Source organism: Veillonella parvula, from assembly GCF_036456085.1.
GTDB classification, from domain to species: domain Bacteria; phylum Bacillota; class Negativicutes; order Veillonellales; family Veillonellaceae; genus Veillonella; species Veillonella parvula_E.
Genome location: NZ_CP138632.1, coordinates 1,208,015 through 1,265,685, shown reverse-complemented (window position 1 = coordinate 1,265,685; position 57,671 = coordinate 1,208,015). Strand labels below are relative to the sequence as shown.

The window sequence follows — 57,671 nt, the reverse complement described above, 5'->3', positions numbered from 1 at the left end:
AAAAGGCGTTGGGTATTCGTAATATGCTTGAACACTTTGGAATGAAGCCAAATCAAGCTGTTGTATTTGGTGATGGGTATAATGATTTATCTATGTTTAGACCTGAGTGGTTAAATATTGCTATGGGTAATGCGCGCCCTGAATTAAAGGCAAAGGCTGATTATATTACTACAGACTGTGATAAAGATGGCATCTATAATGCGTGTAAGCATTTTAAATGGATCGATTAATTATTGATAATTCCTCTAAATTAGGTGAAGTTTATATGAAGATTTGATTTTGTAGCTGTGGCTACAGAATTGGTGTAGTATAGTTAGTATAATGCGCTTAGTTTAATATTCATGTGTTAAAAGGAGAAGAGAAGATATGAACAATAAACGCAGATTATTTTCAACTTTACTTTGTGTAGCGGCATTGACAGCAGGTTTATTTGTTTCTGGTTGCGGCAGTGATAAAGCGGGTGGCATTGGCTCCGTAGTATCCTCCGTTGTTGATGGCGGTAGCGATGAGAAAGCAGCTGCTAAGCTTAATACACTTATTGATGCAACAAACAACTTCAATGGTGACAATGCAACTTGGGGTCAAAACTATGCGGATAGTTTGGCTAAATTAAAAGGTGGTTTCCAAGAAGGTGCTATTGGTCGTCAACCTCATTATGATACTTTAAAAGATGCTTTGGAAAAATCTAAAAAAGAAGGCTCTACGTTCAAAGAAGTTGATACAGAACGCGATAATGTATTAAATGTTCTTAATGAATTAGTACCAACATTCAAAGATTTGAAAGCTTATGATGATTCTAAAGCTTACATGAACGATGGTGGTGCTAAAGGTAAAGAACTAGCAGCTAAATACGTAGCACAAGTAGAAAAATTTGATGCAGCTTATGCGAAGTTCAATGATGCTCTTAACAAAGCTAACACCGAACAAACTAAGAAACAAATCGAAAAATTGAAAAAAGACGGTAAAAAAGGCTATGCTGCAGCAATGGAATCTACGCTTCGCTTGACTACTCTTGTAGAAAATGTAGAAAAATCTCCTAAAAATGCAGATAAACAAGCTGTAGAAAAAGAACTTAATGAAATTCAAACATTGCTTAAGAGCATAAATAATGATCGTGGAGAAGTGCTTGTTAACTCTTATAACTCTGTAGTTGGTTCTGTTCGTCAAGTACTTAACGATGCAAATGAAAACAACCTTAACGACATGATTGAGAATTTCAATAATTATATTGAGTCTTATAACAATACAACTCCAGATCAATTTGACTCTAAATAATCGAATTAACTACGTGATTATTTGAGGATTACAAAAACAGAGCTCCTTTGAAGCTCTGTTTTTTGTTGTTATATTATTTTTTTATATTTTTAATTTCAATAGTGCCATAATATGATATACTAAAAAAGAGCCGCTCATGGGTTGAGCGGTTTTTCTATGTAAATTTTAAATCTACATTTTAGTTAAATATAATATTAGTATTTTGGGGGACATATGAACTGGAAACGCTTGGCTTTATGCGCAATGTTGGGGATTACAGTGCTTGGTACAACTGCATGCGGTACAAACAGTGGTGAACAACCACAAGGTAATACCGTGAAAGCAGAAACTGTAGCTATGCCCAATTTTACAAACGCACCAATTGCTGATGAATATGCTATCTTTGATACAAACTATGGTCAATTTAAGGTTCGTTTGTTAGGGTCTAAAGCACCGATTACGGTCAAAAATTTTGATTATCTCGTGAAAAAAGGCTTCTATAATGGTGTGACATTTCACCGTGTTATCGAAGGCTTTATGATTCAAGGTGGAGATCCTGATGGCACAGGTGCTGGTGGCCCAGGCTATACAATTCCTGATGAATTCTCCAATGATTTACACTTCAATAAAATGGGCGTTCTAGCCATGGCTAACCGTGGCCCTAATACAGGAGGTTCTCAATTTTTCATTACCTTGGGACCTACGGATTGGTTAGATAATAAACACACCATCTTTGGTACTGTAGTACAAGGTATGGATGTAGTTGAAAAAATCGGCAAAGTTAAAACCGGCCGCAATGATAAGCCAGTAGAACCAGTAATTATTAATACCATTACATTGGAACCAATCACTGATGATGCGAAAAATGGGAAATAAGAAAAGTACTTCTCAAAAGTCTCTTTCTGGTGAATGTGCATCTACACAAGATGTACACGGTATAATTGTAGATTGTGATACAATCTTGAATGACGCTAGTGTTCAAGGTGATGAATCAAAAGAAATGCACTATATTTATTTAGTGCGTTGTTCTGATGACTCTTTGTATTGTGGATGGACTACAGATCTTAAACGTCGAATAGATGCTCATAATGGACATATCTCAGGCGGTGCAAAGTATACGCGAGGACGTCGTCCTGTGACCTTGGTATATGCTGAAAGCTTTCACCAAAAACAAGAAGCACAACGTAGGGAATATGCTATTAAACGGATGACGAAGACTAAGAAATTGAGACTCATTAAGGGTGCAAAATAGTCCTTGATTATGGTATAATATGATGATTAATTACTACCATGGAGGTTGAAAATGAAGCGGGTTCTAGTGTCCGTAAAGAGTGTACAACGAGATATGGATGGCAAGGATACCGTAGTGGAACTGATTTCCCCAGGTACGTCACATGAAAAGGGTAATGCTCAATATGTGCGTTACGAAGAATCTAGTGTGACTGGATTGGATGGGGTTAAGACGACCATTAAAATCCATGATGATTCTATCGTGTTGCTCCGAACAGGGGCTGTCAATATGCGTCATCAATACGTTCGTGGTGAAGAACGCGAAGCCGTGTATGAAACACCATATGGTGATTTACATATGGCCGTAAATACTCATGAATTAACAGTAGACTTTCACGATGGCGTAGGTCATGTTCATTTAGGATATGATATTTCCGTCGAAGGTGAATGGCAATTTTATAATCAGTTAGATATAGACGTGCGGGAGGATATAGAGCATGGACATGAAGGAAATCCTGAAATCGGGGATTGAACAGGCATTACAAGATACGATTAACAGCGGTGATTTGCCGGCTGGGGAATATCCAGAAATCGTTCTCGAAGTGCCACCTCAAAAGGAATTCGGTGATTTTTCTACAAACATCGCTATGCAATCCGCTCGTGTAGCTCGTCAAAATCCTCGAGCTATTGCTGAAGCTTTGATTAGTCATATGAATTTTGATTGGCTTGAACGTGCTGAGGTTGCCGGCGCAGGTTTTATTAATTTCTTTTTGAAATCTGATATGGTGTATGATACGTTAAAAGCCATTTTGAATGCTGGTACTGAGTACGGTGTTCAACCATTGCGTGCGCGCGATACGATTCAAGTAGAGTACGTAAGTGCAAACCCTACAGGACCATTGCATGTTGGTCATGGTCGCGGTGCTGCATACGGTAGTGCTCTTGTAAACTTGTTACGTGCAGCGGGTTACAATGTACAATCTGAATACTATATCAATGATGCAGGCAATCAAATCGACAACATGGCTATTTCCATTGAGTACCGTTTCCAAGAGTTACAAGGTGCTAAATTAGTATTCCCGCCTAAACGTAATGAAGACGGTTCCATGCCTGAGTTCGATATTCCAGAAGGAGCATTAGTGTTCCCTGAAAATGGCTATCGTGGTCCAGATATTATTGAAACAGCGAAAGCAATTGCAGAACGCGAAGGCTTTGATAAATTAAATGCTATGAACGAAGCAGATCGTATAGCCTTGTTTAAGGAAGAGGGCTTAAAAGAAAAATTAGCTCGCTTAGAGGAAACCTTAAGAAATTTTCGCGTTACTTTTGATAATTGGTTCTCTGAACGTACAGTTCATGAAACGGATGAGATTCATCATTCCGTAGAGGCGTTAAAGGCCCTTGGCAAAGTTTATGAAAAAGACGGTGCTTTATGGTTAAAATCTACTGATTATGGTGATGATAAAGACCGCGTAGTTATCCGTGATAATGGAGTTCCTACGTATTTGGCGGCAGATATTGCATATCATCGCAATAAATATGATCGTGGCTTCAAAGAGATGATTGATATTTGGGGCGCTGACCATCATGGCTATGTATGTCGTGTAAAAGCGGCTATGGCGGCGTTTGGTTATGACCCTGATAAATTAACAGTATTGTTATTACAAATGGTAGCATTGTTCCGTGACGGACGACTTGTTAAATTGTCTAAACGTAGTGGTGATAGCGTTACATTAGATGAATTGATTGAAGAGGTTGGCGTAGATGCGTCTCGCTATTTCTTCTTGATGCGCTCCTTAGACAGCCAACTTGATTTCGATATTAACTTGGCAAAATCTCGCAGTAATGACAACCCAGTGTATTATATCCAATATGCTCATGCTCGTATTCACAGCATTTATAACCAAGTGCATGAAGCTGGCATTGCATTTGGCGATTATAATGAAACTGATTTCACAACACTTACAAGTGAAATGGAATTAGAATTAATTAAGAAATTAGCTGAATATCCGGAAGAGGTCGTTCAAGCTGCCGAACATCGTGCACCTCATCGTATTGCTCGTTATCTATATGATTTGGCAAGCATGTTCCATTCATTCTACCGTCAAGGTCGTATCATTGGCGTAGATCCAGCATTACAACAAGCTCGTCTTGGATTAATTACAGCGATTGCCCTCGTTCTTCGTCAAGGCTTGGGTATTTTAGGTATTTCCGCTCCGGAAAAAATGTAATAGGTGGGAGGCATCATGGCAACTAAGTATATTTTCGTAACTGGCGGCGTTGTTTCTTCTCTTGGGAAGGGAATTACAGCAGCATCTTTGGGTCGCTTACTAAAAAACCGTGGTTTCAATGTAACGATTCAAAAATTTGACCCATACATTAATATCGATCCGGGTACGATGAGCCCTTACCAACATGGTGAAGTATTTGTAACAGATGACGGCGCCGAAACTGACCTTGATTTGGGCCATTATGAACGCTTTATCGATATTAACCTTAGTAAACGTTCCAATATTACAGCTGGTAAAGTATATTGGTCTGTAATCAATAAAGAACGCAAAGGTGATTACCTAGGTAGCACTGTACAAGTAATTCCACATATTACAAATGAAATTAAACAAAATGTTTACCGTGTAGGTAAAGAGGATAATGCTGATGTAGTTATTACAGAAATTGGTGGTACCGTAGGTGATATTGAAAGCTTGCCATTCATGGAAGCCATTCGTCAGGTGAAAAAAGAGGTAGGTCGTAACGATGTACTTTACATTCACGTTACATTAGTGCCTTACATCAATGCCGCAGGCGAGTTGAAAACAAAACCTACACAACATAGTGTAAAAGAATTGCGTAGCATTGGTATTCAACCAGATATTTTGGTATGTCGTAGCGAAAAACATATCTCTGATGATATGAAAGAAAAACTTGCTTTGTTCTGCGACGTAGAACCTGAAGCAGTTATTGAAAATCAAACTTGTAGCTCTATCTATGAAGTGCCATTGATGATGCAAGATCAAGGTCTTGACGATATTGTTATCAAAAAGTTAGGTCTTGAAGATCGTCCATGTGATATGACTGCATGGAAAGAAATGGTTCATAAGATCTTGAATCCTAATAAAGATATTACAGTTGCTATTGTTGGTAAATATGTAGCGTTGCATGATGCGTATTTATCCGTAGTTGAAGCTCTAGATCATGCTGGTATTGCTACGGGTACTAAAGTGAATATTCGTTGGATTGACTCTGAAGAACTTGATGATACATCTGTAGATCCTAAAGAGGTATTTGAAGGTGTTGAAGGTATCATCGTACCTGGTGGATTTGGTTCCCGTGGTGTAGAAGGTAAAATCCGCACAATCCAATACGCTCGTGAAAACAATATTCCATATCTTGGCCTATGCCTTGGCATGCAATCTGCAGTAATGGAATTTGCTCGTAACGTATGTGGCATGGAAGGAGCAACCTCTAGCGAATTCGATGAAAATGCTAAGTACAAAGTAATTGACTTGATGAGTGATCAAGTTGATGTAGATAAAAAAGGCGGTACAATGCGCCTAGGTATCTATCCATGCAAAGTGGAAGCCGGTACGAAAACTCACGAAGCTTATGGGGAAGATTTGATTTATGAACGTCATCGTCATCGCTATGAGTTCAACAATGAATACCGTCAACAATTGACCGATGCAGGTCTTGTGATTTCAGGTACATCTCCAGATGGCCGTCTTGTTGAAAGTATTGAAGTAAAAAATCATCCATTCTTTATTGGTACACAAGCACATCCAGAACTTAAATCTCGCCCAAATAATGCACATCCATTATTCCGTGGTTTCGTAGATGCAATCTTAGAACTAAAAAAATAGTACGTAAAAAGAAGAAAGATGCTCAGAAATGAGCATCTTTCTTCTCTTTTTTGCTTACATCGAAAAAAGTTGGGAAAAATATATCGATAAATTTAAAAATAACGCTTGCAATATTGAATGATATTTGTTATTATATAGACAAAGATAGATATAGATATGGTGTTAAGTACACCAATATAAATATATTCGTTACATATGGAACTCAAATAAGGAGGACATAACATGTCTATTATTGGTAAACAACTTCCTGAATTTACACTTGATGCTTTCAAAAAACCTGAATTGGTAAAAGTTAGCACTGCAGACGTGTTGGGTAAATGGTCTGTATTTGTATTCTATCCAGCAGACTTCACATTTGTATGCCCTACTGAGTTGGAAGACGTACAAAACTCCTATGCAGAGTTGAAAGAATTGGGTTGCGAAGTTTACTCCGTATCTTGTGACTCCGAATTCGTTCACAAAGCATGGTCTGATGCTTCTCCAAGCATCAATAAAATCGAGTACTACATGTTGGCTGACAAAAAACATGAATTAGCTGATTTCTTCGATGTATTCCAAGAAGAATCTGCTATGGCTTACCGTGGTACATTCGTAGTAGATCCAGAAGGCTTCGTGCGTACAGCAGAAATTCATGATATGGGTATCGGCCGTTCCGCTGAAGAATTGGTTCGTAAAGTACAAGCTGCTCAATTCGTAGCTAAACATGGCGATCAAGTGTGCCCTGCACGTTGGAAACCAGGTAAAGATACTTTGAAACCAGGTCTTGATCTTGTAGGTAAAATCTAATTAAGAAACTTATACTTAAATGCTAGAGTAATCTAGACAACTCCTCAAATGACATAAACACGGGCGCGCATCGTTTTCCTGACGATACGGTAAGTCCCAATACCAGATGAACCCTCTCCAATTCATCATGGTAAACCTCATATAACAAACTACAAACTATACGCAAAAGGACTGGCCTTCGGGCTGGTCCTTTTGTGTTATAAGATTATTCTTACTCCGTTGTATTGAGAGCTAACAAAAGTATGATAACTTGAGCCTTCTACGAGGTGAGCTATTAAGTTAAAATATAGGATAAACTCAATAAATATAAGGGTGGGCAGATATCCCTTTATAAAAGTAGGAAATAAGTTCTTGCATTTTTATAGTGAGTGGTCTATAATGAAATTAATTCCTATTAATATGAAAGGTTTTATAAATAGTTTTATAAATATAATAAAAGCACTTTATAGTATAGGGTGTGTTAATACTAATATTTACAAAGAAAGGCAAAATATATGAGGATTTCCACAAAAGGTCGGTATGCATTGATGGTCCTCATCGATTTGGCAGAGCAAGGTCAAGATAAACCTGTCTCCTTGCGATCTGTAGCAGAACGACAAGGCATATCTGAAAAATACCTAGAAGGTATCGTAGCTCGTTTAGGCGCTGCAAAACTAGTGGATAGTATCCGCGGTAAGTATGGCGGCTATCGCTTATCTAAAAGCCCTAAAGAATATACAATTATTGAAATTTTGCTTGCTACAGAGGAATCTATGGCTATCATCTCTACCCTTGATGAAGGGGTGAGTACTGATACAGTGATCAACGAACGTACCGTTGGTTTCTGGGCAGGATTACAAAACTATATCCATGATTATTTAGAAAACGTAACCCTTCAAGATGTAATCGATGGGACTTACGCAAAACTTGATACAAAATATGATAACTGGGATGGTTCTATTTAATAAGGAGTGACCACTATGTCTAAAATTGCAAAATCTTTTGTTGAATTAATTGGTAAAACACCATTATTAGCTGCTACACGTTTTGGTAAAAAATATGGTGCAAACGCTAATATTTTCGCAAAATTGGAATACTTTAACCCAGGCGGTTCCGTAAAAGACCGTATCGCAGCAGCAATCATTCAAGCTGCAGTTGAATCTGGTGAATTACAACCAGGCGGCACAATCGTAGAAGCTACATCTGGTAATACTGGTATTGGCTTGTCTGCTGTAGGTGCTGCGCTTGGCTATAAAGTTGTAATCGTAATGCCTGAAACGATGTCCATTGAACGCCGTAAATTAATGCTTGGTTATGGTGCTCAGCTCGTATTGACTGACGGTTCTCTTGGTATGAAAGGCGCTATTGCAAAAGCTAAGGAAATCGTAACGGCTACAGCTGGTGCTATTGAAGCCGGTCAGTTCGTAAATCAAGCTAATCCTGCAATTCACTACAGAACAACTGGTCCTGAAATCTGGCAAGATACTGATGGTACCGTAGATATCTACGTATCTGGTGTTGGTACAGGCGGTACGTTGACAGGTGCAGGTCGCTACTTGAAAGAACAAAACCCTGATGTACATGTGGTTGCCGTAGAACCAGCAGATTCTCCTGTATTGTCTAATGGTAAACCAGGCCCTCATAAAATCCAAGGCTTAGGTGCTGGCTTTATTCCAGATACATTGGATACTAACATTTACGATGAAGTAATCCAAGTTTCTAACGAGGATGCTTTTGCTACATCTCAAGCTTTCGGTCACACAGAAGGTGTATTGGTAGGTATTTCCTCTGGTGCTGCGCTTTGGGCGGCTCAAGAATTGGCAAAACGCCCTGAAAATAAAGGCAAAAATATTGTAGTAATTCTCCCTGATACAGGCGAACGCTACTTATCTACAGCTTTATTCCCTGAAGTTTAATTTTCTATCATGGTGAAAGCATAACAGTTGTTTTCTACTGGCTCAAACACATGGATGTTTCCCTGTATTTTACAGGGAGCATCCTTTTTTGTTTGAACTCTTTTGTTATTATAATAGGGTGATGTACTGAGTAGATAATGGTGCAGATTATTGATAGTCGGAGAGGGACTTTCACAATAACATTTATAATTGAAAACACAAAAAAATTTATAATTGTATATGAAAAAGGAGCTACTAGGTAGCTCCTTTAGTATTTTGGTATTTAATTGTAATTATCTACCGTTTTTAACGATATTATCCATCCAGTTGAATAATTCTTCTAAATCGTAGTCACCAGAGTGATCTACATCAAATGGTGTTGCCATATCTACTCTGTACCCAAGGTTTTGAGCACGTGTACCTACGATTAAAGGAATTGCAACAGATGTATTGCTGTCGGCTGTGCCATAACGAATACGATAGAATCGTGCATTTGTCGCAGCAGGAGAACCAAGATAGTTCATTGGATTCATCATAGTAACGATCTTAGCATTTTCTACGTATACATCTTGGTTAGCTGTTGAATCGTGTAATGCAGCAGTAATGGTAAAGTGATTATTATCTGTAGTACTTGTACCAAATAGATTGTTTTCACCTGTATCATTAGCACGAGAGTCAAAGGCACCAGGCGCTTTTGAGCGACTTACAAAGTGGTTATATGCTTCCCAGTTAATGTCTTTGATGGCCCCTGTTTTATTATCTCGTACAAGGTATGTATGCTTGGATAAATCAGTACCTTGAGCTGCTGCTTTATTAGCGGCAGCAACGATAAACTCTTTTACATAGTTTTTGAAAGTCCCGTTACCATTCTTGTCGAGTTTTAGTATACGACCTAGAGAGTCACGTAATTGTAAGTTATTTACGTAATCAGGGAAGTGTTCGCTGAGTATTTTAGAGTATGATAAATCGTCTGTATTCAAGTTTACACGTTGCATCGTACGTTGTGGTGGAGCAGAGTTGCCACCTACATTAGCTTGTGGTAATTCGCCTTGGCCCATAGTTACTTTGTTAAAGGCTGTGATACCGTTATAGCTCCATTCGTAAGCCATATCTGCCGCATCAAGGTTAGTGATAGGGGCATATGCAGATACTGCGTATACATTAGTTGCCGCTGTAGCTGCACCTAATGCTTGTAAATATGGTTGGAAGTCGGAGCTGTTACCAGTTGCACCTTGTAATAAGGATACACCACCGCCTGCACTAGTACCATTTGTGATAATGCGATTTGCATTACCTGGCATAGCGGAATCGTTAGCGTGTAAGTAGGCTGTAGCCGCTTGTAAGTCAACGATTACTGCAGGGGCCTTACCGATAAAGTTGCCATCGGAAGCTTTATTGGTACGACCACGAGTAGATGGGGAAGCTACTACATAACCACGGGATAATGCGTAAAGAACACTGTTAGGTTTTCCATTTTCTACCTTAGGCGTCATAGCTTGGCTCGGCATGTAACCACCTACTGCATTTGGCATGAAGATAGGGGCTGTTTGGGTGTTGTAACCATTGATGGTGCCGTTGTTGAAATATTCCTCTGGTACATAAATGTTCATGTATTGCTGATCTATGTCGATTGGATTAGCCACGTAAGGGATATACTCGAAGGCGCGATATTTAATTTCCTTATTATCTACTGTGGTAGACATGGATTCATAATTTTTCGCGTCGAAAGCAAGACTAATCTTTGCAGACGCATCAGCTTGCAATGGAGGTTCAATTGGTTGGGAGAGAATATTTTTCTCTTCTGTTACAGGAGAGCCTTTTGTGGAAGCTTCATTACGAGCATTTACATAAGATTGCGGTAATTTAGTTTCTTGAACCTGTTTAGTCTCTGCCTCAGATTTAGCTTTTGCTTCGGCTTCAGATTGAGCTTTAGCCTTAGCCTCGGCTTCAGCCTGAGCTTTAGCAGCAGCATCTACTTCTGCTTTAGCTTTTGCCTCGGCTTCAGCTTGCGCTTTAGCAGCAGCATCTGCTTCTGCTTTAGCTTTTGCCTCGGCTTCAGCTTGCGCTTTAGCAGCAGCATCTGCTTCTGCTTTAGCTTTAGCTTTTGCCTCGGCTTCAGCCTGAGCTTTTGCTGCAGCTGCCGCTTCTTCTTTTGCTAGTTGTTCAGCAGCTAAACGTTCTTGTTCTTCTTGGATCACAGCTTGTCTTGCAAGTTCCGCTTGTTTAGCAGCAATACGTTCTTGCTCCGCTTTTATAGCGGCTTCGCGTTCAGCTTTAGCTTTCTCGGCCGCGATACGCTCTTGTTCAGCTTTTAAAGCTGCTTGCCGTTGAGATTCAGCCTGTTGTGCGGCGATACGTTCTTGTTCTGCTTTAATAGCTGCTTGGCGTTGAGCTTCAGCCTGTTGAGCTGCCATACGTTCTTGTTCTGCTCTAATAACTGCTTGTCGTTCGGCTTCAGCTTTAGCGGCGGCTTCAGCACGTTGGCGAGCTACTTCTTCAGCAGCTAAGCGTTCTTCTTCAGCCTGTTGAGCGAGGATACGCTCACGTTCAGCTTTTAGAGCCGCTTGGCGTTGAGCTTCGGCTTGTTGAGCAGCGATACGTTCTTGTTCTGCTTTAATAGCAGCTTGGCGTTGAGCCTCAGCTTGTTGAGCAGCGATACGTTCTTGTTCAGCTTTAATAGCTGCTTGACGTTGAGCTTCGGCTTGTTGAGCGGCAATACGTTCTTGCTCCGCTCTAATAGCCGCTTGGCGTTGAGCTTCCGCTTGTTGAGCGGCGATACGTTCTTGTTCCGCTCTAATAGCTGCTTGGCGTTGAGCCTCAGCTTGTTGAGCGGCGATACGTTCTTGTTCTGCTTTAATAGCTGCTTGGCGTTGAGCTTCAGCTTGCTGAGCGGCAATACGTTCTTGTTCCGCTCTAATAGCCGCTTGACGTTGAGCCTCAGCTTGTTGAGCGGCGATACGTTCTTGTTCCGCTCTAATAGCCGCTTGGCGTTGAGCTTCGGCTTGCTGAGCGGCGATACGCTCTTGTTCCGCCTGTTGCTCAGCAATACGGCGTTGTTCCTCTTGGATACGAATGCGCTCTTGCTCTGCCGCTTGACGGCGTTCTTCTGCAATACGTGCTTGCTCAGCTTGTTGGGCCGCAATACGTTCCTGCTCAGCACGTAAAGCCGCTTGGCGTTGAGCCTCAGCTTGTTGAGCTACCACACGTTCTTGTTCCGCCTGCAAAGCTGCTTGCCGTTGGGCTTCTGCTTGTTGTTGTGCTTGTAGTGCTGCTTGACGTTGAGCTTCAGCTTGTTTTTGAGCGAGTTGTTGTTGATCAGCTTGTGATAAATTTTCTTGTTGGGATGCTTCTTCAGCGGCTAGTTGAGCTAGACGCTCACGCTCAGCTCGTTGAATATCTCGAATCGTAAGCCTCTGTTTTGCTACTACGGCTTTTGTTACTGTAGTATTTGATACAGTTAATGGAGCTATGGATTCTTGTTGAATAACAACAGGCGTACGCTGTACTTGTGTAGTTTGTACTTGTTGCTTACCATCCACTGGTTTCTCTACAGTAACAGGTTCAGTTTTTCGTTGTACATTTATCAAACTGTGCATTGCTAATGTAGGCTCCATGACAGTTTTTGTATCTTTATTGACAACATACTGAGGTTGAGTTTGAACCTGTTGTTGAGATTGCATTGGTACTACTTGTTGCAGTACTGATTGCAATGGTGTAACTTGTTGAGTTTGTACAGGGCTAACCGTTGCTGGTTGCATCACGTAGGATGGTTGAGGTTGTGCCATCGGTGGTGTTTGTTGTTGTACAACGGTGGCCGGTTGTGGTGTAGCTGGTAAGACTGGCTGAGTTGCCATTGGTTTCACGACTGGAGTTGCTACACTTGTAGGACTCTGTGTCGTTGATTCAGCACTGGTACTCGTACCTACTAAATCATTCATGTTAAGTGTAGGCTCTGCATGGGCAACACCACCCAATGCAGCTGCAGCAAGAAATGCAGCAGTGACCTTACAATTTTTGGATGATTTCATGAATTAGCTCTCCGAACTAGATTTCTAATAATAGTTTATAATTTTAAAGTTTATTAATATTTATATAGTTTAACATAAATCGATGTGATTGTACAATTTTGAGGACTTGCTTCCACTTTTGAAAGTAGTCTAGATTATAAAATATAAAATAATATTAATTATTTTTGAATATCAGAAAAGGACTAGATCACGTATACTTCTGAATTGTTGTTCCAAAATTATGTCCAATTTTAGGTCAGTTCAGAATACGTATATTCTAGTCCTTTTACTATATCTACTGGTGTGACACCAGCTTTCACCATCGATAAGAGTCATTAATCAATTAGTCGCTAAATGTTAACTATTAGTTACTAACTGCTAATCGTCGAAACTCATCATAAACAATCAACAATTATCAGCCATCAATCAATCATATATAAGCTATAATTGATGGTTAATTTTAATGATTTATTTTGTGATACTATTTTTTTAAGCTTGGCTTTACAAGTGCTAAGATAAAGCAAGCCACAACGGAACCGATTGCGATGGACGCAAGGTATAGTAGTGGATTACCAATTGTTGGTACTACAAAAATGCCGCCGTGTGGAGCGCGTAGTGTGCATTCGAAGAACATGGATAACGCACCGGCTGTACCAGCACCGATAATACAAGCTGGTAATACGCGAACTGGATCGGCTGCTGCAAATGGGATGGCACCTTCTGTGATGAAGGAAAGGCCCATGATGTAGTTTGTGATACCAGATTTACGTTCAGCCTCTGTGAAGCGGCTAGGGAAGAATGTAGTACAAAGAGCGATTGCCAATGGAGGAACCATACCGCCTGCCATGACAGCCGCCATAATACCGTATTCGCCAGTTGCAAGAGCACCAGTACCGATAACATAAGCCGCTTTGTTTACAGGGCCGCCCATGTCAACGGACATCATAGCACCAAAGATAAGACCTAACAATACGCGGCTCGTTGTGCCCATGGATTGCAAGGAGTCCATCAACCAGTGGTTAAGTGCGGATACAGGAGGATTGATGATAAAGGTAATGGCGATACCAATGAATAATACGCCAAGCACAGGGTAGAAGAGAACCGGTTTTGTACCTTCTAAGGCTTGAGGTAAACCAGATACTAATTTCTTAACTAATAATACCAAATAACCTGCTGCGAAACCGGCAATCAATGCACCTAGGAAACCAGAGCCACCTTGGTTAGCTAATAAGCCTCCAACAAAACCAGCTACAAGACCTGGACGGTCCGCAATACTCATAGCGATGTAACCCGCTAATACGGGTAACATGAAGCCAAAGGAAGCGCCACCGATTTGCATTAAGAAAGCTGCAAGAGGTGTACCGGAACCAAAGTTTTTAGGATTTGCTGGGTCGAATACATCGAATAAAAAGGCAAGGGCAATTAAGATACCGCCACCGATAACGAATGGCAACATGTGGGAGACACCATTCATCAAATGTTTGTAGATTTGACGACCAAAGTTATCTGCCGCATCGAATGCAGCCACTGCACCATTTTTGTCAGATGGGGAAGCATGGTATACAGGTGCTGTACCAGCCATAGCTTCACGCAATAACTCTTCCGCTTTATTGATGCCGTTCGCAACCTTAGTTTGAATCATAGGTTTGCCATCAAAGCGTGCCATCTCTACTTGACGGTCAGAAGCTACGATAATGCATTTAGCGTGCTCGATTTCTTCTGCTGTAAGAGCGTCTTTAACACCAGATGCACCATTCTTTTCTACTTTTAAAGAAACACCCATTTCTTTAGCTTTGCGTTCTAAAGATTCAGCCGCCATATAGGTATGTGCAATGCCTGTAGGGCAGCCAGTAACAGCAAGTACATCATAATGCGGGTTATCTACAGAAATCTTAGGTGCTACCTTTTCAATTGCTTCTGTAGCCTTTGCTTCGATAGCATCGGTAATGCTGGTTGCTTTTTGATCCTCTGCTGGTTTGATATATCCTTCTACGGATGGGTCAAAGTTTCCTTCTTCTTTAGCTGTAATGAGCTCTAAGAATCGATCAACAGTAGCCGCTTGAATTAGGGCTTCTTTGAAGTCTGGGTCAATCACCATAGTTGCTAGTTTGCTCAATACCTCAACATGAGTGTCAGCGGCGCCTTCTGGAGCCGCAATCATGAAGAATAGGCGAGAAGGTTGACCATCTAATGCTTCAAAGTCTACCCCATTAGGTACAACCATAGCGGCGAGGCCTGGTTCTTTTACTCCTGCAGATTTAGCATGTGGTGTGGCAATACCGTCGCCAAGGCCTGTAGAACCAGACTCTTCACGAGCGAAGACAGCTTTTAAATATTCTGCCTTGTCTGTCAAATAGCCTCCTTTGTCCATCAATTCACCTAAGGTGTAAATGGCGTCAGCTTTTGTGACAGGATCTGCATTCAGTAGGATAGATTGAGGTTTTAATAGATCAGTGATTTTCATATGTGTACTCCTTGATGCACATAAAATATAAAACTATTTAACTCGTACTTGTGAAAGCAGTGTTTCTACTTCTTCAAGGGTTGCGAGGTTTTCAGAGTAAGCGGAGGCAGAGCCACTGGAGATACCCCAATAGAGCGCCTCTTGTAAGTCACCCGTCTTTTCATAGCCCGTAATAAAGCCGGCTACCATGGAGTCGCCAGCACCCACGGAATTCACGAGAGTTCCTTTAGGGGCAGGACTGGTATATACAGTGCCGTCAGCGGACACCAAAATAGCACCATCACCAGCCATGGAGATGAGCACGTGTTGTGCGCCTTTCTCTTGCAATGTTTTTGCTGCTTCTACAAGCTGATCTTTTGTAGATAAAGTGCGCCCAAAGATTTCACTAAGCTCGTGATTATTTGGCTTAATTAAAAATGGTTTATAAGGCAAGACTTTTGTGAGTAGATCCTTTGTAGCATCGACTACGATGCGAATATTTTTATGTTGTAAGCGCTCCATAATGAGTTCGTACATATCGCTTGGTAGGCTAGAAGGAATGCTGCCAGCAAGGATTAAGGTGTCCTTTTCGGTCAACGCATCAAGCTGTTTGTATAGAGCTTCTAATTCGTCGGTAGCAATGATTGGGCCGCGGCCATTAATCTCTGTTTCCTCATCAGAGGCTTTTACCTTAACATTGATGCGGGTTAATCCTTCGCGAAGCCGGATGAAATCTTCTTTCACGCCGAATTTCTTGAGTTGTGTTACGATTTCTTCGCCTGTAAACCCTGCGATGAAGCCGAGTGCTGTCGTATCCATGCCAAGATTGTTGAGCACGATAGATACGTTGATACCTTTGCCACCACCGAGAACGTATTCTTGGATGGTGCGATTAATAGTACCCGTCTTGAGGTGATCAAGGCGCACGATATAATCGAGAGCTGGATTAAAGGTAATGGTATAAATCATACAATTTCCCCTTTTGAGATAATACTAATTAGCGTATGATTGGTTGATCTTGCTTCCGTAATCGTAACCAATAGATGAGTGGTACTAGATATAGGAAGAAGGCAAATGGTACATAACCTGTTGAACTTGTACCCATCATGACAATGGGCACGTAGGCAGCGATATTCCATGGTTGTAATGGAGCGATGAGAATGCCACTATTTTCAAAGTCTAGCATTACATCTTCGTCTTGAATACCTCGCTGTGCGTAGGTAATACGCATAATAGAGTGCGTCATAACTACCGCAATAGCTTGGCTGCATCCAACCGCACCTGTTAAGAAAGCAAGACCTACATTGGCAGCAAATACATCGCTCCGTGTTTTAGCTCGCTCTAACAGTTGTCGTATATCGTTCCAGAAGCCAACCCCTTCGAGCATGCCTGAAATGGCAGTAGCCATAAAAATTGAAAGGGTAGGGATAAACATCGTTTGTAGACCGCCGCCATGAATGATATTAGCTAGTGGATTATAGTGCGGTAGTTCAAAGCCTGTTAAGGTATACCATCCCAACTCTGAGAGGCTCGCATCCTGATTGGTATAGGCTAGAATGGCCGCCGCTAATGCACTGAGTCCGATAGGCCAACGGATAGATACTTTCAAAGGCAATAGACCAATGACGATGATGACTGGAATCCATAATGTCCAATCGATATTGAAAATAAAGTGAATTGTATCGGATAGTAAACTATTTTCGTAATTGAGTGGGTACCACTGAGATAGTAATAGATACAACACTGTAGAGATGATGAGTGCTGGAATACCATCTTTAAACATAATGGGAATATTCGTCGATACCTTTGTATGGGTTAAGGTTGCTACGAGAGACGCACTAGATGATAGTGGTCCGTTTCGATCACCAAAGTAAGCACCTGCAATAATAGCACCGGCCACAATATTTTCTGGAATATTACCAGCTCTTGCCATGGTGATGAGTACGATGCCTATCGTTCCTACAGTGCCTAGTGCAGTACCTAACAACATACTCACTATAGCTGTTATTAAAAAGGCACAGACGATAAAGATGGATGGATCAATTAAATCGATACCTGTGGCGATAATCATAGGAATAACGCCTGCTGCTTGCCACATGGCGATGAGCCAACCGATGAGAAGGAAGATTTGCATCACTACGATGGATGTTTTCGCACCTGTCCAAGATAGGTTTAATAATTCTTTTGGTGCATATCCTTTGCGGTAGAACACGTAGGCCATGATGCTCCATACGACAATCAAGGCATAACCAATAGCGATGCTATTGGCTACGGCTATGAGGATGACGAGAATGGATGCAAGTAGTCCCAAAAGGGGCTCTATATTCCGTGGCATGAGTGTGCGGCCCTGTTGGTACCTTAGGAACGCATTTAATATAAGTTGTAACCACTTCATTTTAATCGATAGGAAGTTCTGTTTCGAAGACTTCCTCAGCCGGGCCTGTCATGAGCACCGTGCCATCCTCCAAGTATGAAATATGCAATGTTCCTAAATAAAGTTCTACATCTACTTCACGGCCTGTTAAACCTTTTTCAAAGGACATAACGGCAGAGGCACAAGATCCTGTTCCACATGCTAAGGTAGCGCCAGCTCCACGCTCCCAAGTGCGCACCTTGATGTGTTTGTCATTTACTACTTCAATGTAGTTTACATTTGTGTTAGCAGGGAAGGCATCGTGCTTTTCAAGGATAGGGCCTTGTGTTGTAACAGGGGCTTTTGTAATGTCGGCGATGAATACCTCCGTATGAGGCACGCCAAGCAATACGGAGCTTACCGTTATGGTCTCACCGTTTACATCGAGGTCTACGTCGATAACCTTATCCATGTTTACATTCATAGGAATGTCTTGGGACTTAAAGAATGGTTTGCCCATGTTTACAGTAACTTGTGTGACTATTCCGTTTTCGATAGTCAATGTAGGCTTCATTACGCCAGCTAAGGTTTCGATGGTGAAAGTCTCCTTCGTTGTTTCACCGTGTTCATAAGCGTATTTGGCAAAGCAACGGATGGCATTACCGCACATTTCTGCTTCACTACCATCGGAGTTGATGATGCGCATGCGCACATCACAGGTTTCGGAAGGAACTAGGACGGCAAGACCATCGGCACCAATACCCGTGCGACGATCGCAAAGGCGGATGGCGAGGTCTGTGTAGTCTTTAGACGTCCCTTGTGGGTCGGCAAAGAGGATGAAGTCATTGCCGAGACCATGCATTTTCGTTAATTTCATAAAGTCTCCTATCAATAAGTAAGACTTTCACCATGAAGCCCGTGAAAGTCTCATATGTTTATTATTATATATTCTATATTATAATATTATATCATATCATAAATAGGCCTTAAGCATTGTATGGAATCGTATAAATTTATAGCAAAATAAAGGGAAAATAAGGAAAGCTTACAGCGTTTATTAAGAGTTATAGTGAAACAAAAAATGCCCCATATGGGACGATTATTTAAGGGAATATAGGTATTTGGATTACTTTATTGTTTAACAGAGAAATGATAAAATAAAGAGTAATGTAGTTAATCGTAATAGAAAGAGGAACACATATGCGAATTCAAGGGATTTCTGGATCTCGTGGCATTGCAGTAGGCAATGTATATAGATATATTCAAGAGGAAATTGTCATTCCTGATTACAATGTAACGGAAGACAAGGTAGAAGAAGAAATAGGCAAGTTTGCAACTGCTATGGCATCTACCTTAAAACAATTGGATACTATTCGTAAAAAAGCGTTGGATGAAATGGGGCCAGAAGAGGCGGCTATTTTTGAAGCGCATATGCAAATTGCTCAAGACCCATCCTTATCTGACGGAATTAAATCCCTTGTTGAGTCTAGCCATATGAATGTGGTAGCGGCTACGGCTCAAACAATTGAAACCTTTGCAAATATCTTCCTTGGTATGGAAGACGCTTACATGCGTGAACGAGGCGCAGATATTAAGGATATCGGTGATCGTTTGATGCGTAATATGTTAGGCATGAACCCTCGCGGTTTATCACATATTTCTGGCGAGGTTATCTTGGTGGCTCATGATTTGGCACCATCTGATACGGCATCCCTTGATAAAGCGGTAGTAAAAGGTATCGTTACGGCAGCAGGTGGCCCTACATCTCATGCGGCTATTATGGCTCGCACCTTAGAGATTCCTGCAGTTATGGGCGTTGGTGATATTGAAAGCTTTGCAGATGGCGATAAGGCAGTCGTTCTTGGTACGGATGGTATCGTGGAAATCAATCCATCTGATGCGGATTGGACGGAGTATACAAATCAAGCGTTGGCGTTCCAAGAGGAGTTAAAACGGTTACGCGAATCCGCTAATCTTGAAGCTACTACCATTGATGGTCATCATGTAGAACTATTCGGCAACATTGGTAAGGCGAAGGATGCTAAACATGCGCTCACTATGGGCGCACAAGGTATTGGTTTGTATCGTACAGAATTCCTTTACATGGAAAATGACGAATTGCCTGCAGAAGAAATACAATTCGAAGAGTATAAAAAGGTAGCCCAAGATATGAAGGGGCAGCCTGTTATTATCCGTACCATGGACATCGGTGGAGACAAGGAATTGAAATGCCTTGATTTACCAAGTGAAATGAATCCATTCCTAGGATATCGCGCTATTCGTATATCCTTAAATCGTCCAGACATCTTTAAGGTACAATTGCGTGCCTTATTACGAGCTAGTGCGTTTGGTGATATTCACATCATGTATCCTATGATTGCTTCCGTTGAGGAAGTGAAGCAAGCGAATGCTATGCTTAGTGAATGTAAGGAGGAACTGGAGGCTGAGGGTAAGGATTTCAACAAGGATATCAAGGTTGGCATCATGATCGAAGTACCAGCGGCAGCTGTTATATCTCCAATTCTTGCTAAATATGTAGACTTCTTTAGTATCGGTACGAATGATCTTTGCCAATACACATTGGCAGTAGACCGTATGAACGAAGCAATTGGTAGCTTGTATCAACCATTGCATCCAGGTGTGTTACGTCTTATTAAGCACGTCATTGATGCTAGTCATGAACAAGGTAAATTTACAGGCATGTGTGGTGAGCTTGCTAGCGACCCTGTGGCGACCATGATTCTGTTGGGCCTTGGCCTCGACGAATTCTCCATGACGGCTTCTTCGATTCCTCTTATTAAAAATATTTTGCGTTCTGTTTCCAAAACAGAATGTGAAGAGGTAGCAAATAAAGCACTTACTATGGACACAGCAGAAGAAATTACAGAATACGCTAAATCTGTATTAGCTGAAAAAGGTTTATTATAATTTTACTTTTGTTAAATAGGATTATTACATAGTAAATAGGATGTAATATACTTGAATTGAAATGCTTGATATTGATACAATATATCTATTAGAACGTATGGATAGGCACCGCCTATCGAGATAGAAAGAGGTTATCATGAAAGAATTAACAGTAGAAATTACTAACGAATCCGGTTTACATGCTCGTCCTGCTACAGCTTTCACACAATTGGCTGCTAAGTTCGCTTCCAAAGTGACTATCGCTGCTAATGGCAAAACAGCAGATGCTAAATCCATTTTAACTGTATTGACCTTGGGTGCTACAAAAGGCACATCCGTTACCTTGACGGCTGACGGTGCTGACGAAGACGAGGCACTCGCTGCATTGAGCGAATTCTTAACAACTAACCACGATTAATATGAGGGTAATAAAAAGGACCCTACATTTTGAACTGCACCTCCAAAAATTATGTCCAATTTTTTGGGTGCAATTCATTTGTAGAGTCCTTTTTTATTTACCCATATTTGCAAAGCGCTCTACAGCTTTTGTAAAGTCGCTAATGGTTTTTTCCACGTCACCATGTTCGATACCATCTCGTACGCAGTGGTTGATATGTCCTTCAAGAATTACTTGTCCTACTTTATGTAGTGCAGACTTAGCTGCATTAATTTGGCTCAACACATCTTCGCAGGGAATGTCTTCTTCAATCATTCGATCAATAGCTTGCACTTGACCTAAGATTTTACGCAATCGACGATGCAGATTTTCTGAATCCATACACTGTTTCATATTACTCCTCCATAGGCATGTTTTTATCATCTCATATATTATACTCTATTTAAAGTTTTTAATACAACTTAATAAGTATAACTAATATGCATTAATCGGTATTTATAGATATATAGTGTCGTGCCGTTATAAGATATATTAAATATATTTGTAGTATGAGTGGACGTAAAAACTAGTGTTTTACATATCTTCTTCTTGATTGATGTGATACAATACATTTAATATACTTTATATTTGTATATGTATATAAGGTATTGTATAGATGGCTAGATTATAAACTTATGTTTACATGTGTTTATATTACAGACCTTTAAGAAATAGGTGAAAGAAATGAAAGTATTTCGCTACCTTCGAAATCTAGTTGTATTCGTGGTGGTCATGATTTTGGCTATGTTTATATATGACGGATACCATAGCTTTCAAGGGACAAATCGTGAGAGTAAAGCTCATACACTTGTTGAAAAACAAATAGAACAAAGTGAAGACACGCTCAGTCGTACGGATCGAATTATACGACTGTTTACATTTAGAGATAAAGTACAGATAGCTCTTAATCAACGTGTTTCAAAAGAGCATTGGGTGAAAGGGGATGTTATTCCTGAGTATACAAAAAATGCATTAATCGCTATTGAAGATAAGCGGTATTATAAACATGGAGCTATTGATGTACTCGGTATTATTCGCGCCTTGTACACAAATACCATAGCAGGTGAAACCTTGGAAGGCGGTAGTACTATTACACAACAACTTGTAAAAAATCTGTTCCTTTCCTCAAAGCGCATCATGAGTCGTAAGGTAGAAGAGGCCATCCTCGCTAGCGAGATGGAACATTACTATTCTAAGGAAGAAATTTTAACTATGTATTTGAATACCGTATATTATGGTCATAATTATTATGGTATCTACGAAGCAGCTCACGGATACTTTGGGACGAGTCCCAGTCGATTAACATTGGGGCAAAGCGCTTTGCTCGCTGCATTACCCAATGCACCGTCCTATTTAGATCCTTACACGAACTATGAAGGGGCTAAAGCTCGACAAAAGCTGGTGCTCGAACAAATGGTAGACCAAGGCATGATTACACAAGCCGAAGCAGACTATGCGTACGAACAGGACTTGGAGCTTGTGGAAGAATAACTTAATATATTTAATAAGCTATATCTGGTGTTCGATTACTAGATATAGCTTATTTATTAGTTCGTAAACGAAATATATTATTAAAATGAATAAAAATAATGCTTGCATTTATAATTATACAGGTGTATACTATTTTTTGTCAGAAGGAGAGAATACCTGTCGGTAATAGAAGATACCACGGTGCTTTCACAATTATCTGATATTGTATTGATTATATTAGTCTAAATAGATAGTGGTTTATGAGGTGTTATCATGGGTAAAGCAAATAAAGTAGTACTCGCATATTCTGGTGGCTTAGATACTTCTGTTATCATTCCTTGGTTGAAAGAAAATTATGGTGCTGAAGTTATTGCAGTGTGTGTAGACTTGGGCCAACCTGAGGATTATGATGCAGTTGAGAAAAAAGCGATCAAATCTGGCGCATCTAAAGCGTACATCGTTGACGCTAAGGAAGAGTTTGTAAAAGATTATGTATGGCCTACTGTAAAAGCTGGTGCAATTTATGAAGGTAAATATTTATTAGGTACATCCTTCGCGAGACCTTTAATTGGTAAAATTCTTGTAGATATTGCCAAAAAAGAAGGCGCTGATGCAATCGCTCATGGTGCGACTGGTAAAGGTAATGACCAAGTTCGTTTTGAGTTGACTATCAAAGCATTAGCTCCTAACATGAAAATCATTGCTCCTTGGAGAGAATGGGATTTGAAATCTAGAACAGATTGCATGGAATATGCTGCTAAACATGATATTCCAGTTGTAGCTACAAAATCTCATCCATATTCTATGGACCAAAACGTATGGCATTTATCCCATGAAGGCGGCGATCTTGAAAATCCAGCAAATGCTCCTAAAGATGATGTGTATTTGGTAACACATACACCTGAACAAGCTCCAGATGAAGCTGGTTATGTAACTGTATCCTTTAAAGAAGGTGTACCTGTAGCCGTAGACGGTCAAGAAGGCACCCCATTACAATTATTAGAAAAACTCAACGAGATTGGTGCACACTATGGTGTAGGCGTTGTAGATATCGTTGAAAATAGATTGGTAGGTATGAAATCCCGTGGCGTTTATGAAAACCCAGGTGGTTCCATCATCATGTATGCTCACAGAGAACTTGAATACCTCTGCTTAGATAGAGCTACATACCACTACAAAGAACTCATTGCTAACAAATACGCTGAACTTGTATACGATGGCATGTGGTTCGCACCATTGATGAACGCATTACAAGCGTTTGTTGACGAAACTCAAAAAACTGTAACCGGTGAAGTAAAACTTAAATTGTACAAAGGCAATATCATTTCTGCGGGTAGTACTTCTCCATATTCCTTGTACAGCGAAGATTTTGTAACATTTGAAGAAGATGATGTATACGATCAAGCTGATGCAGAAGGTTTCATCAACTTGTTCGGTTTACCTCTCAAAATTAATGCATTGATGAAAGAAAAGGCAGGTAAATAATGGCTAAATTGTGGGGCGGGCGTTTCACAAAAGGCACTGATAAAGCGGTAGAGGATTTTACATCCTCTATCGCTTTTGATGCGCGGATGTACGCCGAAGATATTGCAGGCAGCAAGGCACATGCGACTATGCTGGCAAAACAACATATTATCTCCGATGCAGATCGAGATGCCATCATAGCAGGTTTAACGAAGATTAAATGTCAGATTGATAAAGGAGAGTTTCCGTTCTCCGTAGCTCTTGAAGATATTCATATGAATATTGAAAAACGCCTCACCGATGATATCGGTGAAGCCGGTGGTCGTTTGCATACAGGCCGCAGCCGTAATGACCAATGTGCAGTAGACTTGCATATGTACGTGCGTAAAGCCGTTGTGGAAATGGGGGAGCTTATCGTAGACATGCAAAAGGCCCTCATCGAAACAGCTGAAAAATATAGTGACGTTATCATGCCTGGCTATACGCATTTACAACGGGCTCAACCTGTATTGTTTGGGCATCATATGATGGCCTATTTCTCCATGTTAGAACGAGATTTTGATCGATTGTTGATGGTATTCAAACATGCGGACATCATGCCACTTGGGGCCGGCGCATTAGCTGGTTCTACATACGGCATTGATCAAACATATACGCAAAAGCTTTTGGGCTTCTCTCGTATTTACGAAAATAGTATGGATGCCGTATCTGACCGTGACTACGTAGTTGAATTCTTATCCTTTGCATCTCTCGTGATGATGCATTTGAGCCGTCTTAGCGAAGAGTTGATCTTGTGGTCTACCAATGAGTTCAATTTTATTGAACTTGATGATGCTCACTGCACGGGCTCTAGTATTATGCCGCAAAAGAAAAATCCTGACGTTTGCGAGCTGGTTCGTGGTAAAACAGGCCGTACCTATGGTCATTTGTTAGGCCTTTTAACAACTTTGAAAGGCTTGCCTCTTACATACAACAAGGATATGCAAGAGGATAAAGAAGGTATCTTCGATGCTATTGATACAGTACACTTCGCATTGTCCATTAATGCGGCTATGATTCGTGGTATGAAGGTCAATGGGGCTCATATGAAAGCAGTCTTGGATGACGACTTCTCCAATGCTACAGATATGGCGGATTATCTTGCGAAGAAAGGTGTTCCATTCCGTGAAGCCCATGAAATCGTAGGTAATGCGGTGCATCATTGCATCGAAAAAGGTTGTGTACTCCTTGATCTATCCGTAGAGGACTTCAAAGCTATTTCCAACCATTTTGATGCAGATATTCTTGACGCTATCTCCATCGAAGCTTGTGTTGCAGGTCGTAATAACTATTCTGGTACGGCTCCAGAATGTGTGGAACGACAACGTAATAATGGTAAAATCATTATCGCTGCTGAGGAAAAGCAAATTGCTGAATGGAAAGAAATCGTTGAATCTGTAGAAGAGTAGAGCTTAGTGCGGAATAAGTAGTAGATAAAAATAAAGAATAGTTATCAATAAAATCTGGAAAAATAAGATCGATATACATATAAGGATTTCATTAAGGGTCTAATATTGCCCATTATACTTATATGTATATCGATTTTTTATTTAAAAGCTAGACGATACCTATAAAGCCCAAAATTCTAATTGATAATCCACTATTAAAATGATGTATTTACATGTACATATATAGTGGACTGTGAGGAAATAATAGTCTTGTACTAGGACACTATAACCGTGATAGATAGGAAAAATTACATCTATACACAGAATAAAATGGGGTAAAAATATACTTTGCTACGATTAAAATGAGTTCTGTTCGATTTTGATGATAAATTACCTATGATTTATTCAATTCGTGTAATATGCCTTGTCCGCCAATAAAGTACTTTTATTTTGGTTTCATAGGTGTTATTATTTAACTCGTAATAAGAATAAAAACGGTAAATTCACATTCAAGCCCATCACAGCACGAACTGAATTTACTTAGCGGTATATATATTTTAAGTGAATTATGGACGAGAAAAAATTCACCTTAGTGAAAGGGGATTGATACATGAAAACCACCGCTAAAAAAATGTCTGTATTCCAGCTAACCACAATGGTAGCAGCCAATATGCTAGGAGCTGGGATCATTATGTTACCAACTAATTTGGCTCAAGTTGGTACTATTTCAGTTTTATCTTGGCTCGTGACAGCTGTGGGTGCGCTTTTACTAGCGTATATTTTTGCTCAAGCGGGTATGTTCTCCCAAAAACAAGGGGGCATGGGCGGTTATGCAGAACATCGCTTCGGTAAAACTGGACATTTTATGGCGAGCTATGCTTACAGCATATCTCTCATCATTGCTAATATCGCCATCGCGGTATCTGCCGTAGGTTATGGCGCAGCTTTCTTTGGTGTTGACCTCAATGCGACACAAACAAGTCAAGTAACAATTGTGCTCTTGTGGTTTGCAGCGATTCTAAACTTCAGAGGGAATCGTTTCACAGGTCGACTCAGCAATATGACTATTTGGGGCTCTATTGTTCCGGTTTTATTAATCGGTACAATCGGCTGGTATTGGTTTGATCCATCTATCTATTGGGCGGCATGGAACCCAAATGATCTTCCGCTTTATGATGCGGTAAAACAATCTATTTCCCTAACTTTATGGGGCTTCCTAGGATTTGAGTCCGCAGCGGCTAATGCTGATGCTGTTGAGAATCCAAAGAAAAACGTACCTATCGCAACTGTGGCGGGTACATTAGCAGTGGCAGTGGTTTATATCTTGTCCACAAACGTTATGGCAGGTATTGTGCCTAACGTTGATTTATTAAATTCTAACGCACCATTCGGTTTGACATTCGTATACATGTTCAATGATACAATTGCAAACATCGTTATGGCTGCTATGGTTATTTCTTGCTTTGGCGCTTTGCTTTGCTGGCAATTCACATTGTCTCGCGTCTTCAAAAGTGCAGCAGAACATGGTTACTTCCCTAAAATATTCGCTCGTGTAAATAGCAAAGATGCTCCTGTTCGTGGTGTATTGATTTTACTCGCTGTTGAAACATTACTTACTTTATTCACTGCAAGCGAATCCTTGCGTGAGCAGTTTGAAATCCTAGTAAACTTAGCGGTTGTAACTAACGTAGTACCGTATGTATTGTGCATCTTGGCAGTACCTACAATGATGCGTATGGCTGGCGTAGCTGAAAGTCGTATTAAACGCTCTAATTACTTGTTCGGTATAGGCGTTCTTTACTGCCTATATGCAATCTACGCATGTGGCTTTGATGCTATGGTAGGTAGCGCAGTGGCAGTAAGCATAGGCTTGGTGATCTATGTTTTGCGTAAAGCGTGGGATACACGCAGAGCACACCGCTTACAACAAAGTATTGATTAACTGAATACATCTCGTCTTATTAGAGGCTATTACTTGGTAATAGCCTCTTTTTTATCATAATCATGCATTAGACTTATAATTAATGCGAGCTAGATATGAAAAAATATAAAGAGTATTATTATTAATCAAATTTTTGCTGTGTATAAAAAGATTTTATAATAAAGTTTTTACATTGCTTTATTATTATTAAAATTAATATATATACCGTCATATACAGTAAATATAATAAAAAATTATTTATATAAGTTAATTTATATAATTTTATGCAGGATTGTGAATTTAATCATTAATCAATATTTTTTATCAGTATAAAAATTATATTGAAAATATGCGAAATACATATACCCATAAGGGGTATATGTATTGTAAATAGAGTGTTAATATAGTATATTTATAATCGATAAAAATGAATGAACTAGTGAGTGTCGGTATTTACCGAGCGTAAAAGAGGAAAATGGGTGAAAAACCCATACTATGCAAATAGCTGTAATGAGGAGCAAGGTTTCATTATAGGGTCACTGGGAAACTGGGAAGGCCGAAATGTTGCGATGAATCAGAGTCAGAAAGCCTGCTCTAAAGGCATGGTATGCATATGCTGTGCTTAATTTGGGTTAGTCGGGCGACTAACCTTTTTTCGTTCCCTAGCCTTTAAGCTTCATCGCTATATAAAAAGCTAGTACCATTAGTTTGTCATTTGAATTGTTGTTAGTGTTTAGAGAGTTTAGGAGGCGCCTATGGGCAAACGCTTTGTCAAACAATTGGGGCAATTTATTGTTACCTTGTTTGGCATCACATTTTTGACATTTTGTCTCACCTATTTAGCACCAGGTGACCCAGTAACGATGTTACTTGAAACGGCAGATACTATCGTATCTCAGGAGCTTATCGATGAAACTCGAGCTCAGCTTGGGTTAGATAAACCATTTGTAGTACAGTATGCAAACTGGGTCGTCAATGCCGCACAAGGTGATTTAGGGATGAGTTATTCTGCTAAAAAACCAGTAGTAGATCGTATGTTGGAGGCTTTACCAGGTACATTAATGTTAGCGGGTACGGCTTTAGTATTTACGCTGCTCTATGCATTGCCTGCAGGTATTATAAGCGCCTTAAATCGTAACAAATGGGTTGATTATGTGTTGAGATTTCTATCCTTCGTAGGCGTATCTATGCCTACGTTCTGGTTAGGTCTTGTACTGATTTACATCTTCGGTCTTAAATTGGGCCTTGTACCGATTGCATCCTCTCGAGTGACTGCGTCTGGTGTTATTTTGCCCGCTATTACTTTGGCAGTTGTTGTTGGGTCTAAATACATGCGTCAAGTGCGGCTAGTTATCCTTGAGGAAATGCAAAAGGATTATGTTATTGGCGCTCGTGCTCGCGGTGTTAGTGAGATAAAAATTTTATTCGGTCATATTTTACCTAATGCGGTGTTACCACTCATCACTATTCTTGGTGTTGTTATTGGTTGGTTACTAGGTGGTGTGGCAGTCGTAGAAATGGTATTCTCTTGGCCGGGACTTGGGAATATGGCAATTTATGCTATTACTATGCGCGATTATCCATTGATTGAAGGTTTTGTGTTGTGGGTTGCTTTAGCATATATGTGTATTAACGCATTGGTTGATGCATCATATATCTTATTAGACCCTAGATTGAAAAGGGAGAGAGCATAATGGCAGAATTTATTCAAAAACATAAATTGTTCTCTTTCTATAGTGGGTTGATGATTATCATTGTTCTCATCGCTATCTTTGCACCCTGGCTTGCACCGGGCGATGCTTTCACCTCAAATATAAGTCAGGCATTGCAAGCACCAAGCAGCCAACATTGGTTTGGTACAGATAAATTAGGACGTGATGTATTATCTCGTATCATTTATGGTACTCAATTATCCTTGTTCATGGGCGTATCCATCGTCGTTATCATGGTGAGCATTGGTACTATCATCGGTGCTATAGCAGGCTATTTTGGCGGTAAAGTTGAAATGGTTCTTATGCGTTTAGCAGACATCATGTTATCATTCCCTGGTATCGTATTGGCTATTGCTATTGCTGGTATTCTAGGTGGTAGCATTGTAAATACGATTTTAGCCTTATCTGTTGTAGGTTGGGCAAAATATGCTCGTATTGTACGTTCTATGACGCTCAAGGTGCGCGGTGAGGAATATGTAACGGCTGCTGTTATGATGGGCGCATCTACGACGGCCATCATCAGACGTCATATCATTCCTAATATTATGCCTCTCGTTATTACAACAGGTGCATTAGATATCGGGGCTATCATGATTGAGGTAGCAGGTTTATCCTTCCTTGGCTTTGGTGCTCAGCCACCGACTCCAGAATGGGGTCTTATGCTTAACGAGGGTCGCCAGTACTTGCAAACGAGTCCATGGCTCATGGCATTCCCTGGTATGTCCATCCTTATCGTGGTTGCTATTTTTAATCTTTGGTCTGACTCCTTACGAGATGTAGTGGATCCAAAAAATCAAGGATAAAATTGTTTTTACCTTCATAAATTTGAATCTTTATCTAGTGAAAGTTTCATTATGACTGGTAAGAAATTATGGTTTTTCCATCACAACTATTTTAGATAGTGATGATGTTAAATGTTTTTATGTTTTACATGTAGTTGTAAAAGGAGATTTTAAATGAAAAAATCTTGGAAAAAGGCCCTATTAGCAGGTCTTAGTATTGTAATGATGGGTTCCTTCATAGCTGGTTGTGGGTCTGATAATAATGGTGCTGCTAACAAAGATGTATTAAAAGTAGGCGTTACTAACTTCGCATCCACATTAGAACCTACAGAAAACTTCTTCGCATGGGTTGTAATGCGCTATGGTGTAGGTGAAACATTGGCTAAGTTTGACGAACAAATGAAACCTCAACCATGGATTGCATCTAAATGGGAAGTATCCCCAGACCATAAAACGTGGACTTTCACAATCAATGATAAGGTGAAATTCTCCAATGGTAAAAAAGTTGATGCAGCAGCTGTAAAGGCGTCTATTGAACGTGCTTTTGCAAAGTCTAATCGTGCGAAAACATTCTTTGAATATGACTCTATGGAAGCTAATGGTCAACAATTAGTTATTCATACAACAAAAGAATATCCTAATATGCCTGGCCTTTTAGCGGATCCGTTGTTCCTAATCGTTGACGTTCAAGCTGAAAAAGATGGCCGTAACTTTGCGAAGGAAGGTCCTATCGGTACAGGCCCATATGTAGTTAAATCCTTCACTAAAGAACGTGCTGAAATGGCTGCGAACGAAAACTACTGGGATGGTACAGTACCATTTAAAACTGTAGAAATTCCTTCCATCGATGACCCTAATACGCGTGCTTTGAGCTTACAATCTGGCGACGTAGATATGGCTGTTAACATCGGTCCTGGTGAAATTGGTTTATTCCAAGGCAATGATAAATTCAAAGTAGATGAAATCGCATCTCTTCGTGTCGTATTGGCCCGTATTAATCAAAAAGGTATTCTTGGAGATGACAAAGTTCGTGCTGCAGTTATCTCTGCAACAGACCGTAAAAACTATGCTGATGTATTGTTAAAAGGTACATTTATTCCTGGTTCTGCTCCAATTCCACCATCCATGGACTATGGCTTCAACGATTTGAAAGATCCTAATGCGTATAATCCTGAACGTTCTAAACAATTGTTGGCTGAAGATGGTTGGAAAGATACTGATGGCGATGGGATCCTTGATAAAGATGGCAAACCATTAACATTCAACTTCGTAGTATATAACTCTCGTGCAGAATTACCACTTTATGCAGAGGCTGTTCAAGCAGACCTTAAAAAGGTTGGCATCGATATGAAAATCAAAACAGTTGACTATAACTTGATCGATAAAATGGGTCAAGAAGGCGACTATGATATGCTTATCTCCAATATCGTAACAGCTAATACAGGCGATCCAATCTGGTTCTTGGCTAACTACTGGCACACTAATAACAATGGTTCCAACCCTCAAAATGGTTCTGGTTACTCCAATCCACAAGTTGACCAATTGTTAGATGCAGCTGAAACTGAATTCGACCCAGCAAAACGTCGTGATTATGCAATCCAAATTCAACAATTGTTGATGAATGATGGCGCTGCATTATTCTTAGGTTACCCTAAAACTAATATCGTTACAGGTTCTTACTTGAAAGGTGCTGTAATGTACCCAAGTGATTACTACTGGATTACTAACAAAATTACAAAATAGTGAGGAGCTATAATGGCAGAAAACATACTAACTGTAGAAAACCTTAACATTGCGTACCAAGGTGTGCCTGCTGTTATGGATGTGAACTTTACCTTGGAACGCGGTAAGGTATTAACCATTGTAGGTGAGTCCGGATCCGGTAAAACTACTGTAATCCGGGCCCTCATGGGTTTATTACCTGTAGGTGGTGAGGTTACAGACGGTACAATGATCTTTAACGGTCACAACCTTCGTACCCTATCTAAGTCAGAATGGAGAGCCATACGTGGTAAAGATATGGCTATGATTTTCCAAGATAGTGGTAGTGCATTAGATCCAATTGTTCGCATTGGTAAACAATTTAGAGAATTGTTTACATCTCATATTGAAATCACTAATGATGAATGTGATCGACGAGCAATTGAGTTATTAGAATCTGTATCTCTTCCTAATGGAGCGGATATATTGCGCCGTTATCCACACGAATTATCTGGTGGTCAACGTCAACGTGTTGGTATTGCTATGGCGTTAGCATTGGACCCAGCATTACTCATCGGTGACGAACCGACATCTGCACTCGATGTAACAACACAATCTCAAGTGGTTATGCAAATGCTTGAACTAGCTAAAGAGCATAATTCTGCAATAGTCATGGTAACTCATAACCTTGGTGTAGCAGCGTATATGTCTGACTATATTATTGTTATGAAAAAGGGCCGTGTTGTAGATGCTGGAACCCCACAAGACATTTTGGAAAATCCATCTAATGAATATACGAAACAACTAAAAGACGCTGTGCCAACATTGGGAGGAGGTCGTTACATTGACTAATTACGCAGTAGAAATTAAGAATGTATGTAAACGATTCCCACTTCCTACTGGTGGTGAGCTTGAAGCATGTAAGGATATTAATATAACTCTCGAAAAAGGTCAGTCCCTTGGGATTGTAGGGGAATCTGGCTCTGGGAAAACAACATTGGTTCGTATGATCATGAAAATGCTTCCTATTACGGAAGGCGAGATTTATGTAGATGGTGTAGAGATTCAACATATGAATTCTGAACAAACGAAAGAATATCGTAAAAAGATTCAAATGGTATTCCAAGATCCATCTGCAGCTTTTAACCCACGTATGAAGGTTAAAGATATCATTCTTGAGCCACTTTATAATTTTGGTCTTCTTGAAAAGGGAAAAGAAGAGCAAATCGCAGGTGACTACCTGGAAATGGTAGATTTATCTCGCGAGTTTATGCATCGCTATCCTCATGAAATGTCTGGTGGTCAACGCCAACGTGTTGCCATTGCTCGTGCTATCGTTTTAGAGCCCGAAATCCTCGTGTTAGACGAGGCTACTAGTGCCCTAGATGTATCTGTACAAGACTCCATTGCGTACCTTTTGGCGCGTTTACAAAAAAAGAAAAATTTAACATACCTATTTATTGCTCATGATATTGCCTTTATTCGTACTATGTGCCACAAGGTGGTCGTAATGTACAAAGGTGCTATCGTTGAAGAACTAGATGCTTTCCACTTGGCGGATGCAAAACATCCATATACAAAGGTTTTATTGAGCTCTATCTTTGAAATTGGTCAAGATCATAAGCCGCTTACCTTGGATGAGGCTGCATTAGAAGCTTAATAGGAAAATTTACTTTCAAAATTTCAAAAGTATAAATTTGAAATGTAGAGAGTTACATCGGATAGGTAAACTTAAAATAGCAGTTAGTTTCAAGACTAACTGCTATTTTTATGCATAGTTAAGATATGAAATTTTTTAATAGATATATTGAAATGTTTCTCAAATTATACATTGTGTTAACACCTAATATATAGTATAGTTGACTGTATAAAATATACCCCTATGGGTATAATAAGATATGCTCATATGAAGTGATGTACATAGATTCTCTTTATATTAACTATTGTAAAAGCAGGTTATATTTACTAGATTATGTTAATGCAAAAAATAGTGAGTATCTGAGTATAAATAGATAGTTAATGTGTGTAGAAAGGTTAGGTGTATAAATGAAAGGATTACGCAAGTCTTTACTAATTGGTATGACCCTTGGTGTGACTATGCTCGGGACTATTGGTTGTATGAATCAAGATTCTGCTTCATCTAATGATGTATTAAAGGTAGGGGCTATTAGTTTTGCTGGCACATTAGAACCAACGGAAAATTATTTTAGTTGGGCCGTTGTACGATTTGGTATAGGTGAAACGCTTATCAAGTTTGATGATCAAATGAAAGCAACGCCTTGGCTTGCCACCTCTTGGAAGCAAGGTGATGACAAGTTAACATGGACTTTCACCATCAATGATAAAGTTAAATTCTCAAATGGTAATAGTTTGACAGCTGAGGCGGTAAAAGCATCTTTAGAACGAACTTTTGCTAAAAGTAAACGAGCAAAAACGTTCTTTAACTATACAGAAATTACTGCTAACGGTCAGGAGTTGACCATCAAGACTGACAAGGAATATTATAATTTGCCCAACTTGTTAGGAGATCCATTGTTTTTGATTATGGATGTGACAGCAGAGGCGAATGGTCGTGATATTGCAAAGGAAGGTCCTATTGGTACTGGTCCATATGTAGTATCCTCTTTCACAAAAGAGCGTGCTGAACTAAAGCGCAATGATAATTACTGGGATGGCAAGGCAGGCTTTGCTAAGGTTGAAATCCCATCTATTAATGATGCGAATACTCGTGCTATGGCGTTACAAGCGGGCGATGTAGATATGGCCGTTAACATTGGACCTGGTGAATATAGTATCTTCCAAAATGATAAGAAATTCACTATCTATGAAGTGGCTTCCTTGCGTGACGTATTTGTTCGTATGGGGCAAAAAGGGAAACTACAGAATCCTAATCTTCGTGCAGCCCTCATTGCAGCAGCAGACCGTGAGTCTTATGCGAAGAACCTCATGAAGGATACCTTCGTAGCCGGTAAGGCTCCATTGCCACCATCCATAGACTATGGCTTTAACCAATTGCGTGATCCTAATAAATATAATGTAGAACGTGCTAAAGAATTACTGAAACGTGAAGGTTATGAAGATACAAATGGCGACGGTATTGTAGATAAAGACGGTGAAAACCTCGTACTTGATTTTTATGCCTACACAACTCGTCCTGAATTGCCATTATATGCGGAAGCATTGCAAGCGGACTACAAAAAAATCGGTGTAGATTTACGAATTAAAATCGTAGATTATGCGGTTATCGACACATTATCTCAATCTGGTGATTATGATATGATTATCTCCAGTGTTGTAACCGCTAATACGGGTCAACCAGTATGGTTCTTGAAACAATATTGGGGTATAGGCGTTGAAACTAATGGGTCTGGCTTCTCTAATCCTCGTTTCGATGAATTGTTGGCTCTTGGTGAAAGTAGTAGCGATCCAGTGGTGCGTCGTAATGCGGTTATCAATGCCCAACAACTGATGTTAGATAACGCTGTAGCATTATTCCTTGGGTATCCTAAAATTAATATTGTAGGTAATAAACATATTGATGGTATCAAGATAACACCGTCTGAATATTACATCATTACAAAAGATTTGAAAAAGAAATAAAGTTTGCTGCTTACATAAAAATAAAAGGACTAGCTCGCATGGGCTAGTCCTTTGTGTTATCTAAATATTATTTTTTTTCTGTTACATCTAAGTCTGCCATGTTAACTGCATTGGCCTTGCCAATCATTTTATTATACTTGGTAAATAATTGCGTATAAGCTTCGCCATAAGATGAGTTGATAATAATATAGTTGCGTGCCTCTGCAACAAATTCTTTTACTGAGTCTTGATACTCTCTTACCGCATTTTGTACTTCTGGTGTAGTACCAGGTTGTAATTTATTGAGGCGTTGTGTAATTTGTTGTAAGTTTGATTCTACCTTTTGGGTGTCTGTATTCCCATCTGGATCAATAAGGTCAATAGTTTGTGCTGTTATGAGATTTATCTCTATAAAGTTAACCGCATTTTCCCGCTTTTCTCCCTGATACTCAGTCATGCGTTCGTTATAAAGCTCATTATTACGATTATCTAAAGCTAAGTCTAATGCATTATATGTAGCGTAGAACTGTTCTGCTAAAGGTACATATTGAGCTGCTAGCTCATCGCTACCTTTATAATTATCCTTTTCATAACGACGTTCCACATAGTAAGATTGCAACTGATCAGCAATAGGAATAATTTGATCAAGTACTACGAGGACGTCATTTGTCGCTTGGTTTACGTCTTCGTAGGGTGTAGAACTATCTTGTTTTGCTACCTCTAATGCAGCTTTAAGTTCCTTATATTTAGGTAAGGTAATCGTCGTATTATGAGACCCATTGCGCAACTCTTCAAGAGTTGGCTGTAATTGGCTAGCATAGGCTACACTGTATGAGTTATATGCATCTAATGCAACAATATAAGGTCGTATGGCGTTGATTTTATCGTCAACGGTTGATCGATATAAAATTGTCGTTGTATTGGATGATAAGAGTGTATACACCCCATAGATCCCACCACCGATAATAGCAGCACCGAGCACAATGGCTGCTATTAACTTGATGTACCCCTTTTTCAACTGCGCACGCTCCTTGAAAACACACTAACTCTTTTGGATCCATTTGGACAGACTAATGTCCTAAGAGTAATTATTTACATTATATCACAACTTTACGTGGCAAAAAAGACGTATAGATACGATAATTATAAGGAATAGATGAAAATGTTAGATTTGGACATGTATTTATATTTATAATTAGCGATTAAACGATGAATGAGGCTGTAAGCTGTTATAAAAATATACTTTTAAAAGTAAAACTATATACTCTCTAGACGTTGCAGCTGCGGCTGGTATAATAGCAAGTATAGTATTCATTATATGGGGAGTTCGTTATGTCAGAATCGAATCATTTAATCAATTTTGCTACATCTTCGGAACTTATTGCTAATGGGGAAGGGCGTAATGTATTATCTGCTATTGAAGATGGATTACGCAATTGTGATGAGTTTTTAATATCGGTAGCATTTATTACTCCAGAAGGCTTATTAACATTAAAACCAATTCTTAAAGAGTTAGAAGAACGTGGCGTCCGAGGACGTGTGTTAACGACGGATTATCTTGGTTTTAATAGTCCACAAGTTTTGGAAGATTTAGGAAATTTAAATAATATTGAGTTAAAAGTGTATTGCACTACACAAGGTAGTGGTCATGGATTTCATACAAAAGGCTACATTTTTAGAAAAGATGAATCTTATCAGATTATAGTTGGTAGTTCTAATTTAACTATTAATGCATTAAAGAAAAATCGTGAATGGAATACTCGCTCTGAAGCTCATTGCAGTGATACCTATGCTCGAGAAATTACGGAAGAATTTGACTTATATTGGAATTCAAAATTTTCTATTCCCTATGAAGATTTTATTCCTTGGTATAAACCAAGATGGGTACGGCCAGAGCGCACTTCACAAAAGACTGTAGCAGAGCAATTTAGAAAAATAGATTTGGGTCAACTAGAGCCCAATAGTATGCAACAACAGTTTATTGCTAACTTCAATGAACTAAGGGCTAATAATGCTAAAAGAGGCCTTTTGATTTCTGCTACGGGTACCGGCAAAACCTATGCAGCGGCTTTTGCTATGAGAGAAATGAAGCCTAAAAGAATATTATTTTTAGTACATCGGGAGCAAATTGCAAAACAAGCGATTGCCAGCTTTGAGCGGATTTATAATGATCCATCCATTACATTTGGTTTGGTTTCTGGGAATGCTAAATACTATAATGCGACTCATGTATTCTCTACGATGCAAATGATGGGCCGTAATGATGTAATGAAACAGTATGATCCAAAGGAATTTGACTGTATTATTATTGACGAAGTGCATCGTGCAGGTTCAGATAGTTACCAACGCATCATTGATTACTTTGATCCTCAATTTTTATTGGGAATGACAGCTAGCCCGGAACGTACAGATGGTTATGATTTATATGAATTGTTTGACCATAATATTATTTACGAAATTCGATTACAACAGGCTTTAGAAGAAGATTTATTATGTCCATTTCATTATTTTGGTATTAGTGATTTATGGGTAGATACTCAAGAAGATATTTCTGATTTGGAGGTATCCTTTTCAAACTTGTCTACAAAAGAGCGGGTAGATAAAATTGTAGAAAAGATTCGCTATTTTGGTCATAGTGGTAGTCGTGTTAAGGGCTTAGTATTTTGTAGTAATCGAGTTGAGGCAAAAGAGCTGTCTAATGCTTTTAATGAGCGTGGTATTTATCGTACGATATGTTTAACTGGTGAAGACAGTCAAGAAATTAGGGAGAAAGCAATTGCTCGATTAACTGGCACAGGAGAGTACCAAGGTCGTATTGATGAACAGCTAGACTATATCTTTACCGTAGATATCTTCAATGAAGGTGTTGATATTCCAGAAATTAATCAAGTTATTATGCTACGTCAAACTGAAAGCCCTATAATCTTTATTCAACAACTTGGACGTGGTCTTCGTAAATTTGAAGATAAAGAATATGTAGTTATCTTGGATTTCATTGGAAATTATACAAATAATTTTATGATTCCATTAGCCTTATCTGGTGATAGAAGCTATAACAAAGATACATTGCGTCGTTATGTACAAGCTGGCAATCGTATTATTCCAGGTACATCAACTGTACATTTTGATAAAATTGCAAAACAACGCATTTATGAATCTATTGATACGGCAAGATTTTCTGATATGAAATTAATTAAAGAAGCCTATTTTAATTTACGCTTCAAATTAGGCCGTATTCCTAAAATTTCTGATTTTGCTGATCATGGTTCGATTGATGTTAGTAGAATTTTCAGTAAATTTAAGTCATATCATCATTTCTTGATAAAGGTTAAGGATAAGGATTATGATATATCCTTTACACCGGTTCAGGAGAGAATGCTACATTTTATATCTCAGAAATTAACGACCGGTATACGTGTAAGAGAGCTTCTATTGTTGCAAGCATTACTAGATGGTCGTGATGATGTGATTAATTATGTTTCCGAAGAGCTATTTGATAGTTATAATGTAGACCTATCGGAATATGGACGTGTTAATCTCATCAATATGATGACAAATCAATTTGGTGTTCAAGTAGCACAAAAGATATTTGCCGATAGTGAATTTATTGAATTTTCCAATGGTAGCTATGGTATATCTCGAATCTTTAAACAGGCTTTAGAGGATAATAATTTTAAGGAACAAGTTCAAGAGCTTATTGCTTATGGATTGAAGCAGTTCAATGAAAAATATAAAGATAATATTTATGGTAATACACCATTTGCATTATATGAAAAATATACGTATGAACAGGTTTGCCAATTATTAGAGTGGCCTCAAAACGAAGTTCCTCTCAACATTGGGGGTTATAAATTCCATAAAGAAACAAAGACATATCCCGTTTTTATTAATTATCATAAAGCAGATGATATTCAAGATACCATTAAATACGAGGATAGATTTGAGAGTCCAGGATTACTAAAAGCTATTTCTAAAAATAAGAGAACCTTTGCCTCTGATGATGTACAAACCGCGTTTAATGCTGATGAACTAGGTGTTGCTATGCATTTGTTTGTGAGAAAAAACAAGGATGATGAAGAGTCTAAAGAGTTTTATTATTTGGGACCGATTCATTCTACTGGTCAGGAAAATGCTAAAGAAATTTCTATGGTTAATGGTACTGCGGCGGTAGAGTTAGAATATGTACTCGAAGTACCTGTACGGGATGATATTTATGACTATATTGTTAATGGATAAGGATATTTATGAGTGAACAACGAAAACACATTGAAGTTGTAGCAGCTATTATAAAAAAGGATAATACCATATTAGCAACTCAGCGTGGATATGGTGATTTAAAAGATGGTTGGGAATTTCCGGGTGGCAAAATCGAACCTGGTGAACCCCATGAAGTAGCTCTTATTAGAGAAATCAAAGAAGAACTAGAAGCTGATATTAATATTCAAGAGCATATTATTACTATCGAATATACCGGTTATGAAAAATTTGATTTAACAATGCACTGTTATTTATGTTCGTTGAAAAATGATTCTAATATTACCTTAGTAGAACATGAAGCTGCTAAATGGCTATCTAAAGAAACCTTATATTCTGTAGATTGGTTACCTGCTGATATTGATGCGGTAGATGAAATGTATAGACGTTTATAAGCTTAACATTGAATTACCTAAAAGTCCCTATCTAAGATAGGGGCTTTTTATGTTTACTCTAGTTGTTACATCGCAAGAATAAATAACTTTTACTATACCAAAATAAATTGTATATCCGGTTATAGTCGTATATAATAATATTAAAAGATTTGTATTTTTCGATATAATCAAAGAAAGGAGTACAATATGTCAAATTTTATCACTCCTACAGAATTATTAGCTTGTCTTGATGAGGTCATCATTTTAGATGCTAGAGGGTATCAAGATTATAAAAAAGGCCATATTAAGGGGGCTTATGCGGTAGATTTAGACAAGGATTTGACTGGTCCTTTAGGCGAGCATGGTGGTCGTCATCCATTGCCAGATATGGAACAGTTAGCTCATACCTTTGAGTCTTATGGCATCACTCGTAACTCAAAGGTTGTAGTATATGATTCGTGGCTATTTTTAGCGGGTCGTCTTTGGTGGACGTTACGTTACATGGGCTTAACAGATGTACGCGTTTTGTCTGGTGGTATTGAACGTTGGGTTCGAGAGGGCCATCTCTTAACTAAAGAGCCGACCCCGTTACCTGCTAAACCATCTATCTTTAACTACGAGTTGCAAACAGATATGGTTATGAGTCGCGATGAGGTGCTCAAGGCTAGTGAAAGCGGAGATCATGTTATTATTGATGCTCGTGCGCCATTCCGTTATGATGGATCTCAAGTGGATACGATGGACGGCATGACAGGACATATTCCTGGGGCTGTTAATCATTTTTATGAAAGTGGCTATACCGTAGATGGTCCTAAATCCTTGAAAGATTTAGAGGCTGAGTATTACAACGAAATCTACCAAAATAGGCCAGTTGTAACGTACTGTGGGTCTGGTGTGACTGCCTGCAATGCGTTGTTAACCATGAGTGAAGTAGGCCTTGAATCTGCTTTATATGTTGGTAGTTCTAGTGACTGGGTAACGTATGAAGGCTTCCCGCTTAGCACAGGTGTAGAAACATTAAACTAACTTAGGAGGGCGAATGAATCTATTAAAACAATTACTAACAGTCGTTGCCTTTGGTTATTTGTGTTATCACATCTATACCTTTGGACCTGGTATGTTTAATGTAACTGTATTAGTGATCCTTATCTTGTCGGCGGTGGCTAATTATTTTCGTGAGAAACGTGAAAGCGATCTTAAAGCAAATGAAAATGCCCGCAAGGCTCGTGCAGAAGCAAGACATGCTAAGAAACATAAAAAGCAGTAGTATTGCTAACATATAATCTTTAGATTAGCTTAGATTAAGCAAAAACTTGACGTATATTCTATGTGAAAGAAACTTTCACCAAGTTAAATACGGTGAATACTATTAGATTGATGCAAAGTATTATAAAGGAGTAAGAATTGAAATTAATTTCTTGGAATGTAAACGGCCTCCGCGCCGCTGTAACAAAGGGATTCATGGAATCCTTTAATGAATTAGATGCAGATATTTTCTGCCTGCAAGAAACAAAATTGCAACCCGATCAAATTTCTTTGGAGTTGCCAGGGTATGAGCAATATTGGAATAGTGCAGTTAAGAAAGGCTATAGTGGCACGGCTGTATTCACGCGTATTAAGCCATTGTCCGTAACGAATGGCATCGGTATTGAAGAACACGATCAAGAGGGTCGTGTTATCACTGCTGAATACGATAATTTCTATTTGGTATGCTGTTATACACCGAATAGCCAACGTGAATTAGCTCGCCTTGATTATCGTATGACTTGGGAAGATGCATTCCGTAATTATCTACTTGAATTAGATAAGAAAAAGCCTGTCATCCTATGTGGTGATCTCAATGTAGCCCATCAAGAAATCGACCTAAAAAATCCTAAGACGAATCGTAAAAATGCAGGCTTCTCCGATGAAGAACGTGCAAAGATGACAGAACTCTTAGGGGCAGGTTTTACAGATACATTCCGTCACCTTTATCCAGATGCTATTGAACAATACAGCTGGTGGTCCTATATGGGGAAAGCTCGTGAACGGAATACAGGATGGAGAATTGACTATTTCATCACATCTAAACGTCTTGACGATAAAATCCAAGAAGCTAAGATTCACCAACAAATCTTTGGCTCTGATCACTGTCCAGTAGAATTGGTTATTGATCTATAAAATTTTAGTGAATGTAAAAGCACAGCCTCATCTACGGATGAGGCTGTTGTGATAGAAAAGGAGATACTATGGCTCAAAAACAAAAGGCCGTCGTTCTATTTAGCGGTGGCGTAGACAGTACTACTTGTTTGGCCCTCGCCATTGAACGATTTGGTAAAGATAATGTAGTGCCCTTATCGATTCAATATGGTCAAAAACATAGTAAAGAATTAGAAGCTGCCGTAGCTATTTTAGAGCACTATGGTATGGAAGGTAAAACGATGGATGTTACCAAGCTATTTGCCTTTAGTAACTGCTCTTTATTAGTACAATCTAGTGAAGACATTCCGCAAGGTTCCTACAAAGAACAACAAGATGCAGAAGGGGAAGGTACGGTGAGTACTTATGTACCGTTTAGAAATGGGCTATTCCTATCTGCGGCAGCATCCTTGGCACTATCTCTAGACTGCGGCTATATCTATTACGGTGCTCACAGTGATGATGCGGCGGGTAATGCCTATCCTGACTGTACAGAACACTTCTACAAATCTATGGGCGACGCTATCTTTGAAGGATCCGGTAAAGAATGCTCCTTAGAAGCACCTTTTATTAACTCCAACAAAGCTGCCATTGTAAAAGAAGGCCTACGCCTCGGAGTACCATACCACTTAACCTGGTCCTGCTACGAAGGCGGAGATAAACCATGCGGACACTGCGGCACATGCATCGACAGAGCAAAAGCCTTCCATGCAAACGGAGTCAAAGATCCAGCATTGTAAAAGTAGTTATCTCTATATACTTCTACTAAAACTGGCTTAAATTAGTAGTCGTCTTTGGGCGACTACTTTGCATATATTCTAATTGGTTAGAGTGTTCATTTGACTTAAGGCGGACTTTTACGTCACTAGTATTGTGATAAACGTTGATTTGCTTAATTTGATGTGGTGGAAGATACCTTTTCAAAGAGCGACTTTGGCAGGTCGAGGCCCTAGGCCGATGGCCGGTTCGCCAGTGAAGCGATGAGGAAAGGTATCTGCCCCCACCCCCACCCCCACCTTACAATCTTGATACTAATCGTAGATGATCCTACAAGTCCGCCTTAATCCCAATTAATTGCGAAAATATTAGATATATGATATATTAGTACTGCCTAAAGGCGACAACTAAATAAGACAGTTTGAAACCATCCTGTCTCTAAACAAAACTACGGAAATTCATAAGCATTTATAGCATGGTAGTTTTGCCATGCTTTTTTTATTTTGAGGAGGTGAGTGTTATGATTTCTACACGCAAATTGACTATTTCTGCCATGGTTGTGGCATTGTACATCGTTGTATTGTATGTAACGCAAAGCGTTTCCTTCGGGGCTTATCAAATTCGTATAGCAACATCATTATATGCACTTGCTTATGCCTTTCCGTTCTTGGTGATTCCCATGGGGATTGGCAACCTCATTTCTAACTTCCTATTCGGCGGTCTTGGTATCTTCGATATGGTAGGGGGCTTTGGTGTCGGTGTAGTAACGACAGGCATTATCGTAGGAATGCGCAAGCTTGGCCTCAGCGCTTGGTGGGTCATGCTTCCAATCGTATTTGTGCCAGCACTATGTGTACCAATGTGGCTCAGTCCATTACTTGGAATTCCGTACTGGCCATTAGTATTGAACCTTATCGTAGGTCAAACTATTCCAGCAGTTCTTGGTTCTGTATTGGTGAAAGCTTTGATGAGCCGTCCTAGTGTGGCTGCTTTGTTAGGTGCTTTTAAATAATAAGTGGTTTTATTGACAAAACTAAGTAAATAATTGAGCCTCAAGAGATGTTTCGATTATGTATATAGGTAAAAAAAGCGTAAGCTCAAATCGAGCTTACGCCTTTTTTATGGCTAAAATGTATGGAGGTATAGGAGTTTAGCAGTTATAGCCACGCCATCTAGTTTCGACTACGAGGCGTTCAAGAGCAACCATGTACGCTGCTTGACGAGGAGGTACATTGTATTTATGTTGCATTTCCCAAACAGCTTCGAAGCTATTTTGCATATTCTTAGTTAATCTTTCATTAACTTCTTCTTCAGTCCAGTAGAAGCTTGCTTTATTTTGTACCCATTCATAGTAGGATACAACTACGCCGCCGCCGTTAGCAAGAACGTCAGGGATGATGTCGATGCCTTTTTCATAGAAGTATTTATCCGCATCATTAGTAGTAGGACCATTAGCGCCTTCCAAGATGATTTTAGCTTGGATATTTTCCATGTTGTCTTTGTTTAATTGGTTCTCAAGGGCTGCCATGTATAATACATCAACTGGTTGAGCCAATAACTCTTGAGGTCCAATTGTAGTCATGCCTGGTTCGCTGTAACCTTCGAGGGAACGACCATGGGAGTTAGCATATTCGTATGCTTTTTCAACATCGAGACCGTTAGGATTGTAGATGTTAACGCTTACGTCGCCGATAGCCACAACTTTTGCACCTGCTTGTGCAATGAGACGAGCGCCTACGGAACCTACGTTACCAAAGCCTTGAACTGCAACAGTAAGGTTTTTGATATCCAAGTTTTTCTTAGCAAGATAGCTTTGCAATGCGATGAGGCAACCGCGACCAGTCGCTTCATTACGGCCTAAGGAACCGCCTACTTCGATTGGTTTACCTGTAACGATACCTGGGCTCCATTCACCTTTTAATGTGCTGTATTCGTCAGCAATCCAGCTCATGATTTGAGCATTCGTATTTACGTCTGGTGCAGGGACGTCTGTATTAACACCGATGATAGGTGCAATACGGTGTACGAAGTTACGAGTTAAGCGTTCTAATTCACGAGGTTTTAACGTTTTTGGATCAACTTTGATACCGCCTTTACCACCGCCATAAGGGATGTTAGCAATCGCGTTTTTAATAGTCATCCAAGCTGCCAATGCACGAACTTCGTTTTCATCAGAATCTGGATGGAAGCGAAGACCGCCTTTAGCACTGCCACGCAATGTGGAATGTTGGCAACGATAACCTTCGTATACGCGAACTTCACCATTGTCGAGTTGAAGAGGAACTGCTACTTTTAGTTCTCGTTCTGGGTGACGTAACACTTCGTATTCACTACGAGTATAGCCGAGCTTTTCAGCTGCTACGTCTAATGTGTTTAACATGTTTTCATATGGGTTATAACCGCTCATAATTACCTCCTGGATAATAGAGTAAATTAATAGTTTAATTAATGCTAATTTTATCGCATACTTAAGTATTCGACATTGTAAACAGAATACCCTTTATATTTTCATAAATATATTCTATAGTTTTTGACCTGTAAAAGTTGTAAAAATATAGATAATTACTATGATCTTTATCACAGTACAATTTGCTAATGAACGATGTTTTTATCTATGAAAATGGATACTTTTACAAAAAGAATAAAGATTTATATTCTGAAAAAAATAGACCTTTTTGTATGTACTAATAAACTATTTTAAAGATTATACGAAAAAGACTGGTGAAAGATACTTTCACCAGCCTCATACGTCGATATATTTTATTTTTCCACAGTATCTTCAATCGGAGTAGGAGGTACGGAGGAGTCTGTAGTTTGACCATCACCCCACCATACGATGCCGTACGTGTGGTTTAGAATAGAACGGTTAAATACTGGCGTTTCAATACCTGCCTTGCGTTGTTTAATATAGTCATCGAGGGCAAGACCTGCTGTGCGCCCCATACGTACGATGGAACTTACGTTAGTTAATACTAAGAAAGCCATGAATAAATCGGCTAGATTCCATACAAGATCTAGAGAGGCAATAGAGCCCACAAATGTCATAAGAATTACGCCAATACGGAACAAATGTAGGTAGAATCGTTTATTTGTTAAGTGGCTGATATTGATTTCACCGTAGTAATAGTTGCCAATTAAGGAACTAAAGGAGAACATAACGATGAAAATGGCTACGGCTGTAGGCGCCCAAGAACCAAGTTGTTGAGCTAGGTTATGTTGTACAAGAGCAATACCTGTTAGACCTGTAGTGCTGTAATCACCCACGATGAGTACGATGAAAGCAGAAGCTGTACAAATGATGAATGTATCAAGGAATACGCCGAATGCTTGTACAAGACCTTGTTCCACAGGGTGGTTAACAGCTGCCGTAGCGGCTGCGTTTGGAACAGAACCTTCACCGGCTTCGTTAGAGAAGAGCCCCCGTTTGATACCATTCATAACAGTAGCACCTAATAAGCCACCACCTGCTGCAACAGGCTCGAATGCGGAGGAGAAAATAGTATAGATTACATGTGGGAATTGGGTGATATTCATAATTACCACAAATAACGCAGTAGCAATGTATAGAATCGCCATGATAGGAACAATGATTTCAGATGCTTTTGCAACACGGTTGATACCACCGAATATGATAATACCAAGAAGGACTGCTACTACAGCGCCTGTATAGGACACATCAAGGTTGAATACCTGGAGAGATGCAGCCAATGTATTGGCTTGTACAGAATTGTAAATCCAACCATAGGTAATACTGATTAAAATAGCAAATAGAATAGATAATGCCTTGTTGTTTAGACCATACCGAATATAGTAAGCTGGTCCGCCATAGAAACCGCCCTTAGCAACAGGTTCTTTGTAGATTTGTGCTAATGTAGATTCGATGAAGCCAGTGGCAGCACCGATAAGTGCGATAACCCACATCCAGAAAATGGCACCAGGGCCACCAAGTACAACGGCAATAGCTATACCTGCGATATTACCAACACCTACACGAGATGCGGTACTAACACAGAATGCTTGGAATGAGGATACATGATTTTTTTCTGTAGAACTACCTGCGCCGTTAATTACGAGGCGAATCATTTCTTTAATCATGCGAATTTGTACAAAATTCGTTGTCATCGTAAAGAAGAGACCTGCGCCGATGAGAATAAAAATGATGAAATAACTCCATAAATAACCGTTTATGGTGGATATAGCATCATTGAGCATTGCTTCCATAAAAACTCCCTTTCTTATAAAAAATCCATATTTCATAATAATCAATGATATTGTATCAATTTCTATAGACTATGTAAAACAAAAATCCTTCACAAATAGGAAGGATTTTTGCTTTATATAGTATTTTGTAGGATATTTTTTATGCCTTAGTAAATTCTTGTGACTCTTCCATTCCTTGCAACAAGGTTTGTTCAGAATGTTCCATGTGAATTCGAGCTAGTTTACGAGCTTGTGTGGCATTGTGAGAGGCGATGGCTTCCACTAATTGACGATGTTCCTCCCAAGTTTTTCTAAGACGACCTGGTTGGTTCATAGAAAAACTACGGAAGCGATAGGTTTGCTCTCGCAAGTTGTGAACGATGTCTGCTAATCTTTCGTTACGAGATGCGCGGTAGAGGACTTCGTGGAATTCTACGTCCGCAGCGACGACGGATTCCATATTTTTGTTTTCCATATGATCGCCGATTTCTACAAGCATTCTCTCTAGAGTTTCGATTTCTTCTTCCGTAATCCGTTCTGCTGCAAGGCCGGCTGCAAGTTCTTCTAGGGCAGAGCGGATTTCAAATACTTGAGTGATATCCTTCAAAGAGATGTTGGCAACGTAGGTGCCGCGGCGAGGCACCATAACGACAAAGCCTTCTAGTTCTAGTTTACGTATGGCTTCACGAATGGGGGTACGACTTACGCCTAACTCTTCGGCAAGGGGAATTTCCATGAGGCGCTCCCCAGGTTTTAACACTCCATCTTGGATGGCTTGACGCAATGTTTCACTTACCACTTCTCTTAGTGGTTTATACGCATCAAGTCGTATAGGTTGTAACCGTTTTGTCATACTAAGTCCTCCTGTGTACATGTTTTAGTAATGAGTGACAGCCAATCATGACCAGCAGCTTTAATCTCTTCTTGTAACTGCAATGCTTCCATAGGCTTGTTAAGTAATACTACCATCGTAGGCCCGCTTCCTGTCATGATAGTTGGGTATCCACGACTAGTGAAAAAGTTCTTACATACCACTAATTCTTTGTGATCTGGGAATAATAATTCTTCGAAAGTATTAGCGCTACTAGTAAAAGCAGATTGTAAATCATTATTCTTAAGATGATTCAGAACGGTATCGATCGTTTTTGTGGTGGCTTTAGATTTACCGCTGAAGCGACCATAAGCAACTGCTGTAGAAATAGATACCTTTGGCTTTACTAGTAATAGCCAATGTGCTTCTGGCGATTGACTATAGGTTAACACTTCGCCACGACCTGTTCCGCGAGCTGTACCACCTTGTAGTAGGAACGGCACATCAGATCCTAGTGAGGCACCAATATTTAAAAGTTCCTCTTGTGTAAGACGTAAGTCCCAAAAGCGGTTGAGACCTAATAACATGGCTGCTGCGTCTGCACTACCGCCACCAAGACCCGCTTGAATAGGGACGCGTTTTAATAGGTGGATGGCGGCACCGGCTTTACAACCCGTATAGGTCTGTATGGCGCGTAACGCTTTGAGCGCGAGATTATCTTCTCCATAGCTTACGAGTTTTTGCATGTAGTCAGGCAATTCGGGAGCGCCACCAGAAAATACTACGGAATGATGTTTAGCGAAATAAATAGAATCACTAAGGCGAATCGATTGAAATATAGAATCGATGTCGTGGTATCCATCGTCACGCTTGCCTGTAATAGCAAGCCCAATATTAATTTTGCTGCAACCGAGTTGCTCAAAACTTTTACTCATAATAGCCTCGTTTGTAATGTACAAAATATATGCAGTTTATATGTTTATTTTATACTGTTATAAAGTGATTGAAAATAACCATTAAGTGGTTTATGATGATTTTGTATATACCTGTTGTTTGATTATTAAAAGCATTGTAAACAGCGTATGTTTTAATTAGTTCATTATAGAATATTTATAGTGAAATGGCAATTTGGAGGGAGCTATGTTCGCCAAGTATAAAGATGTTGTCTATCAATGTGTCATAGTTGCTATTGGTTGTGCAATTTTTGGTGCTGGTTTAGATGCCTTTGTACTACCTCACAAACTGGTTAGTACTGGTATTAGTGGGGTAGGGTTGATTTTGTATTATTTAACGGGATTATCCGTTGGTTCTTGGAACGTTATTTTGAACGTCCCTATATTTTGGGCTGCTTGGAAGTGGCTTGGTAAACGTGTAGTGCTTAATACCTTGTATGGTACGCTCATGTTATCGTGGATGATTGATCTGTTTAGTTTCTTGCAATATGACATGATTATTAAGGATCCACTACTCAGTTCTATGATGGCAGGTATCACAACTGGACTAGGGCTTGGTATCGTCTACCGTGTAGGTGGTAATACAGGGGGCCTTGATCCGATTGCACTTATCGTTCGCAAATATTATGGCCTTCAAATGGGGTCCATTAATAGCGCTATCAACTGTGCCATCCTCTTAGTTGCTGTCGGAGTTGTTGGACTTGAAGCGGTAGCTGTAACTCTTATCAGTGTGTATGTGTATACTATTATTACAAATAAGGTGGTAATCGGCTTTAATCAACGTAAAGTTGCTTTCATCATTACCTATCGTACCGATGAGGTATGTGAATGCATCATCAATAAGGTCGGTCGTGGCGCTACTATTATCAATGGCATTGGCGCTTATACACGTACGCCTAAGCAAATTGTGATGGTTGCAGTTAACTTGCTGCAGGTAAATAAATTGAAAGAGGTTATTCAAGAAGCGGACCCAAATGTGTTTATCTTGATTACTGATGCTCAAGAGGTTATCGGGCAAGGTTTTACTCAACCTATTGTTCCTGCGGAAATATCTAAACAGCTGAAATCACAAGATATAACTACCGAAGCGAACAATAATGTTGTAATAGATGAAAATAGTTGTAACAAATCAAAATAAAGAATTATGATAAAATCTCTGGCTGTTGTCATCTTATATTAATTATGTGTAAATATAATATTTTATGAATGATACATACATTTTGGAAATAATTTAATGTAATTGATAGAATATCAAGGTTGTAAAATAAGAGGGCTTGCCCTCAAGATAAGATTAGAGGTTTCTATGACTCACAAATTAGCAGGTACGCCTGTACAAGAACAAGATATTATCGATGTGCAAACCCTTGTGGATGCATATTTTGATAATGCTCCGGATATTACAGATCCGACACAACTCGTATCCTTTGGCACATCTGGCCATCGCGGTACATCTTTAAATGGTACTTTTACGGATTTACATGTGGCCGCTATTACACAGGCTATTTGTGATGGCCGTGGACAATTCGGCGCTACAGGTCCGATTTTTGTCGGTCAAGATACACATGCTTTATCTCAGCCAGCCCTTGTAACGGTTCTAGAGGTTCTTGCTGGCAATGGTGTAACGGCAATGGTTGATTCCGATATGGATTTTGTGCCGACACCATCTATATCTCGTGCCATTATTCGTTATAATGAAAGCCATGATGATAAAGCGGATGGTATCGTGATTACGCCATCTCATAATCCTCCAGATAACGGTGGCATCAAGTATAACGCTACTAATGGCGGCCCGGCGGATACTCTCGTTACAAAATGGATTGAAACCCGTGCTAATGAATATGTTCGTGCATATTGTGAATTAGAAGGGTTCAAACGTATTAGTATCGACAATATTGAACCTGATCAACAAGTTCCGTATGACTATAAAGGCCTGTACGTAGAAGAACTGTCTTCTATTATTAATATGGAGGCAATACAAAGTGCAAAACCTAAGGTCCTCGTTAATGCCCTCGGCGGTAGTGGACTAGGTTATTGGCGAGCTATTAAAGAGCGCTATAATCTCAACATGGATATTATCAATGATGAATATGATCCAACTTTTAGCTTTATGACGTATGACCATGATGGTAAGGTCCGCATGGATTGTTCCTCCGAATACGCTATGGCCGATGTTATCAAGCAAATTGGTAATTACGATTTGGCTGTTGGTAACGATCCCGATTATGATCGTTATGGTATTGTTAGTGCAGAAGGGCTTGCTTCACCAAATGCATTCCTCGTAGCCGCTGCCGATTATCTATTCACAACCCGTGGTTGGAAGGATAAAGGGGTAGGCAAAACGGTTGTTTGTACCACTATGATTGATAAGTGGGCATCCGTTAAAGAAATTCCTGTGTATGAAGTTCCGGTAGGCTTTAAATACTTTAGTTCCCTATTATTCGATGGGGAAATTGGCATTGGAGGCGAAGAATCTGCTGGTGCATCCTTCCTTAAAAAAGATGGTACCGTATGGACCACAGATAAAGATGGTATGATTATGGCTCTTTTAGCAATGGAGATGTACGCTGTAATGGGCGCAACTGTTGAGAGACTATATAACAATATTGTGGAAGGTTGTGGGGATCCACGATTTGGTCGTATTGATGCACCTTGTACAAAGGTGGCCAAGGCTAAGTTGAAACAATTAAATGCAAGCTCCATTACGGCTACCGAAGTAGATGGTAATGCGATTACTAATGTTCGCACTACTTCTCTGTATAAAGATATGCCTATCGATGGTGTTCGTGTGGAAACGGAAACAGGCTGGTTTGTAGCACGCCCATCTGGCACTGAAGATTTATATAAAATTTATGGTGAAAGCTATAAAGGTGACAAAGGTCTTATCGCATTGTTAACTGCTGGTGAAGAGATTGTGACAAGTGCTTTGTCTGACAAAGTATAACATATTGTTTTCACTAGAAAACTCATAAAGATTTCACTCATGAAAAATAATAAATGTGTTATAATATATTAATATAGTTTATTGAATGCCCTTTACTGGCTATATAGTTTGTAGTGCTTAGAGAAGGTGATGTTATGAAATTAGTTGTTACCGTTGTCGGCGTAGACCGCGTTGGTATCATTGCTGGGGTTAGTACCGTACTCGCTAACTACGGTGTAAATATTATGTCCATTAATCAGACCATCCTTGATGGTGTTTTCAATATGATTATGATGTGTGAAACCAAGTCTGAAGATATGAAAAATCTTACAGCTATCCAAGAGGCTTTGACGACTCAAGGTAAAGAACTAGGTGTTGAAATCCGTGCACAACATGCTGATATTTTCTTGAGCATGCACCGTGTAGGATAGGAGGCACTTATGTTATCTATCGACAATATTTTAGAAACGAATCAGATGATTCATGATAACAAGCTTGATGTGCGTACTATTACGATGGGAATTAGCTTGCTTGAATGTGCATCTAGTTCTGGTAAAGAGCTGTGTGACCGTATTTATGACCGTATTACAAAAGAGGCAGAACATCTTGTATCTACAGGGGAAGATATTGAGCGAGAATTCGGCATTCCTATTATCAATAAGCGTATTTCTGTAACACCCATTTCTCTAGTTGCAGGGGGGAGTGATTTAACATCTTATGTTCCTGTGGCGGAAGCTATGGATCGTGCTGCAAAAACTGTAGGTGTTAATTTTATTGGCGGCTTTTCTGCGCTTGTAACAAAGGGCGCCACTCGAGCTGACCGCATTTTGATTGACTCTATCCCTGAAGCGCTGGCAACTACGGATATCGTTTGTAGCTCTGTTGCTGTGGGCTCTACTAAAACTGGTATCAACATGGACGCAGTGCGAGACATGGGAATCATCGTTAAGAAAACTGCAGAGCTTACAAAGGATAATGATGCTCTTGGCTGCGCTAAGCTCGTAATTTTCTGTAATCCTGTAGAGGATAACCCGTTTATGGCGGGTGCTTTCTTCGGGGTAACAGAAGGGGATAGTGCTATTTCTGTAGGTGTATCTGGCCCGGGCGTTGTAAAACATGCGCTTGAATCCGTTCGAGGTCAATCCTTTGACGTTGTAGCAGAAACGATTAAACGTACTGCTTTTAAAATCACGCGCGTAGGTCAATTGGTAGCCCAAGAGGCATCTCGTCGTCTCGGTAAACCATTTGGTATTATTGATTTATCTTTGGCGCCAACGCCAGCTGTAGGTGACTCTGTAGCTCATGTTCTTGAAGAAATGGGCTTGTCCTCTTGTGGTTGTCATGGCACTACAGCGGCACTAGCATTACTTAATGATGCGGTGAAAAAAGGTGGTCTTATGGCTTCCTCTCACGTAGGTGGCCTTAGTGGTGCATTCATTCCTGTCTCGGAAGATGCAGGCATGATTGATGCTGTATCCTGTGGTAGTTTGACGCTTGATAAATTAGAGGCCATGACATGTGTTTGTTCTGTAGGGCTTGATATGATTGCTATTCCTGGAGACACTACTGCTGATACCATTTCTGCTATCATTGCAGATGAATCAGCAATTGGTATGATTAATAATAAGACAACTGCGGTTCGTGTAATTCCTGTACCTGGTAAGACTGTTGGAGAGGTTGTTGAATTTGGTGGATTATTAGGTTATGCTCCTATTATCGAAGTGAGTCCATATAGTGCAGCCGAGTTCATTGCCCGTGGTGGCAGAATTCCTGCTCCTATTCGTAGCTTAACGAACTAATCTGTTTTTACAACCTACTTGTTGGAGGTGTCTTATGAGTGAATATGTGCTCGATTATGTGTGGGCCTTTGCACTAGCGCTCATCATAACCTTTGCACTTACCCCATTGGTAAAACGCTTTGCCGTTGCTGTTGGGGCAATAGATAAGCCTGATGCTCGAAAGGTGCATCATGGTGCGATTCCACGACTTGGTGGATTAGCAATCTTTCTCGGTTATGTGGGATCGGTTCTTTTTAACGATTCCATTCCGCATGATCATAAATTGTTTGGGTTTGTCCTTGGTACAGTCATTTTGGTACTAGTTGGTATTTGGGACGACATTAAACAAATTGAGCCAAAAACTAAGTTAATGGGCCAAATTATAGCAGCCGCTATTTTGGTGGCTTATGATATTCGAGTAGATTTCATCAACCTTCCTTGGGGTGGTGTAGTATATCTCAAGTATTGGGCTATCCCATTGACTATTTTCTGGATAGTTGGTTTTACAAATATTGTAAACCTTATCGATGGCCTTGATGGCTTGGCTGCAGGTATTTCCTTTATCGCATGTATCGCTGTTTGTGCAATGACATTGCAACTTGGTCAAACTGATCTTGCTTGTATCTCTCTTGCTTTAGCAGGTGCGACTGTAGGTTTCTTGCGGTATAACTTCAATCCTGCAAAAATATTCATGGGTGATACGGGATCCATGTTATTAGGCTATACATTAGCGGCTATTTCCGTTATGGGCGCTGTGAAGACAGCTGCTATGATTGCTCTAGTGGTACCTGCCATTGTGTTAGGCTTGCCTATTTTGGACACCTTATTTGCCATTGTGCGCCGTAAGATCAGTGGACGTCCCATCTTTAAACCCGATAAAGGTCATGTTCACCATCGTTTATTGGCACAAGGATTAACACAAAAGCAAGCTGTATTGTTGATGTATGCAGTAACAGCTCTTTTCGGCGGTGTATCTGTTATCGTTGCAGAGGTTAATGCTTGGGTCGGAGCGACCTTGGTATTAGTAATTTTCTTGTGTAGTATTTATATTGCACGACGTCTTGGCGTTATCATGCATAGTGATGCGGCAGGGCATCCGTTACCACGTCCTACAATTGAACGCAGCGACTCGGATAATACCATATCCTTTGATCGCGATGAATTGGCTAAAGCCTTGGAGAATACTGATGATTCTCATAAGGAATAACCATCTGTGGGGCGCTTGGCGCCCCATTTTTTCTATCCTACTACGTTGGAGGCAATTATGTTAAAAGTTATGACAATCTTTGGTACAAGACCTGAGGCTATCAAGATGGCTCCTCTTGTAAAAGCATTACAAGCAGCACCAGATATGGAACCTATCGTAACCGTTACGGCACAGCATCGAGATATGCTCGATCAAGTACTAAACTTGTTTAATATTACCCCAGACTATGATTTAAACATTATGAGCCAAGGTCAAACACTATATGATGTAACTAATCGTGCTTTGATGGGCCTTAAAGATGTGTTAGAAGAAGCAAAACCTGATGTGGTACTCGTTCATGGTGATACTACAACTACCTTTGCTGGGGCATTGGCTTCTTTCTACCAAGAAATTCCTGTAGGTCACGTGGAAGCAGGACTACGGACAGGTGATATTTACTCTCCATTCCCTGAAGAGATGAATCGAAAATTGACGGGTTCGATCGCGACGTATCACTTTGCGCCTACTTCTAGTTCTGAAAGCAATTTAAAAAAAGAAAATATTAATACAGAACATCTTTATGTAACAGGGAATACTGTTATCGATGCTCTTGATACGACTGTACAAGACAACTATGTATTCGATGATGCAGCTATTAATGCTCTTGATCCTAAAAAACGTACGGTTCTTGTTACCACACATCGCCGAGAAAACTTAGGTGAACCTATGCGCCATGTATATCAAGCCATTCGAGATTTAATTAATGAATTTGAAGATATTCAAGTTGTTTTCCCTGTACATAAAAATCCTAAAGTTCGCCAAGTTGTACAAGAGGAACTTGGTTCTGTGGAGCGTGTTACATTAATTGACCCTCTTGACTATGAACCGTTTGCAAACTTGATGGCTAAATCTTACTTGATTTTGACTGATTCAGGTGGGATTCAAGAGGAAGCCCCAGCTCTTGGTAAGCCAGTTCTCGTATTGCGTGATACGACAGAACGTCCTGAAGCAGTAGAAGCAGGTACCGTTCGCCTTGTAGGTACTGATAAAGATGCGGTACATAAAGCCGCTTATGAATTATTGAGCAATGCTGAAGCGTATAAGTTGATGTCTAACTCTGTTAACCCATATGGTGATGGTAAAGCCTCTGAACGCATTATTCAAGCATTGCGACATGAGTTCTTAGGTGATGCGTGTCGTCCTGAACGTTTTGGTAAATAATATGGATAAGGATCTTGTGAAAGCCCTCGCCATGGCAACATCAGCGGGGGTCACACTGGTCTCCTGTATAGGAGGTTTTATTTGGCTAGGTTATAAATTGGATACTTGGCTTCAAACGGAACCACTCTGCATGGTCATATTTGGCCTAATAGGAGCTATAACAGGGTTTTATATGTTGTATAAACAAGTTAAGTAGTGAGGTATGTATGAATCAATATATAAAATTCATAGTGCGCGTGCTGCTGACTTGTTTTTTTATTGCTTTTTTGGGCAGTATAATACAAGTTTTATGTGGCTTAGAACAGTATCTATGGGGATGGCTTTGGGGTATCTTTATAATGGTTCTCTACTTACTTAGCCTAGCTTTGCATGGACAATCTATTGTGTCAGGAGATCCTTATAAAGCCGTACGTAAATCTCGTAGACAGATGATTTGGCGCCTTATGTTAGTAGGTTCTTTAGTGGTCTTAGGGCTGAAAATTCCGGGTGTAGAGGCTGTTAGCATGTTTATAGGTATCGCGCTTATTCAGCCTGCATTATATGCTATGTACTGGTGGCTTAGTCGCCAGTTTTAGTTCTAGAATGACCTAAAACAGGAACAACAAAGGTATTCCAATTATGCATTGTATACATTATATTTATGATTAATTGGAATTGTTTACCCTTCAAGTGTTGATTATATATCTATAACGATGTATGATGATACATATATATATTATATTTATATTGTCATAAATATATTAGGTTTTTATTATATCTATGAAAGGGGTTGAGAACGTGACATTACATGCGGGACACCATGAGGTCGTGCAGTGGTTGGGGTTGACATTTAATATGGATACTTTAATTGCTACATGGGTTACTATGGCTATTGTAATACTGATAACAGTATTAGCCACCCGGGGACGTAAATTGGTGCCTGTAGGCTTGCAGAATATAGTGGAATCTATATTAGAAGGCTTAGAGGGGCAATTAGCTCCGAATTTGGGTCGCCATTGGCCGATGGTGAGTTCCTTGTTATTTACGTTTTTCTTATTTATTTTTGTAGGAAATGAGTTAGGCTTAATGCCAACATTCAAGGCTTTAACATCACCAACATCCGATATTAACACTACAATTGCATTAGCTTTATGTAGTACATTAGTGGTATGGGTTATGGGGGTTAAAGTTAAAGGCTTATCTTATTTTAAGCATTTTGTACGACCTTATAAGGCTTTGTTAATACTCAATATTTTCGAGGAAATTGCTAGACCTGTTACACTTGCTTTCCGTCTATTCGGTAACATTGTGGCAGGTGAAATTTTGTTAGAAGTATTATATAACTTGCCTTGGTTTGTGCCGGTACCATGGGTTTGGATTGCTTTTAGTCTATTTATTGGTATTATTCAAGCCTTTATTTTTACCGTTCTTACTGCATCCTATTTGGGGATGGGGCTTAGTGAGGAACATTAATTAATTTATATGGAGGATATATTATGGAAGCTCAAGGTTTATTCGCGTTAGCAGCGGCAATTGCAGTAGGTTGTGGTGCTATTGGTGCAGGTATCGGTGATGGTCTTGTATCTAGCAAAGTTATTGAAGGTATTACACGCCAACCTGAATTGCGCGGTCAATTGATGTCTACTATGTTCGTAGCGATTGGTTTGATCGAAGCGATGCCTATCATCGGTGTAGTAGTAGCATTTATTTTGTTATTCAGATAATAACGAGGAGGAATAACCTTGGTTGACTTAAGCCTTGGAACGATTCTTGCTCAAATGTTGAACTTTTTTATATTAGTTTGGCTATTGGCTCGTTTTGCATATAAACCATTATTGGCTATAATGACAGAACGTAAAGAACGAATTGCTAAAGACTTAGAAGCTGCAGAACAAGC

At 39.7% G+C, this 57,671-nt stretch carries 51 protein-coding genes and 1 riboswitch (2 of these 52 running past the window's edge); of the genes, 40 read left to right on the top strand and 11 right to left on the bottom strand.

What is annotated here, in order from left to right; translation table 11 throughout:
• From PK1910_RS06060 to cysK, 10 genes are all read left to right on the top strand, one after another.
• Nucleotides 1–230: the 3' portion of an HAD family hydrolase gene (locus PK1910_RS06060; protein WP_004695003.1), read on the top strand. The gene continues 547 nt to the left of window position 1, outside the view; 230 of the gene's 777 nt are visible here — the last part of the coding sequence; its start codon lies beyond the left edge, outside the window; it ends in the stop codon at nt 228–230.
• A 136-nt stretch (nt 231–366) separates the two neighbouring features.
• Nucleotides 367–1,275, top strand: a complete 909-nt coding sequence (locus PK1910_RS06055) for a DUF3829 domain-containing protein (protein WP_004695006.1) — start codon at nt 367–369, stop codon at nt 1,273–1,275.
• 213 nt (nt 1,276–1,488) lie between these two features.
• The gene (locus PK1910_RS06050) at nt 1,489–2,130 is read left to right on the top strand and encodes a peptidylprolyl isomerase (protein WP_004695007.1); all 642 of its coding nucleotides are present in this window, start codon (nt 1,489–1,491) and stop codon (nt 2,128–2,130) included.
• A 124-nt stretch (nt 2,131–2,254) separates the two neighbouring features.
• Complete coding sequence (locus PK1910_RS06045; RefSeq protein WP_058948385.1) at nt 2,255–2,506, top strand: GIY-YIG nuclease family protein; 252 nt, start codon at nt 2,255–2,257, stop codon at nt 2,504–2,506.
• A gap of 51 nt (nt 2,507–2,557) precedes the next feature.
• Complete coding sequence (locus PK1910_RS06040; protein ID WP_004695011.1) at nt 2,558–3,016, top strand: YwiB family protein; 459 nt, start codon at nt 2,558–2,560, stop codon at nt 3,014–3,016.
• A complete protein-coding gene (argS, locus tag PK1910_RS06035; protein WP_058948116.1) occupies nt 2,982–4,715 on the top strand; it encodes an arginine--tRNA ligase in 1,734 nt (577 codons plus the stop codon). Before PK1910_RS06040 ends, argS begins: the two co-directional genes overlap by 35 nt.
• Nucleotides 4,716–4,730: 15 nt before the next feature.
• Nucleotides 4,731–6,341, top strand: coding sequence for a CTP synthase (locus PK1910_RS06030; protein WP_004695015.1), 1,611 nt, complete (start codon nt 4,731–4,733; stop codon nt 6,339–6,341).
• A 222-nt stretch (nt 6,342–6,563) separates the two neighbouring features.
• Nucleotides 6,564–7,127 (top strand): alkyl hydroperoxide reductase subunit C, encoded by a 564-nt coding sequence (ahpC, locus tag PK1910_RS06025; RefSeq protein ID WP_004695016.1) that lies wholly within the window; start codon nt 6,564–6,566, stop codon nt 7,125–7,127.
• 494 nt (nt 7,128–7,621) lie between these two features.
• Nucleotides 7,622–8,071, top strand: a complete 450-nt coding sequence (locus PK1910_RS06020; protein ID WP_004695020.1) for an RrF2 family transcriptional regulator — start codon at nt 7,622–7,624, stop codon at nt 8,069–8,071.
• Nucleotides 8,072–8,086: 15 nt separating this feature from the next.
• The gene (gene cysK, locus PK1910_RS06015; protein ID WP_012864824.1) at nt 8,087–9,022 is read left to right on the top strand and encodes a cysteine synthase A; all 936 of its coding nucleotides are present in this window, start codon (nt 8,087–8,089) and stop codon (nt 9,020–9,022) included.
• Nucleotides 9,023–9,294: 272 nt separating this feature from the next.
• On the opposite strand, the gene PK1910_RS06010 is transcribed toward cysK, so the two are convergent.
• The 5 genes from PK1910_RS06010 to dapF form a co-directional block, all read right to left on the bottom strand.
• A complete protein-coding gene (locus tag PK1910_RS06010; protein ID WP_331298431.1) occupies nt 9,295–13,029 on the bottom strand; it encodes a subtype B tannase in 3,735 nt (1,244 codons plus the stop codon).
• A gap of 460 nt (nt 13,030–13,489) precedes the next feature.
• On the bottom strand, nt 13,490–15,472 hold the full coding sequence (locus tag PK1910_RS06005; RefSeq protein ID WP_058948115.1) for a PTS fructose transporter subunit IIABC: 1,983 nt from the start codon (nt 15,470–15,472) through the stop codon (nt 13,490–13,492).
• 33 nt (nt 15,473–15,505) lie between these two features.
• Nucleotides 15,506–16,420 (bottom strand): 1-phosphofructokinase, encoded by a 915-nt coding sequence (pfkB, locus tag PK1910_RS06000; RefSeq protein WP_004695028.1) that lies wholly within the window; start codon nt 16,418–16,420, stop codon nt 15,506–15,508.
• A 28-nt stretch (nt 16,421–16,448) separates the two neighbouring features.
• Entirely contained in the window at nt 16,449–17,846 is a 1,398-nt protein-coding gene (locus PK1910_RS05995) for a Na+/H+ antiporter NhaC family protein (RefSeq protein ID WP_058948114.1), read from the bottom strand.
• 1 nt (nt 17,847) lies between these two features.
• The gene (gene dapF / locus PK1910_RS05990) at nt 17,848–18,681 is read right to left on the bottom strand and encodes a diaminopimelate epimerase (RefSeq protein ID WP_058948113.1); all 834 of its coding nucleotides are present in this window, start codon (nt 18,679–18,681) and stop codon (nt 17,848–17,850) included.
• Between the two features lie 323 nt (nt 18,682–19,004).
• Here dapF and ptsP point away from each other — a divergent pair, with 323 nt between their 5' ends.
• Both ptsP and PK1910_RS05980 read left to right on the top strand, forming a co-directional pair.
• Nucleotides 19,005–20,732: a phosphoenolpyruvate--protein phosphotransferase gene (ptsP, locus tag PK1910_RS05985; protein WP_058948112.1), complete on the top strand. Its 1,728-nt coding sequence runs from the start codon at nt 19,005–19,007 to the stop codon at nt 20,730–20,732.
• A gap of 136 nt (nt 20,733–20,868) precedes the next feature.
• Nucleotides 20,869–21,129 (top strand): HPr family phosphocarrier protein, encoded by a 261-nt coding sequence (locus tag PK1910_RS05980; RefSeq protein ID WP_004695032.1) that lies wholly within the window; start codon nt 20,869–20,871, stop codon nt 21,127–21,129.
• Between the two features lie 93 nt (nt 21,130–21,222).
• On the opposite strand, the gene PK1910_RS05975 is transcribed toward PK1910_RS05980, so the two are convergent.
• Nucleotides 21,223–21,501 (bottom strand): metal-sensing transcriptional repressor, encoded by a 279-nt coding sequence (locus PK1910_RS05975; RefSeq protein ID WP_004697521.1) that lies wholly within the window; start codon nt 21,499–21,501, stop codon nt 21,223–21,225.
• A 330-nt stretch (nt 21,502–21,831) separates the two neighbouring features.
• Here PK1910_RS05975 and PK1910_RS05970 point away from each other — a divergent pair, with 330 nt between their 5' ends.
• The 10 genes from PK1910_RS05970 to PK1910_RS05925 all read left to right on the top strand — a co-directional run bounded on the left by PK1910_RS05970 (nt 21,832) and on the right by PK1910_RS05925 (nt 35,224).
• Nucleotides 21,832–22,638: a transglycosylase domain-containing protein gene (locus PK1910_RS05970; protein WP_058948111.1), complete on the top strand. Its 807-nt coding sequence runs from the start codon at nt 21,832–21,834 to the stop codon at nt 22,636–22,638.
• Between the two features lie 252 nt (nt 22,639–22,890).
• Nucleotides 22,891–24,102: an argininosuccinate synthase gene (locus PK1910_RS05965; protein WP_058948110.1), complete on the top strand. Its 1,212-nt coding sequence runs from the start codon at nt 22,891–22,893 to the stop codon at nt 24,100–24,102.
• Nucleotides 24,102–25,529, top strand: coding sequence for an argininosuccinate lyase (argH, locus tag PK1910_RS05960; protein ID WP_058948109.1), 1,428 nt, complete (start codon nt 24,102–24,104; stop codon nt 25,527–25,529). The genes PK1910_RS05965 and argH overlap by 1 nt, the downstream gene beginning before the upstream one ends.
• Nucleotides 25,530–26,118: 589 nt before the next feature.
• Entirely contained in the window at nt 26,119–27,450 is a 1,332-nt protein-coding gene (gene potE / locus PK1910_RS05955; RefSeq protein ID WP_004697529.1) for a putrescine-ornithine antiporter, read from the top strand.
• A 402-nt stretch (nt 27,451–27,852) separates the two neighbouring features.
• A riboswitch (cobalamin riboswitch) is annotated at nt 27,853–28,040 on the top strand.
• A 144-nt stretch (nt 28,041–28,184) separates the two neighbouring features.
• Entirely contained in the window at nt 28,185–29,123 is a 939-nt protein-coding gene (gene nikB, locus PK1910_RS05950) for a nickel ABC transporter permease (protein ID WP_004697516.1), read from the top strand.
• Nucleotides 29,123–29,944 carry a nickel transporter permease gene (gene nikC / locus PK1910_RS05945; RefSeq protein WP_004695039.1) on the top strand — a complete coding sequence of 274 codons (822 nt, stop codon included), beginning with the start codon at nt 29,123–29,125 and terminating at the stop codon, nt 29,942–29,944. Before nikB ends, nikC begins: the two co-directional genes overlap by 1 nt.
• A gap of 153 nt (nt 29,945–30,097) precedes the next feature.
• The gene (locus PK1910_RS05940; RefSeq protein WP_004695040.1) at nt 30,098–31,666 is read left to right on the top strand and encodes an ABC transporter substrate-binding protein; all 1,569 of its coding nucleotides are present in this window, start codon (nt 30,098–30,100) and stop codon (nt 31,664–31,666) included.
• Between the two features lie 12 nt (nt 31,667–31,678).
• On the top strand, nt 31,679–32,476 hold the full coding sequence (locus PK1910_RS05935) for an ABC transporter ATP-binding protein (protein WP_004695041.1): 798 nt from the start codon (nt 31,679–31,681) through the stop codon (nt 32,474–32,476).
• The gene (locus tag PK1910_RS05930) at nt 32,469–33,284 is read left to right on the top strand and encodes an ABC transporter ATP-binding protein (protein ID WP_004695042.1); all 816 of its coding nucleotides are present in this window, start codon (nt 32,469–32,471) and stop codon (nt 33,282–33,284) included. The genes PK1910_RS05935 and PK1910_RS05930 overlap by 8 nt, the downstream gene beginning before the upstream one ends.
• Nucleotides 33,285–33,670: 386 nt before the next feature.
• A complete protein-coding gene (locus PK1910_RS05925) occupies nt 33,671–35,224 on the top strand; it encodes an ABC transporter substrate-binding protein (protein WP_058948108.1) in 1,554 nt (517 codons plus the stop codon).
• A 67-nt stretch (nt 35,225–35,291) separates the two neighbouring features.
• Here PK1910_RS05925 and PK1910_RS05920 read toward each other — a convergent pair whose 3' ends face one another.
• The gene (locus PK1910_RS05920) at nt 35,292–36,221 is read right to left on the bottom strand and encodes a DUF3829 domain-containing protein (protein WP_004695044.1); all 930 of its coding nucleotides are present in this window, start codon (nt 36,219–36,221) and stop codon (nt 35,292–35,294) included.
• 314 nt (nt 36,222–36,535) lie between these two features.
• On the opposite strand from PK1910_RS05920, the gene PK1910_RS05915 reads away from it, so the two are divergent.
• The 7 genes from PK1910_RS05915 to PK1910_RS05885 all read left to right on the top strand — a co-directional run bounded on the left by PK1910_RS05915 (nt 36,536) and on the right by PK1910_RS05885 (nt 43,738).
• On the top strand, nt 36,536–39,439 hold the full coding sequence (locus PK1910_RS05915) for a DEAD/DEAH box helicase (RefSeq protein ID WP_058948107.1): 2,904 nt from the start codon (nt 36,536–36,538) through the stop codon (nt 39,437–39,439).
• Between the two features lie 8 nt (nt 39,440–39,447).
• Nucleotides 39,448–39,852: a (deoxy)nucleoside triphosphate pyrophosphohydrolase gene (locus PK1910_RS05910; RefSeq protein WP_004695046.1), complete on the top strand. Its 405-nt coding sequence runs from the start codon at nt 39,448–39,450 to the stop codon at nt 39,850–39,852.
• Nucleotides 39,853–40,038: 186 nt separating this feature from the next.
• A complete protein-coding gene (locus PK1910_RS05905) occupies nt 40,039–40,857 on the top strand; it encodes a sulfurtransferase (protein ID WP_004695047.1) in 819 nt (272 codons plus the stop codon).
• 13 nt (nt 40,858–40,870) lie between these two features.
• Entirely contained in the window at nt 40,871–41,098 is a 228-nt protein-coding gene (locus PK1910_RS05900; RefSeq protein WP_004695048.1) for a hypothetical protein, read from the top strand.
• A gap of 137 nt (nt 41,099–41,235) precedes the next feature.
• Nucleotides 41,236–41,991, top strand: a complete 756-nt coding sequence (locus tag PK1910_RS05895; protein WP_004695049.1) for an exodeoxyribonuclease III — start codon at nt 41,236–41,238, stop codon at nt 41,989–41,991.
• A 68-nt stretch (nt 41,992–42,059) separates the two neighbouring features.
• Complete coding sequence (gene queC, locus PK1910_RS05890) at nt 42,060–42,749, top strand: 7-cyano-7-deazaguanine synthase QueC (protein WP_058948106.1); 690 nt, start codon at nt 42,060–42,062, stop codon at nt 42,747–42,749.
• A 497-nt stretch (nt 42,750–43,246) separates the two neighbouring features.
• The gene (locus PK1910_RS05885; protein WP_058948105.1) at nt 43,247–43,738 is read left to right on the top strand and encodes a QueT transporter family protein; all 492 of its coding nucleotides are present in this window, start codon (nt 43,247–43,249) and stop codon (nt 43,736–43,738) included.
• A gap of 138 nt (nt 43,739–43,876) precedes the next feature.
• Here PK1910_RS05885 and PK1910_RS05880 read toward each other — a convergent pair whose 3' ends face one another.
• From PK1910_RS05880 to ispE, 4 genes are all read right to left on the bottom strand, one after another.
• Nucleotides 43,877–45,133 carry a Glu/Leu/Phe/Val family dehydrogenase gene (locus tag PK1910_RS05880; protein WP_058948104.1) on the bottom strand — a complete coding sequence of 419 codons (1,257 nt, stop codon included), beginning with the start codon at nt 45,131–45,133 and terminating at the stop codon, nt 43,877–43,879.
• 353 nt (nt 45,134–45,486) lie between these two features.
• Nucleotides 45,487–46,947: an alanine/glycine:cation symporter family protein gene (locus PK1910_RS05875; protein ID WP_058948103.1), complete on the bottom strand. Its 1,461-nt coding sequence runs from the start codon at nt 46,945–46,947 to the stop codon at nt 45,487–45,489.
• Nucleotides 46,948–47,086: 139 nt separating this feature from the next.
• Nucleotides 47,087–47,779 carry a GntR family transcriptional regulator gene (locus PK1910_RS05870; protein ID WP_058948102.1) on the bottom strand — a complete coding sequence of 231 codons (693 nt, stop codon included), beginning with the start codon at nt 47,777–47,779 and terminating at the stop codon, nt 47,087–47,089.
• Nucleotides 47,776–48,672 (bottom strand): 4-(cytidine 5'-diphospho)-2-C-methyl-D-erythritol kinase, encoded by an 897-nt coding sequence (ispE, locus tag PK1910_RS05865; protein WP_058948101.1) that lies wholly within the window; start codon nt 48,670–48,672, stop codon nt 47,776–47,778. The genes PK1910_RS05870 and ispE overlap by 4 nt, the downstream gene beginning before the upstream one ends.
• A 205-nt stretch (nt 48,673–48,877) precedes the next feature.
• On the opposite strand from ispE, the gene PK1910_RS05860 reads away from it, so the two are divergent.
• The 11 genes from PK1910_RS05860 to atpF all read left to right on the top strand — a co-directional run.
• Nucleotides 48,878–49,828: a YitT family protein gene (locus tag PK1910_RS05860; RefSeq protein WP_024061087.1), complete on the top strand. Its 951-nt coding sequence runs from the start codon at nt 48,878–48,880 to the stop codon at nt 49,826–49,828.
• A 165-nt stretch (nt 49,829–49,993) separates the two neighbouring features.
• Nucleotides 49,994–51,631, top strand: a complete 1,638-nt coding sequence (locus PK1910_RS05855) for a phosphoglucomutase (protein ID WP_072210697.1) — start codon at nt 49,994–49,996, stop codon at nt 51,629–51,631.
• Nucleotides 51,632–51,765: 134 nt separating this feature from the next.
• The gene (locus tag PK1910_RS05850) at nt 51,766–52,041 is read left to right on the top strand and encodes an ACT domain-containing protein (protein ID WP_004695058.1); all 276 of its coding nucleotides are present in this window, start codon (nt 51,766–51,768) and stop codon (nt 52,039–52,041) included.
• Nucleotides 52,042–52,050: 9 nt separating this feature from the next.
• Nucleotides 52,051–53,409 (top strand): PFL family protein, encoded by a 1,359-nt coding sequence (locus PK1910_RS05845; protein ID WP_004695059.1) that lies wholly within the window; start codon nt 52,051–52,053, stop codon nt 53,407–53,409.
• A 34-nt stretch (nt 53,410–53,443) separates the two neighbouring features.
• The gene (locus PK1910_RS05840; protein WP_058948100.1) at nt 53,444–54,595 is read left to right on the top strand and encodes a glycosyltransferase family 4 protein; all 1,152 of its coding nucleotides are present in this window, start codon (nt 53,444–53,446) and stop codon (nt 54,593–54,595) included.
• 57 nt (nt 54,596–54,652) lie between these two features.
• Nucleotides 54,653–55,795, top strand: a complete 1,143-nt coding sequence (wecB, locus tag PK1910_RS05835) for a non-hydrolyzing UDP-N-acetylglucosamine 2-epimerase (RefSeq protein WP_058948099.1) — start codon at nt 54,653–54,655, stop codon at nt 55,793–55,795.
• Nucleotide 55,796: 1 nt separating this feature from the next.
• A complete protein-coding gene (locus PK1910_RS05830) occupies nt 55,797–55,991 on the top strand; it encodes an AtpZ/AtpI family protein (RefSeq protein ID WP_012864790.1) in 195 nt (64 codons plus the stop codon).
• Between the two features lie 142 nt (nt 55,992–56,133).
• Nucleotides 56,134–56,370, top strand: a complete 237-nt coding sequence (locus PK1910_RS05825; protein ID WP_077708634.1) for a hypothetical protein — start codon at nt 56,134–56,136, stop codon at nt 56,368–56,370.
• A gap of 184 nt (nt 56,371–56,554) precedes the next feature.
• Entirely contained in the window at nt 56,555–57,247 is a 693-nt protein-coding gene (atpB, locus tag PK1910_RS05820; RefSeq protein WP_058948097.1) for a F0F1 ATP synthase subunit A, read from the top strand.
• Nucleotides 57,248–57,270: 23 nt separating this feature from the next.
• Nucleotides 57,271–57,498: a F0F1 ATP synthase subunit C gene (gene atpE / locus PK1910_RS05815; protein WP_004695064.1), complete on the top strand. Its 228-nt coding sequence runs from the start codon at nt 57,271–57,273 to the stop codon at nt 57,496–57,498.
• 18 nt (nt 57,499–57,516) lie between these two features.
• Nucleotides 57,517–57,671, top strand: the start of a protein-coding gene (atpF, locus tag PK1910_RS05810) for a F0F1 ATP synthase subunit B (protein ID WP_004697511.1). Its footprint extends 343 nt past the window's final position; 155 of the gene's 498 nt are visible here — the first part of the coding sequence; its start codon is at nt 57,517–57,519; its stop codon lies off the right edge, out of view.

Bases quoted from the DNA above. Each gene is read 5' to 3' on its own strand.
- PK1910_RS06055 (WP_004695006.1), top strand. From the start codon at position 367: ATGAACAATAAACGCAGATTATTTTCAACTTTACTTTGTGTAGCGGCA.
- PK1910_RS06050 (WP_004695007.1), top strand. From the start codon at position 1,489: ATGAACTGGAAACGCTTGGCTTTATGCGCAATGTTGGGGATTACAGTG.
- PK1910_RS06045 (WP_058948385.1), top strand. From the start codon at position 2,255: ATGCACTATATTTATTTAGTGCGTTGTTCTGATGACTCTTTGTATTGT.
- PK1910_RS06040 (WP_004695011.1), top strand. From the start codon at position 2,558: ATGAAGCGGGTTCTAGTGTCCGTAAAGAGTGTACAACGAGATATGGAT.
- argS (WP_058948116.1), top strand. From the start codon at position 2,982: ATGGACATGAAGGAAATCCTGAAATCGGGGATTGAACAGGCATTACAA.
- PK1910_RS06030 (WP_004695015.1), top strand. From the start codon at position 4,731: ATGGCAACTAAGTATATTTTCGTAACTGGCGGCGTTGTTTCTTCTCTT.
- ahpC (WP_004695016.1), top strand. From the start codon at position 6,564: ATGTCTATTATTGGTAAACAACTTCCTGAATTTACACTTGATGCTTTC.
- PK1910_RS06020 (WP_004695020.1), top strand. From the start codon at position 7,622: ATGAGGATTTCCACAAAAGGTCGGTATGCATTGATGGTCCTCATCGAT.
- cysK (WP_012864824.1), top strand. From the start codon at position 8,087: ATGTCTAAAATTGCAAAATCTTTTGTTGAATTAATTGGTAAAACACCA.
- PK1910_RS06010 (WP_331298431.1), bottom strand. From the start codon at position 13,029: ATGAAATCATCCAAAAATTGTAAGGTCACTGCTGCATTTCTTGCTGCA.
- PK1910_RS06005 (WP_058948115.1), bottom strand. From the start codon at position 15,472: ATGAAAATCACTGATCTATTAAAACCTCAATCTATCCTACTGAATGCA.
- pfkB (WP_004695028.1), bottom strand. From the start codon at position 16,420: ATGATTTATACCATTACCTTTAATCCAGCTCTCGATTATATCGTGCGC.
- PK1910_RS05995 (WP_058948114.1), bottom strand. From the start codon at position 17,846: ATGAAGTGGTTACAACTTATATTAAATGCGTTCCTAAGGTACCAACAG.
- dapF (WP_058948113.1), bottom strand. From the start codon at position 18,681: ATGAAATTAACGAAAATGCATGGTCTCGGCAATGACTTCATCCTCTTT.
- ptsP (WP_058948112.1), top strand. From the start codon at position 19,005: ATGCGAATTCAAGGGATTTCTGGATCTCGTGGCATTGCAGTAGGCAAT.
- PK1910_RS05980 (WP_004695032.1), top strand. From the start codon at position 20,869: ATGAAAGAATTAACAGTAGAAATTACTAACGAATCCGGTTTACATGCT.
- PK1910_RS05975 (WP_004697521.1), bottom strand. From the start codon at position 21,501: ATGAAACAGTGTATGGATTCAGAAAATCTGCATCGTCGATTGCGTAAA.
- PK1910_RS05970 (WP_058948111.1), top strand. From the start codon at position 21,832: ATGAAAGTATTTCGCTACCTTCGAAATCTAGTTGTATTCGTGGTGGTC.
- PK1910_RS05965 (WP_058948110.1), top strand. From the start codon at position 22,891: ATGGGTAAAGCAAATAAAGTAGTACTCGCATATTCTGGTGGCTTAGAT.
- argH (WP_058948109.1), top strand. From the start codon at position 24,102: ATGGCTAAATTGTGGGGCGGGCGTTTCACAAAAGGCACTGATAAAGCG.
- potE (WP_004697529.1), top strand. From the start codon at position 26,119: ATGAAAACCACCGCTAAAAAAATGTCTGTATTCCAGCTAACCACAATG.
- nikB (WP_004697516.1), top strand. From the start codon at position 28,185: ATGGGCAAACGCTTTGTCAAACAATTGGGGCAATTTATTGTTACCTTG.
- nikC (WP_004695039.1), top strand. From the start codon at position 29,123: ATGGCAGAATTTATTCAAAAACATAAATTGTTCTCTTTCTATAGTGGG.
- PK1910_RS05940 (WP_004695040.1), top strand. From the start codon at position 30,098: ATGAAAAAATCTTGGAAAAAGGCCCTATTAGCAGGTCTTAGTATTGTA.
- PK1910_RS05935 (WP_004695041.1), top strand. From the start codon at position 31,679: ATGGCAGAAAACATACTAACTGTAGAAAACCTTAACATTGCGTACCAA.
- PK1910_RS05925 (WP_058948108.1), top strand. From the start codon at position 33,671: ATGAAAGGATTACGCAAGTCTTTACTAATTGGTATGACCCTTGGTGTG.
- PK1910_RS05915 (WP_058948107.1), top strand. From the start codon at position 36,536: ATGTCAGAATCGAATCATTTAATCAATTTTGCTACATCTTCGGAACTT.
- PK1910_RS05910 (WP_004695046.1), top strand. From the start codon at position 39,448: ATGAGTGAACAACGAAAACACATTGAAGTTGTAGCAGCTATTATAAAA.
- PK1910_RS05905 (WP_004695047.1), top strand. From the start codon at position 40,039: ATGTCAAATTTTATCACTCCTACAGAATTATTAGCTTGTCTTGATGAG.
- PK1910_RS05900 (WP_004695048.1), top strand. From the start codon at position 40,871: ATGAATCTATTAAAACAATTACTAACAGTCGTTGCCTTTGGTTATTTG.
- queC (WP_058948106.1), top strand. From the start codon at position 42,060: ATGGCTCAAAAACAAAAGGCCGTCGTTCTATTTAGCGGTGGCGTAGAC.
- PK1910_RS05885 (WP_058948105.1), top strand. From the start codon at position 43,247: ATGATTTCTACACGCAAATTGACTATTTCTGCCATGGTTGTGGCATTG.
- PK1910_RS05880 (WP_058948104.1), bottom strand. From the start codon at position 45,133: ATGAGCGGTTATAACCCATATGAAAACATGTTAAACACATTAGACGTA.
- PK1910_RS05875 (WP_058948103.1), bottom strand. From the start codon at position 46,947: ATGGAAGCAATGCTCAATGATGCTATATCCACCATAAACGGTTATTTA.
- PK1910_RS05870 (WP_058948102.1), bottom strand. From the start codon at position 47,779: ATGACAAAACGGTTACAACCTATACGACTTGATGCGTATAAACCACTA.
- ispE (WP_058948101.1), bottom strand. From the start codon at position 48,672: ATGAGTAAAAGTTTTGAGCAACTCGGTTGCAGCAAAATTAATATTGGG.
- PK1910_RS05860 (WP_024061087.1), top strand. From the start codon at position 48,878: ATGTTCGCCAAGTATAAAGATGTTGTCTATCAATGTGTCATAGTTGCT.
- PK1910_RS05855 (WP_072210697.1), top strand. From the start codon at position 49,994: ATGACTCACAAATTAGCAGGTACGCCTGTACAAGAACAAGATATTATC.
- PK1910_RS05850 (WP_004695058.1), top strand. From the start codon at position 51,766: ATGAAATTAGTTGTTACCGTTGTCGGCGTAGACCGCGTTGGTATCATT.
- PK1910_RS05845 (WP_004695059.1), top strand. From the start codon at position 52,051: ATGTTATCTATCGACAATATTTTAGAAACGAATCAGATGATTCATGAT.
- PK1910_RS05840 (WP_058948100.1), top strand. From the start codon at position 53,444: ATGAGTGAATATGTGCTCGATTATGTGTGGGCCTTTGCACTAGCGCTC.
- wecB (WP_058948099.1), top strand. From the start codon at position 54,653: ATGTTAAAAGTTATGACAATCTTTGGTACAAGACCTGAGGCTATCAAG.
- PK1910_RS05830 (WP_012864790.1), top strand. From the start codon at position 55,797: ATGGATAAGGATCTTGTGAAAGCCCTCGCCATGGCAACATCAGCGGGG.
- PK1910_RS05825 (WP_077708634.1), top strand. From the start codon at position 56,134: ATGGTTCTCTACTTACTTAGCCTAGCTTTGCATGGACAATCTATTGTG.
- atpB (WP_058948097.1), top strand. From the start codon at position 56,555: ATGAAAGGGGTTGAGAACGTGACATTACATGCGGGACACCATGAGGTC.
- atpE (WP_004695064.1), top strand. From the start codon at position 57,271: ATGGAAGCTCAAGGTTTATTCGCGTTAGCAGCGGCAATTGCAGTAGGT.